Raw genomic sequence first — 42,335 nt, 5'->3', positions numbered from 1 at the left:
TCCACAAAAAAACTTGCAAAGACATCCGAATAGATGACTCTTCAAACTAATTGACGAGACGTCCTATAAGGAAGGACGTCCACACAAAAACCTCACTCCCCGTTAGGCCCTCCCGGGCACCCCAGGCGAAACCGCCAAGGGCGGGAAATGAACTGGCAATCATATGAAAATGACAACTTGCATAAAGAAGTAGTACAAACACGCTCTTGAGTTCTCAAACCACCACACCAGCCAAGCGAACCCCGGAACCAGCCGAACCGGAGGAACCGGACCGCTCAGCGGCAGCGAGTAAGTAACTTACACGACTCCCCCGGATCACGCAAACCAGACACCGGGCGACCACCCGAAAACCCTACGGAACACTCGCATCCATCGGCGTGTCGCACACACCCAGAAACAAGCCCCGAACACCGACCGGGGCCATGCGGACGCCCCGAAAACCGCTCCCGGCACCCCGACCATCGGCGTGTCGCGCGCCCGAACGACGACGGGCCCCACGTCACGCACCGTGCCAAACACCGCGTCCCATGTCAGACCCCGTGTCAGACACCACGCCAAACGACACCGCGCCACGGACGAGGTCCCGCGGCCGCCCATCTCCGCCCCGCAAACGTACGATCACCACAACGCTGCGACGAAAAGCCATCGGGAAACACGAAACCGACGCACACGGACGCCCACGACGGTCGATCATCGCAACGTTGCGACGGCGGACCATCGAGGGAGCGCAACTGGCACGCACAACGGTCGATCATCACAACGTTGCTATGGGAAGCCACCGGGGCAGGGACCGGACGACGCGCAGGATGGTCGATCATCGCAACGTTGCGATCGATGGTCGCGCCAGGCAGCGCGCCAATCAGGAAGCGTCCCGGTCAGGAATGCGTCTCGGAAGACTCCCGTCGAACGAAGCCTTTGGTACGAACGTCCAGGCGGGCAGCCCCCGGAAGACAGACCCCGGCAACCGAAGATCGACAAACGAAGAGCCAGGTTTTTGGAGAAACCGCGGAACCGCAACGCCTCGATGAGAAACCCGCCCCTTCGCTTGCCGCCAGATCCTGCAACGTTGCGATGAACGACCATCGGAAACAGCATCCGCGACACCTAACCTGGTCGATCGTCGCAACGTTGCGATTCCCGGTCGAGTGCCGGCCCGCGCCCCGCATCCTCCGAATCCCGGCAAACGAAGAGCCGGGTTTTGGGAGAAACCGCGGAACCGCAACGGCGCGACGAGAAACCCGCCCCTACGCTTGCCGCCAGATCCCGCAACGTTGCGACGAACGACCATCGGAGACGGCATCCGCGACACCCAACCTGGTCGATCACCGCAACGTTGCGACGAACGACCATCGGAGACGGCATCCGCGACACCTAACCTGGTCGATCATCGCAACGTTGCGATCTCGGGACGCGGGTTCTGGGGCATAGTCCGGAAAGACGCCGCCGCGGAAAAGACGCCGGCTTAGGCAACCGCGGCGCAGAAACGAAAAAGGCCGGTCGCGATGACCGGCCTCAGTGGGTGGAGCTAAGGGGATTCGAACCCCTGACCCTCTCCATGCCATGGAGATGCGCTACCAGCTGCGCCATAGCCCCAAGTTGTGCATGCATGAACAGTGGGCGATGTAGGAATCGAACCTACGACCCCTTCGGTGTGAACGAAGTGCGCTAGCCGCTGCGCCAATCGCCCGGCGCTGTGCAGCAGTCATGCATGCCCGTCGGATTGCTCCGGCAGAGTGGGCGATACAAGATTCGAACTTGTGACCCCTTCCGTGTCAGGGAAGTGCGCTACCTCTGCGCCAACCGCCCGGGTCTGCTGCGAGCGGACAACGGGACTCGGACCCGCGGTCTCAACCTTGGCAAGGTTGCGCTTTACCAACTAAGCTATGTCCGCATGCTGCCCTAACAGGCAACAGATGGAGATAATACACGACCATCGCGCGAAGCGCCAATCGAGCGCGTCTTCGGCGTGTCGCGATGGCGCGACGTACGGTACGACGCCATGCTGCGACGCCACGACGGAGCGTCATCGCGGCGGTAAGTCGGTGCGCCTCCAACGACGCAACGGGTATGATCGTACGGCTTCGCGATCACGACATCACGCCGCCCCGCCAAACATGCGTCGGCGCCGTCGGGCGGAAAGTAACCCGGCGGCGCCGATGCAAGTCAGACGCAGTCAGCCGCAGTCAGCCGCGCTTCTCCACGAGCGCCTCGGACGCCTCGTCGAGCGTGTCCATGATCGCGTTCTGCGCTTCCTTCACGTACGCGAAACCCTTGGCCGCGGAGAACCTGGACTTGGCGTCCGCGTTCTCGGACACGGCGCGCGTGGCGTGCGCGATAGCCACCAGCAGGTTGGGCAGCTGGGAGGAGGGGATGTCGTTGCCGAGCTCGCCGTAGAAGCGGATGGTCTCGACGTCGTTGGGGTTGGCACCGTTGCCGGGAGCGGCCTTGAGCGCTTCCACGATGCCACCGAGGTACTGACTCATAGGATATTTCGCTGCAATGCTCATGCCTCCTACGGTAGGCGGATCGCGGCGAAGCGGAAGGGTCGGGCGCAAGATTTTACCGTGGGGCAAATCGGCGTTCAGAACGTCAGCACCTCGCCGGTGACCACGCACACGTTGTCGTCCACGGCGCGCTGCGCGAAGATGCGATCCACCCATGCGCGATGCGCCGGATAGTCGGGGCTGTCGGGCAGCGGGCTGTGCGAGTGCGAGTCCATGAAGGCGCGCCAGGAGTCGAGCGTGTAGCGGATCGGGTTGGCGAATTCGCGCACGGCGGGGTGGCGGAAATATTCGGTGGTGGTGCGACGCACGTGGTCGACGCTGCCGGCGAGCGCGGGGCCGCCGTCCCAGTGGCGCATGCCGGAGTCGAACGACGTGCGGTTGTAGATGGAGACGAGCAGGATGCGACGATCGCCACGCCCGCCCCGATCGCCACACCTGCCCCGATCGCACCGTGCGATGCGCGCGCATTCGGCGAGGAACGCGTCGTGGCGGAACCAGTGCAGCGACTGCGCGCAGGTGACGACGTCGACGCTGCCGTCCGGGAGCCCGGTGCGTTCGGCGTTGCCGTCGACCACGGTCACGTTGGGCAGGTCGGCGACGGCTCCGCGCAGCGCGGCGCGCATGTCCGCGTCGGGTTCGACGGCGAACACCGGGTGGCCGAGCGCGGCCAGCGGCACGGTGAACTTGCCGGTACCGGCGCCGATGTCGGCCACGGTGACGGGCGAAGCATCGGGCGCGGCGGCGGGTACGGGCAGACCTTCAGTCGCGGACGCCGCATCAGGTACGGACGAGCCGCCGATCAGCGTGCCAATGTACGCCATCGCCTCCGCCGGATACCCCGGTCGCGCCTGCGCGTACGCCTCCGCCTTGCCGTGGAACTCCGTGCGATCCGTGCGATCCGTCTTGTTCGCCGTGTCCGTCATCGCGTCTCCCATCCGAACGATTCCGAGGATTCCGTCGATTCCCCGTCGCCTCTCAGCGTAGGCGCGCACAGCCCGAGAGCGTACACACCAAGAGCACACGGCCCGGGCGCGCGTCAGACGTTCTTGGTGCTCACCAGCAGCAGCACGCCGGCGATGCTGTTGAGGAAGATGAGGTTGCACACGCCGAATCCCACGGTGTTGGGGCGGTCGCCCTTGTACAGGGACCACGTGTGCACGGTCATGGGGATCATCCAGATCAGGGGGACGAACAGCCAGCACAGGGCCACGGTGGTGAGCAGGTTGAGCACGAACGCGATGAGACGCAGGGTGCGGTCGGTGTCCGTGAGCGTCACGCCGGCGCCGTATTGACCGTACTGGCCGTACTGCTGGCCGTACTGCTGCGGCGGATACGGCTGCTGGGGCACGGGCGACTGCGCGTACGGGAACGGCTGCGACTGCGGGGCGTAGCCGGGCTGCTGCGGGCCGGGGGTCTGCGGCTGCGCGTACGAGGTCTGGGCGTAGGCGGTCTGGGAGTACTGCGCGTAGTTGGGCTGCGCGTAGGGAGGCTGACCGTAGCCGTTCTGCGGGTAGCCGTTCTGCGCGTAATCGTTCTGCGGGTAGGGCGACCCGTAGCCCGACGTCTGCGCGTACGGCTGCTGCGGTTGCGATTGCGACTGCGGCGCCCGGTGCCGACCGTGGCCCTGCGCGGGGTCGTAGTCGTGGCCGTAGTCGGATGGCGCGGATGGGCGATCGGACTGCCAGTCGGCCTGATCGGTGTTGTTGTCGGCATCGTCGTCATCGTCATCGTCGCGAGACTTGGGCGCCGGCGCGTAGTACTCGGCCCACGCCTCGCCGTCCCACCAGCGCAGCCTGTCGGGGTCGCCCGAGGGGTCGGGGTACCAGCCGGGTTGTGCCTCAGCCTCTGCCATGACGTGTGCCTCCTTGTACGTTGCACGGTGACGCAGGTCGCGACCGCGCGATGCGATACGCCCAACGATACTCTGCGCCTGCGCCGGGGTTCGTTGCAGATTTGGCAGATCCGACCATCACGCTAGAGCGCCGATCCGCAGATTTGGCAGAAGCGACCCCGGAGAGCCCCCAAAACCGCGCTACGAGGTCAGATCTGCCAAATCTGTGGAAACGGGAGGTGCGCTGCGCAAAAACGATGGTCAGATCCGCCAAATCTGCGTACGGTGCGGGCCGAACGATGCAGATCAGCCACACCGAGCAACCGCACTGACCGACTGCACTGACCAACCGCACAGATTTGGCAGATCCGACCATCGCACTGGGACGCCGATCCGCAGATTTGGCAGAAGCGACCCCGGAGAGCCCCCAAAACCGCTCTACGAGGTCAGATCTGCCAAACCTGCGGAAGCGGGAGGTGCGCTGCGCAAAAACGATAGTCAGATCCGCCAAATCTGCGTACGGTGCAGGCCGGTGACGGCTGAAGCAGGCTGCACCGACCGGCTGGAGCGGCAACGAAAAACGGATCGGTCCCGCAACCAGAGCAGCTGGCTGGGGACCGATCCGTTGATCAGCACGTCACGCCGGGCGATCGACCGTCAGGCGTTGAGCGCGCGCTTGGTGGCGCGCGACTTCATGTAGACGGTGCCGGCCGCCGCCGCGATGAGCACCGCGATCACCGAGAAGATCGCCGTACCCGCCGCACCGGTCTTGGGCAATTGCGTGATGTTCTGAATGTTCTTGTACTCGAATGGCTTGCTCGTACTGCCATCCTTGCCGGTCGCGGTAAGCAACTCGTTATCACCGATCTCGGAGACCTTGAATTCCAGCGTATTGTTGACACTCGCACCGTCCTTCACCTGAGTGACAGTCAGCACAAGGCGCGCAGCGTAATCGTCAAGATACGGGCTCGGGACGTCGGTCTCGAAGATTAGGTACTTTCCGGGCGTCAGATTCGAAAAACTGAAGTTACCCTTACCGGTAGAGACCTGCTCCTGAGACTTAAAAGTCGCATCGAACTTATTAGCGGACTTCCATAGCGCATCAAACGCATTCTTATCGGCAACAGATTCATTTTCGTCAGCAAGCTTCTTAATGGTGAACTTCGCGCCATTAAGGTAAGCCGAATCGCCGTTAACGCCCTTCTTGACAAAGTTGATATCCGGGTAGCAATTGTCGTGTTTCGTGGTCTTCACCTCGGCAGCACCATTAGGCACATTCCCTTGTCCGCTTGAGTTCTTGGCATCAAGGTTCAGCGTACCGTCAGCATTAGAAATGCCACTGGGAGTGGTAATACGTGTACCAATGATGATGTCCTGCAGAGGACCATAGGTCGTAGTGCAATGAGTGCTGCTGTCAACATCGGTCGTATATTCTGTGGTCTGATCCACCAGAAGATACAAGCCAGGATCTCCAAGAGAATTAGTCCCAAAAGTCAAAGACTTAGGATCAGCAGAAGAATCCAAGATCGGAGATACCGCATTTGCCGAGAGAGCGAATCCGGTCTGCTCTTTCAGCTTTGCAACGAAGGCACGCCAAGTTTCTGATTTGACAGTCTGTCCCGCAAACCAAGCAAGCGGATCGCCTTTACCGGTAAAATCAGTGTTCTCGTAGCCATCAAGCGTCTTGATGGCGTTCTCCACCGGGGTCTTGAGGCTGTCAGGAGTCGCCAAGGTCAGATTCGGCCCCGTCGTCGAGTCCGGCGTCAGCTGGTATGCGGCGAGCTTCACGTACTTGAACCGTCGCGCAGTGGTTCCTTCGGCGTTCGAGGTCAGGTCATGCACGTCAGCGGCCTTCAGCACAATCGTCCCCTCCGCTTGGGCAGCACCTGCACCATCCGCCGCACTGGCGGGGGCGGTGCCGAGGGCGAGGCCGGCGAACAGTTTCCTCATCTTCATGAGAGAACCCTTCTTTCTTCTTTCTGTGTTTCTTCTGCAATGGTTCGGTTGTGGGGGTCGCGGAGGCTGGAGTCGGACGCCGACGTACCCGTACCGGCGCACGTCCGTCCGCATCGGCAGTCCGTTGGATTGCCGTGCGGCGGCCGCGTTCCGCGATCCGCAAATACTGTGTTCGGGTCAGATCGCATGGCGCCCCTTCGGTGTGCGCCCCATGGAGGTCCCGAGTCCTGATCCGTGCATCGGACGCGCATGGCTGCCGTTTGCGAAGCTCGGACCACCGCTAGGCCACGTAGGTGCCGATGTGAACACCATCGCCCCCGTGCCTGCGTCGCCTGCGATCGCCGCCATCCGACGCCGACGCGCGTCGAGCAGCGCCGCGACAATGCCCGCCGCAGCCACGAACGCACCGCCGACCGTCATCCAGTCGCGCGCCGTGCCCGGCCCGCCCGTCAGCGGCAGCGCCGCCACGGCCTTGTAGTTGAGGATGAGGTTGGCGGACGTATCGCTGTCGTCGCCGCACTCCGTGGTGTTCGCATTCGTACCGGATGCGAACAGCGACGCGAACGTGACGGACGACGACGTGGTGGCCGACGAATCCGCCGGGCAGATCTTGACGAATTTTAGAGTACCGGTCGGGGCCGTGGAGTCGATCACGAACTCGTACACCGTGTCGGTCTTGATGTAGCCCGTCGGCGCCTCGGTTTCCGTGAGGTGGTAGTAGTAATGCGTGTTCGCGTCACTTGGCAGCGCGAAACCGGCCACCTTGAACTTGCCGGCGGCAGGGTCAAGGTCGGCGTAGGTGGGTGTTGCGCCGTTGGCGCTGTCCAGACTGTTCTGATGCGAGCCGCAGGGGTCGTGCGCGTTGGGCTCACTGGTACAATCCGTTACCTTCGCCGTCACAGGCTTCACGCCGCTGATCGTTTTACCGGCGGAGTCATACGGACCGGAGATCTCCCACTCGGCGCCCGAGAGCGGATCACCGTCAGGGTTGTCCGCAGCCACCTTGCTCCACGCCACCTGCGTGCGCTTGTTCGGGATGTTGTTGCTTGGCAACGGGTTGGAGGAGCCGTCGGTCGGGTACACAGCCACCTTGGCGTCGGCTTTGTCAGTTGATGTGATGGTGAACTGATACGTTGTCGATGCCTCGGGATGCCAATAGCCATCAGGCACGACGATTTCCTTCAACTGATAGGTGCCGACTTCGTCGAGTTTGATGGAGAAAACGCCAACCGCACCGTTGGTATCGGCGTAGGTCTTGGTCGTACTGGTGCCATCGGCGCACGGCGTGGCCTTGGTATCATTCGACGGATCGACGCAGTCGGTTACGGTACGTGCGGTATGATCAATCGGTCGGCCTTGATCGTCAAGCTTCGTCACGGTCCACTCGGAACCGCCGACCAGCACACCACTGTTGTCTGCGTCGACCTTCGACCATGACACACCGGGAAGCGGCGTGTTGACGATGTCGATGTCGACGTTCTCTGTGGATCGTCCCTGAGCGTTGTTCCACTTCGCCTGCGCATTGTTCACCTTGAACGTGTGTTGCGTGCTATCGAGCTGATAGCCGGTCGGAGCCTTGCGCTCGGTCAACGTATACGTGCCGTTGGCCAGATTGTTGATGTCGAAGCCGCCGCCGACCGGGTTGTTGTCGAAGCCGGCGTACGCGTAGTCGTTGCCGGCATTGGAGTCGTTGGCGATGTTGTCCTTGACGATGGCCGTGCGGGTGACGGTTGTCGTGCCGTCCTTCGTCTCGACGGTCTCCTCCCAGCAGGCGCCATCCGCGTAGCCGGTGCCGACGAGATTGCCGTCCTTGTCCGTCGGGCAGATCGTCGGGTAGAAGTCGGTGTTGAACGGGCCGCCCAGTTCAGTATTCTTACGAGCTGCATCCTCCGAAACACCGGTCCCCGTGGTGCTCAGCGTCCACTCGGAACCCGCAAGCGGAGCCGGGTTAGTGGTGTTGTTGTCCACCTTCGACCACGAAGCCGTGTACGGGGTGGAGAACTTCACGTCGCCGTTGGTGGCGAACGCGCCGCCGGACAGACGCGCGGCATTGCCGGTGAGCACCACGGACGCGCTGTTGAGCGCACCATCCTTGGCGGCGGCCCACTCCTCGTCAGACATGCCGTCGGCCTTCTGGGCCTTGAGAGCGATGCCGGTGGTAAAAACGCCCTTATTATCGCTCGATGCCTTACGCGTCAGATTCAGAGTGCGGACATGATCCGTGTACTCATCATCCGGGATCTTCTCATTGCTGCTGCCTGTTTCGCTGAACCGGTCACCGGTCATCGTCACGGCAAGGTTGGTGCCACCGCCGTCGTTGCCCTCAGGATTGGTATAGTGACCGTGCCATCCGCCCTTGGACTGGATCTCGGGATCCTGGAAATAATCCTGGAAGCCGCTGGCCGACTTGAGTGGCGTGCCATCGTAATACCAATCCACAACCGTCTTGGTGCGATCGGTGAACCACGTGTTCATCAGCTGGAAATTGGTACTTCCGATCTCGCCCTTCCACATCGGGTTCATGATGGCAAAGTCGTCGCCGGCCTCCGTACCGGTTCCGTTTACCGTACCATACTGCTTATCGCTGCCACCGTTATCCCAACTTACCAGTGCATCACCAGTAAACGGCTTGTCATTCGGATACGGGGAACGATTTGCTTCATTGTTCAGGTCGATGGACTTGTCCACCTTATTGTCGAACAACGCGATGTTGCCGCCCTTGGACGCAGTGCCGGTACCGGACGGGCACAGCCACAGTCCGCCGCCGAAGTGGCCAGCGACATTGCCCGTCGCCACGGCCTTGGCAATGTAAGTCAAGGTGCCGGCCTCAGTGTAGACAGCGCCACCCAGATAGCCAGATGTGTTGTTCCTGAACTCGCCGCCCATGATGTACGCGCGGGACGAGTACTTTTGAGTCTCGTCTGTTTTCTTGTTGTCGACGCTGCCTTCCTGCAGGAAGATCGCGCCACCGGCGCTGCCGCGGAACGCGGTCTTCACCGTGCCATCCGCAGTATTGGTTTCACGCTGCTCGACGCCGGCGTAGTTGTTCTCGAACAGCGGCTTGTTGCCCTTGGCATCGTTCTGGAGCCAGAACACACCCTTGACGTAGATGGCGCCACCGCCGTCCATGTATCCCCAAGTGCGCGTGTAGTTGCCGTTGAACGTAACCTTGCCCTGCACGTTGAGCTGACCCGCGGTCACGTAGATCGCGCCACCGCCCGCCTTCCAGTTGTTGCCCCAACAGGCATCCGCCTCGCCGCTCGTGGTGTTGCATTGCGCTGGATTGCCATCGGCGTCACGCACATTGTGCGCATTGCCTTGGAACGTGACCGTCTGGCCATCGGCGGGAACGATGGTGGTGGAACCCCCATCCTGTGAGATGGCGCCGCCACCAATCCCGTAGGCGGTGTTGTTCTGGAACGTACCGGCACTGACCGTCAGCTTGCCGTTGTTGTGGATGGCTCCGCCTTTGGAATTACCCGCATTGCCGGATGCATTCCCGGAAAACAGCGGGATATTGCCGGATTGGGCGTCAATGATCATGGTGCCCTTCGCCGCGTTCTGCATGATGACGCCGCCGGCCATGTTCGACTTGTTGTTGAGGAACTGACCGCCGTGGATCTCGACCTTGGAGATGTCGCCGTCATATACGTACAGCACGGTTCCTCGCGTACCCTTATTGTTCTGGAACGTGCCGCCGTTGATAACGATAGTGCCGCCAGTCTCCTGATGGATGATGGCGCCGCCCTGCGAGCCATCGCCGTACGTGGTCACGATGTTCTGGAACATGCCCGCATTGACGGTGACGGTACCACCATAGCTGAGCGCAAGCGCACCCTTATCCACCCACCGTGATGTATTCGAACGTGCCGGCGTTGACGGTGAGAACACCGCCATTGTTCACCGTGGCAAAGCGCCGGACGGCAACGGCGGCGGCGGTGCCGGAGTAGGCGAACTTGTCGTTCGCATCGCTGCCGATGGCGAGACTGGCGCCCTGATTGATGATGAACAGGGAATCGCCGGTGACGTTGCCGGCAGGCCGGATGGCGGCCGGCACAGTACCGTCCGTATTCGCAGGAATGGCCGTGACAATAGTGATCTTATGGCTCGGCACGATGATGCTGACGTCGGACGGGACGTCGGTCACCGACGCAGTGATGGTCACGGTGGCGTCTGCAGTCGCACCTTCCACACATTCCTTCAGCTCGGTCCAGGTGGTGACGGCGGAGCAGTTGGCGGCGGCGACGGCTGCGGGGGCGGGCTGGGTTGCTGCGGTGTCGGCAGTGGGAGACGATGCGGCATTGGACGCGGACGCATCGGCGGAGGACAGCTCGGCGGGAGGGGTCGGGACCGTGGTGGTTTCCTGCGCGGGGGCCGACGAGGTGATGTTCGGTGAGATGCTTGATTGCGCATTGACCGTCACATCGGGGGTTAGTTCGGGGGTGCCTACAACGTCGTCGGCAAACGCACCGGCCGCCACCCCGAAGGTGACGAGCATCACGACGGCGGAAACTGCAGCGGTCAGCCTTCGCATCGCACAACGCGCCGGCCGTCGCGCCGCGCCCTTGCCGCTCTCTCTGCTGTTGGACATACGAGTCTCATCCCACATTTCGAAAACCTTCTAGACCCCTTACTATACCCCCTAAATCAGCAGGACCGCGGCCAGTGTGTATCGTTTTACACCTGTCTCCCCGCACCAGCGCGCAGGCTCCTCGAGCACAGCCCGACGACAGTATCCCACTGCTGGCAACGATTGACGGCATGCACGCACGGCGACACACGAACCGCAGCCATGAAAACCGTGGCAAAAAAATGTCGCAACACGCACACAATCGCACATGCCGAACGTTAGTATTCACGATCACACAGGCGCATGGCCTCACCTCCGCCCATCCGCACGCCCACACACCCCAAACCTCCCCCATTCCCCCGTACACTGGGACGCATGCATATTGTCATGATCATCGCGGCGCTGGGCGCGGCGCTGTCCGGCGCGGAGCACGCAAGCTTGTACGTGCTGCAGACGCGGCACTGGCTGGAGCCGCGCACGATGGACTTCTTCGGCATCACCTCCGCGGAGGACGCGCGCGCCACACTCAAGGCCGCACGGCAGCAGGGGCGCTACAACCTCATGCTCGCCGCGATGGCCGTGGCGGGCGCGCTGCTGCTCATCCCGAGCGCGCAGCCGTGGCCGATCGTGGCCGCCACGCTCATGACCGCGTCCACGCTGTGCATGACGTTCGCGGCGCTCATGTCCATCATCGCCGAACCGTACCGGCGCAAGTGGGCCACGCTGCAGCTCGTGCCGCCGCTCGTCACGCTGGCGCTCCTCGCGGTCGCGCTGCTCGGCTGACGGACGACGGCTGACGATCGGTGCGGCATCATCCCGCGGCATCGTCCCGCATTCCGCTCCCATCCCGCGGCGTGCGTAGGATGGGCGCAGAACGCAACAACACAACAACGCAATCGGACACCAACCCGGAGCAAGGAGCGGCATATGACCGGCGGGGACATCGGATTCATCGTGGCATGCGTGGTGCTGGCCCTGTGGGGGTCGGCGCTGCTGTTCGCCGCTGAATGGGTGTGGGATCTGGTGTGCCGCGTCACCAACACCTACACCGATCCGAGCCGCGGCGCGCTGCTGTTCGCGCGCATCTGCGGCTTCGTCCTCTTCGTGTTCGGCATCGGCGCCGTCGTGATGAAGGTGATGTAGCGCTCACGCTCCGACAGCTCACAGCCAGTCGAGCGGCGGCTTGACGCGCGGCGCGGGGAACCGGGCGTCCAGCTCGGCCAGATCGCGCGTGTCGAGCTCCAATCGCGACGCGGCCACGTTGAGGCGCATGTGCTCCACGGTGCCGGCCTTGGGGATCGCCACGGTGCGCCCGTCGCGCATCGCCCACGCCAGCAGCACCTGCGCCGGCGTCACGCCGTGCCTGCGCGCCACCCCGCGCACCGTCGGGTCGTCCAGCACGCCGTACGCCAGACGCCCGCCCTGCGCGATCGGACAATACGCCATCATCGCCACCCCGTGCGCGTCCATCCACGGGCGCAGCGCCACCTCCGTGCCGCGCGACTCGATGTGGTACAGCACCTGATTGACCGCGCAGGCATCGCCGCCGGGCACGCGCCACAGCGCCTCCATGTCCGCCACGTCGAAGTTGGAGACGCCCCAGCGGCGGATCAGCCCGTCCGAGCGCAGCGCCTCCATGCACGCCACCGTCTCCCGCAGCGGCACCGAACCGGGCCAGTGCAGCAGATACAGATCCAGATAGTCCGTGCCGAGCCGCTCCAGCGACGCCTCGCAGCTCTCGCGCATGTGCGTGCGCCCGGCGTGCGACGGCATCACCTTGCTCACGACGAACAGATCCTCGCGCCGGATTGAAGGCTCGGCGCCGCGCAGCGCCTCCCCCACCAGCGTCTCCGCGCCGCCGTCCGCGTACAGCTCGGCCGTGTCGATGAGCCGCGCGCCGAGCGCCAGCCCCTCGCGCAGCGCCGCGACCTCCGCGTCATGCCTGGACGGGTCCTCGGCCATGTGCCACGTGCCCATGCCGAACAGCGGCATCGCGCCGCCGTCGCGCAGCGTGACGGTCCGCCGCGTCGCCCGCGTCGCGTCCGACGCATGGTCCGCCGCACGGTCCGCACGGTCCGCGGTACGGGCAGGTCCCTCGTAGATGTCCATCCCGGCCTCCTATCGTCATCGATCGGGGCACTTACTCACACCGCTTCCACTGTAGACTGCGCGGTCTACGGACGACACCGCTTCCCAGCCCATTGCCAGCATCTTCCCAGCGCATGAGCAGCATCCGCGCCTCTCCCGAACGCGGGGTACGCCTAGGATGGGCCGCATGGATGTCAACTTCGCCCTGCAGTGGCTGCATGCCAACTCCGGCAAACTCGTGTTCTTCGTGCTCGTGATGGTGGCCGCGTTCGTCGCCAACCGCATCGTGAAGCGGTGGATGCGGCGGCTGCTCGACAAGACCGACGTGCCCACCGCCACGATCTTCATCAACATCGTGCGCGTGGTGATCTGGATCGTGGCCATCAGCATGGTGCTGCAGCCGGTGTTCGGCATCAACCCCAACACCATCGTCACGGCCCTCGGCGTCGGCGGCGTCGCGATCTCGCTGGGCCTCAAGGACACCATCGCCAACGTGATCGGCGGATTCGGGCTGATGCTCGGCAAGGTGATCCAGCCCGGCGACGAGGTGACCATCGCCAGCGCCACCGGCACCGTGAAGGACATCACGTGGCGACACACGGTGATCCGCGAGCGCAACGGCAACGAGCTCGTCATCCCGAACTCCGTGCTCAACACCAAGGAGCTCAAGAAGATGCCGGCCGCCAACGAGGCGCTGGTCAAGGTGCCGTTCACCGCACGCGCCGGCAGCGACCCGGACGCGGTGAGCGCGCGCATCACGGCCGTGGTGGGCGCTGCCACCGCGGACATGGCACTGGACGGCTCCAATCCGCTGGTCAAGTTCACCGGATTCTCGCCGTACGGCATCGAGGGCGAGGTGTGGGCGTTCGCGAAGCCGGGCGTGTTCGCCTCCACGATGCAGGACGCCGTGGTGCGCGCATTGGCGGACGCGGACTTCCTGGAGCAGCGCGCGGCGATCGGCGCGTAGGACTCAGCAGACCGCCGGCGGCTACCAGCGGCCGGCGATCGGCGTGCCGCAGTCGGGGCAGTGCGCCGTGCGGACGTCGTCGGCGGCCGCGTTGCCGGTGGCACCGCCGATGCCCGCGGCATCGTCGGTATCGTCGCGCACCAGCCGGTCGGACTCGATCCGGTACCAGTCGCGCTCGATCAGCGCCGCACCGCACTCCGGATTCGGGCAGTACGTGGTGTCCCCCTCCGGGAAGTGCACGTTGCCGGTGTACACGTAGCTGAGCCCCTCGGCGTACGCGATCTCGCGCGCGCGGATCAGCGTGGCCAGCGGCGTGGGCGGCACGTCGCGCATCTTGTAGTCGGGGTGGAACGCGCTGAAGTGCAGCGGCACGTCCGTACCGCAGTGCTCGCGGATCCACGCGCATTCGGCGTGCAGCTGCGCGTCGTCGTCGTTGCGCCCGGGGATGAGCAGCGTGGTGAGCTCCACCCACACGCGCTCGCCCGAAGGGGTGCGCGCCTCGTTCACCGCGTATTCGATGGTGTCGAGCACGTCCTGCAGATGCGTGCCGGTGACGCTGCGGTAGAACTCCTCGGTGAAGCCCTTGAGGTCGATGTTCGCGGCGTCCATCGCGTTGTAGAACTCGGGGCGCGCGCACGCGTTCATGTAGCCGGCGGTCACGGCGATGGGGTGCAGGCCGCGTTCGCGGCAGGCGTCGGCGGTGTCGATGGCGTATTCGGCGAAGACGATCGGATCGTTGTACGTGAACGCCACGGACCGCGCGCGATGCCGCACGGCGAGGTCGGCCACGTCGTCGGGCTCGGCCTCGGTGGCCACGCGGTCCCAGCTGCGCGCCTTGGACAGGTCCCAGTTCTGGCAGAACCGGCACGCCGAGTTGCAGCCGGCCGTGCCGAAGCTCAGCACGGAGGAACCCGGCAGGAAGTGGTTGAGCGGCTTCTTCTCCACCGGGTCGAGGCCGAATCCGGACGAGCGGCCGTACGTGTCCAGCTCGATGCGCCCCTCGTGGTTGGAGCGCACGAAGCAGAAGCCCCGCTGCCCCTCGCGCAGCTTGCATTCGCGCGGGCACAGGTCGCACTGGGCGCGGCCGTCGTCCAGCTGGTGCTGCCAGCGGCCGAACACCGGATGCATGATCCGCGCTCCCGTTTCCGTGCCCATGTCACCTCCCGTTGTCCGAGGTCCTCATCCGATAGGTCCCGTCCGACGCGCCGCGCCGAACCGTCGGCGCGTGCGTCGTTGTTGAACTTGTTGAACGTTACTTCCGCATGCTACTTCCGAACGTTACTCCCGATATGCGTGAACAGTGTATCGCCGCGCGATGATCCGCCCGTCGTCCCAGTCCAGATCGGCGGGCAGACCCGCCTTGGCCAGCAGATGTCCCACAAACGCGTGCGGGTTGGGCAGCTCGTCCCACACCTGCGGCAGGAACGTGGCCGCGTGCCCGTGCGCGTCCTCGATGATGAGCCCGTCCATGCCGGGGCGCAGCGCGGCTTCCAGCGCCGCGCGGGACGGCACGTGCTCCATGAGTTCGGGCACGCCCAGCACGGACACCTCCATGCGCAGCAGCGGATACTCCTGCGCGGAGACGGGACGGAAGCGCGGGTCGCGCATCGCGGCGTCCACGGCGTGCTCGGCCACGTCACGGCCGAGGGACTGATGCGCGATGATCGAGCCGATGCAGCCGCGCAGTCGCCCGCCTTCGGTGAGCGTGACGAAGCTCGCGCCGAGCCGGTCCAGCCACGGATGCGCGGCGATCAGCTCCGCGGCGGACGGTCCGTCCGCGGCGATGCCGAGCCGCTCGGCCAGGGACGCGCGGGCCACGCCCAGCAGCACGGTGGCGGCGTCGGCATCGGAGTCGGTGCCGGGGCGGGGGCTGGTGCCGAGGTCAGTGCCGGGATCAGTGTCGGCATCGTGCTCCCACAGCGCCCACGCCGCGTAGCCCACCACGCGCTCGTCCGGGTCGCGCATCGCGGGACGATCCTCGCCGGCGAGTGCCACCACGCCGTCGTCGCCGGAGGTAGAGCAGCCCAGGAACTCGAGATCGACGGTGGCCGAAGCGCCGTCCGCGGCATCGACGCCTGCGGCATCGCCACCTGCGGTGTCGCCGTCCACCGCGCCGATGCTGCGGGCGATCACGTCCAGCAGGCCGTTGATCGGATACGCGCCGCACGCCCGGTCCGGCGTGATCGGGAAGTCGAACGCGCCCACGCGGCGGATCGTCTCGTCGTCGATCGCGCGGGCCTCGCGCTCGGGGTGGTAGTGCGAAAGGTCGGAGCTGATGACGATCACCGTCTCGGGGCCTCCCCACAGGGCGCGCAGCACGTCGCCCACCTCCTTGGGCGTGGCGTCGCCGGCGTTGAGCGGCACGATGGAGACGTCGCCGCCGAGCGTGCGCTGGACGAACGGGAGCTGCACCTCCACCGCATGTTCGCGGGCATGGGTGGGATCGTTGACGATGAGGCGGGTGCTGCCGGCGTCCAGCACGCGGCGTTCGGCCTCCACGTCCACGGCGAGCGTGCCGAGCGGGGTGCGCCAGGCGTCGGCGGTGCTCATCGCCACGCCGCGCACGGCCACGCGGTGCGTGGGGCCGACGAGCACCACGCGGCGGACGGTGCCGCGGCCGGCCTCGAGCAGCGCGTAGGCGAGTGCCGCGGCGGTGCCGGAGTAGACCCAGCCGGCGTGCGGGACGATCACCGCCTTGGGCCACGGGCGGAGGTTCGCGCGGGCCGGTTCGCCCGCACCGCCGGACGCGCCCGTACCGCGGTCGCGGTCGCGCAGCAGCCGGCGCGCGTAGGCCAGTTGTTCGTCCAGCATCGCGGTCGCCTCGCGCGGATCCGCCGGGTAGAAGGCGCCCGCCACCGCCGGCGGGCGCACGCGCCGGAATCGGCCGTTCCCTGCCTGCTCGTTCCCCATGTGTTCGTTCCCCACTTGTGCATTCCCCATCGTTGCCTCTTCACTGACGCATCGAATCACTGACGCATCGAAAGCCGTTCGGATTCCGATTTTCATCGTAGTGCGCGGTTGCTGGATGAATGCTGGAGCAACAGAAGGCAGCAAGGCTTTGGGAACTATCTGATCTTGAGCGCTCATGACACACTCAGAAGAAGGGTCCCTTCTTCTGAGTGTGCCCGGCAGGTATCGAGCCCGAAAACCGCGCATCGGCCGCCGGAAAATAACCATTTTTTGAGGCAGACGACGCGGGTCTACCCGGAGGTGACACTCAGAAGAAGGGTCCCTTCTTCTGAGTGTCCGCCCGCATTCCCGCTTCCGCACGGATGCGCACAGCTCCGCGCACCAATCCGCACGGTCCCGCACAACCCCGCACAGCCCCGCGCCCCTTGCACCGCCGCGCACCGCTGCCGCAATAAAAACGCCCGGACACGCATCGCACGATGCATGTCCGGGCGTCCGGCAAATCACCGAAACCGATGAAGCCGGCAGAATGCAGGCCGCCGGCATCACGGCAGGAGGAACGCGCTCAGCGCAGCACGCCCTCGATGAGGCGCGTGATGAGCTCGGTGTAGCTCACGCCGGTCGCCTCCCACGCCTTGGGATACATGGAGATGGGTGTGAAGCCGGGCATGGTGTTGATCTCGTTGATCATCACCTCGCCGTCCGGCGTGACGAACGTATCGACGCGGCTCAGACCGGCCAGATCCAGCGCCTTGAACGCCTTGACGGCGGTCTCGCGCACGCGCTCGAGCGTCTCGGCGGGCAGGTTGGCCGGCACCTCCACGTGGGAGGCCTCGGAGTCGGTGTACTTGGAATCGAAGTCGTAGAACTGGTCGTCGCCGGCGTTGCGACGGTCGAGCACGATCTCGCCCGGCCAGCTGGCGGCCGGCTCGTCGGTGGGCTTCGGGGCCAGCACCGCGCACTCGATCTCGCGCGCGTTGATGCCCTGCTCCACCAGCACCTTCCAGTCGTGCTTGCCGGCCTCGTACACGGCGGCGATCAGCGCGGCCGCGTCGCCTTCGCGCTCCACCTTGGTCACGCCGAAGCTGGAGCCGGCGCGGGACGGCTTGACGAACAGCGGGTACTTGAGGCCCGCATCCTGCACCTGCGCGAGCACCGCGTCGGCGTTCGCCGCGAACTCGGATGCCGCGTCGAACAGGCGGGTGTCCAGCGTGATGCCGGGCGCGGTGGCGATGCCGGCCGCGTTGAGCACCACCTTGGTGAAGTGCTTGTCCATGCAGGCGGCGGACGCGAACACGCCGCAGCCCACGTACGGCACGTTCATCATCTCGAGCAGGCCCTGCACCGTGCCGTCCTCGCCGTACGGGCCGTGCAGCACCGGCAGCACCGCGTCGATGTGGCCCAGCGAGACCGCGGCGCCGTGGCGGCCGTGGCCGGCGGCGTCGGTCAGATCGGCATGCTCGCCGGCGAAGAAGCCGTCCTGGCCCAGCGCGATGTCCAGGATCACCGGACGGGACTCCGGCGTGACCTTCACGGTGGGCAGCTCGGCGCCGTTCAGGTCCCAGCCGCGCGGATCCTCGCCGTTCACGATCCACTGTCCGTCCTTGGTGATGCCGATCGGCACCGCTTCGAACTTGTCCGTGTCCAGCGCCTTGAGCACGCCGGCGGTGGAGATGCACGAGATGGGGTGCTCGTCCGCACGCCCGCCGTACAACACCGCAATACGCTTCCTGGCCATCTCCGTTAACTCCTCTTCCGTCCGGGGCTCTCCGCCCGCTGACTCTCCGGTGGTCTTCTGCCTGGTCTTCCCGCGACCGGCCGCCCGCGGCGCGCCGAATCGCCTGTGCCGCGCTACAGCCTACTCTGCGGTGATTTCGGTGCCGAACAGCTCGCCCAGCATCTGCTCACAACTAATACCTTCGTGCAGCACGTGGCTCATCGCGAAGGCCAGCGGCGTGGGCACGTGCAGCTGGTCGCCGAGCGCCACCACGGCGTCGGTGGTGGGCACGCCCTCGGCCACGCCGTTGGACACGCGCGTCGCCTCCTCCACCGTGAGGCCCTTGCCGAGGTTCGCGCCGAACGTGTAGTTGCGGCTCAGCGGGGAGCCGCACGTGGCGATGAGATCGCCCACGCCCGCCAGTCCGGCGAAGGTCTTCGGATCGGCGCCGGCGGCCTTGCCCAGCGCGGTCAGCTCGGCCAGGCCGCGCGTCTCGATCATCGCGGCCGTGTTCTCGCCGTAGCCCGCGCCGCGCGCCATGCCCACGGCCAGCGCGACCACGTTCTTGAGGCTGCCGCACATCTCCAGACCGATCACGTCGGTGGACGTGAACGGGTGGAAGTAGCTCGTGGAGCACGCGTTCGCCACCTTGGCGGCCGCGTACGGATTGGTGGAGGCGACCACGGTGGCGCTGGGCTCGCGCGCGGCGATCTCCTTGCTCAGGTTCGGGCCGGACACGGCCACGAAGCGGTTCTCCGGCAGGTCGAGCGCCTCGCGCACCACCTCGTCCATGCGCTTGTTGGTGCCGCGCTCGATGCCCTTCATGAGGCTCACCACGATGGCGCGCTCGGGGATGAGGTCGCGGAAGTCGGCGAGCGCCCTGCGCGCGGCCTGCGCGGCAATGGCCACGACGATGATCTCGGCGTCGCGCACGGCTTCGGCGCGGTCGCCGGTGGCGGTCATGTTGGCGGGCAGCTGTTCGACGGACGGCAGTCGGACGCCGTTGTGGTGGTGGTCGCGGATGCCTTCCACGATCTCCGGTTCGATGGCCCACATCGTCACGTCGTTGCCGGCGTCGGCCAGCACCTGACCGAAGGTGGTGCCCCACGCTCCGGCTCCCAGCACAGTCACATTCGTCATCGTTGAATCAGGCCCTCCTCGAACGACCGCATAACGGCACCAGCCTACACCGTCCGCGCCGGCCGCGGCAGTCCCGCGGATGCGCATCCGAGTGCACATCTGCCGATCCTTGGCACGGAACACGCAAGAATCGGCAAATATGCGTTCTGACAAGCTCGAAAAGACCGATTTGCACGCACATCTGCCGATCCTTGCAATAGTCATGCCAAGGATCGGCATAATTGCAGGCTGACGAAGATCTGCGGCTGCAGGACCAGCGGATACGGCCCGCAGACCTACAGACCGAGGCTGCCGGCGCCGGGCTCGCCGAGCGCCTTGTGGATGTCGATCGGCTTGCGGCTCATCGAACGGTAGTCCCAGTAGCCCTCGGCCGGGAACGATTCGCCGCGGATCTCCTCCAGCACCACGTTGAGCCTGCGGAACACGCGGTCGGTCAGCTCGTTGACGCGGTCCACCGGCGGCTCCTCGCCCCACGACTCCATGCCTTCGAGCAGGTCGGCGTAGTGCAGCTGCTCGTCGTAGCACATCACCACGTTCCTGCGCGGCCACGGCCACCAGTGGTTGATGCTCGCCGCGCCCCACGTGGCGGCGCAGAACAGCGGCACCTCGCGTCCCAGCCGGCGCGACGCCTCGAGCGCGATGTACCCCACGCCCTCCTTGATGCTCATGACCCACTTCTGCGGGTCGCGCGTCACCGTGCCCTCCGGCCACACGGTGAGCGGACGCCCGGACGTGAGGATGCCCACGCTGGTCTCCTCGATGGCCTTGGCCTTGCCGGCGTGACGCTGCACGGGCTGCATGCCCACGATCTGGAACCATTTGCCGATGATCGGCCACTTGGCCATCTCCGCCTTGGCCATGTAGCGCGGGCGACGGCCCATGTGGAACAGCGAGGCCATCGGCACGAACACGTCGAACATGGTCACGTGCGAGGCGGCGGTGATGAACGGCCCGGTCTCCGGCACGCGGTCGAGCCCCCACGCGCGCGTCTTGCAGCTGGCGCGGAACACCACGTCCACGCCCTTGAGCAGGCGACGGGTGCCCTTGGGGTTCTGCGCGTTGATCTCCGGCACGTTGGCCTTGCGGTCCGGCCCGGTGGGGAAGTCGTGCATGGGGTCGACGAGCGTGTGGCGCTGCGCGAGGCGCGCCACCTGTGCGTCGCTCAGCGGGCTCACGGCCGAGCGCGGCGACGGTTTTCCTTTGGATGCCATGCCTCTATTGTGCCGCATGCGCGACGCGGCGTTTCCTCTCGCGCGCGAATGCGGCCCGGCACGGCGCGGGTGCGGCTCAACGCAGCGCGGTGACGAGCAGGAAGCCGAGCGCCACGCAGACGATCGGCACCACCATCGTGGCGACCAGGTACGCGGCGGCCACGCCGAAGCGCTCCGACCGTGCCAGCGAGACGACCTCGTTCATGGCCGTGGAGAACGTGGAGAACCCGCCCAGGAACCCGGTGAGGAACAGCAGGTACGTGGAGTGCGGCACCACGCCGGCCACGGAGGCGCCGGCAGCGATGCCCGCGCAGAACGTGGCGATGACGTTGATGATGAACGTGTGCAGCGGGAACGGGCGCTTCCACCAGCGCTGCACGGACACGTTGAGCACGAACCGCGCCATGGCGCCGAGTCCGCCGCACAGGCAGACGCCGAGGAACGTGAGCATCAGACCGCCTCCCCGCGCTGATGGTTGACCACGTGCACGATGCGGTCGAAGCTGGGGGCGTCGCCGTCGGGGTCGTCCACGACCTGCGGGATGACGACCGGCGCAGGCTCGGCGGCGATGCCGGCGGACGGCTCGGCGGTTGCGGCGTCCTCCTCGTCCGCGACCGGTGATGCCGCACTGGGCGATTCCGCAGCAGGCGCGTCCGCGTTCGACTCGTTCTCCTCCGCCGTCGTCCTGCGTTCGACCGCGGGGATCTCGTCGGTATCTGGTTCGGCCTCGAACTCAGGCTCGGACCCGGCTTCGGGTTCGGCCGCGGCGCCGGCATCCGCCACGAGCGGCGTCGACGTCTCGGCGGCCGCGTCACGCTTCCCCTCCGCGGGGACGACGACCTCCGAGGGGATCTCCGGCGCCACCCACGGGCGCGTCCGGACGTGGATCGGCGCAGGATCGGCCGGATGCGCGGCCAGGAACGCCTCGGCGGCCGCATCGGCCTCCTCCACCGTAGTCTGCCGCTGCACGGTCTCGCGCACCTGCGCGGACTGCCGCTTCGCGGTCATCGCCAGCGCCAGCTTCACGCCGCCGAACACCACGGCCACGCCGCACACGAAGCTCACCAGCTCATACCCCAGCGCACCGAGCACGTTGCCGCCGCGCGCCGCCAGCAGCTCCTCCACCGCGAGCGCGCTGAGCGTGGAGAATCCGCCGCACATGCCCATGCCGATGCCGTGGCTCATCAGGCTGCGGGTGCGCTTGGAGATCCACACCGACTGCGCGAGCATCATCGTGAGCCACGAGTAGATGAAGCAGGCGCACATGTTCGCCACGAACGTAGCCGTGTGGAACGCGCCGAGGAACCCCTCGTCCGCCAGCGGGCGCGGCAGCGCGAGGCTCAGAGCGTAGCGCAGCGCGGTGCCCAGACAGCCGCCCACGAACACCACCACGTACAGCGGCCAGTCCTCCAGCGGCGAGCGCGCCCCGTTGCGGTCGTGCGCGTCGCGTCCGTCACGCGAGGCGCACGAAGGTATGGCGACCTGCGTCACCGTCTCGGGGGCGACGGGGTCGTGGGGCGTGTTCGCGATGGAGGTGGACGTCGACATAGGCGGCTCTTCGCTGGAACGGGATCCGTGCTGGGGTGAAACGGCCGAGGCCGGATCAGCCGAGCAGCGAATGCACTTCGATGATGTGGTCGCGCTGCGGACCGGTACCGATCACGGAGATGCGGCAGTTGCTGATCTCCTCCAGACGCTTCACGTACGCCTGGCAGGTGGCGGGCAGATCCTCGAACGCGTGCACCTTGGAGATGTCCTCGTCCCAGCCGGGCATGGTCTCGTACACCGGCTTGGCGGCGGCGAACGCGGCCTGGTCGGTGGGCATGTCGTCGTAGCGGGTCACGGTGCCGTCCGCCTCGGTGACCTCGTAGGCCACGCAGATCGGGATCTCCTTGAGGCCGGTGAGCACGTCGAGCTTGGTGAGCACCAGATCGGTCAGGCCGTTGACCTGGGAGGCGTAGCGCGTCACCACGGCGTCGAACCAGCCGCAGCGGCGCGGACGCCCCGTCGTCACGCCGTACTCGTGGCCCTGCGCGCGCAGCCAGTCGCCTTCCTCGCCGAACTGCTCGGTGGGGAACGGGCCTTCGCCCACGCGCGTCACGTACGCCTTGGCGACGCCGATCACGCGGTCGATCTTCGTGGGGCCCACGCCGGTGCCCGTGCAGGCGCCGCCGGCGGTGGGGTTGGAGGAGGTGACGAACGGGTAGGTGCCGTGGTCCACGTCGAGCATGGTGGCCTGGCCGCCCTCGAACAGCACGGTCCTGCCCTCGTCGAGCGCCTTGTTGAGGATCAGCGACGTGTTGGCGACGTACGGCTTGAGACGCTCACCCAGACGCAGCAGCTCCTCGGTGGTGGCGTCCACGTCGATGGGACGGCGGTTGTACAGCTTGACGAGCATCTGGTTCTTCTGGTGCAGGCTCGCCTCCACCTTGTCGTGCAGGTGGTCGGCGTTGAACAGGTCGTGCACGCGGATGCCCACGCGGTTGATCTTGTCGGCGTACGCCGGGCCGATGCCGCGGCCGGTGGTGCCGATCTTGTGCTTGCCGAGGAAGCGCTCGGTGACCTTGTCGATCACGCGATGGTACGGGGCGATGATGTGCGCCGCCTCGCTCACCAGCAGACGCGAGCAGTCCACGCCGCGGGACTCGAGGCCGTCGATCTCCTGGAACAGGACCTCCGGGTCCACCACCACGCCGTTGCCGATCACCGGCGTGACGTTCGGGGAGATGATGCCGGAGGGCAGCAGGTGCAGCGCGTACGTCTCGTCGCCCACCACCACGGTGTGGCCGGCGTTGTTGCCGCCGTTGAAGCGCGCCACGTAGTCCACATGGGTGCCGATGAGATCGGTGGCCTTGCCCTTGCCCTCGTCTCCCCACTGAGCACCGATCAACACGATTCCAGGCATGATCCTCGACCTCCGCAGCCGTCTCAACGTCACATTGCTCGCGGCCAGCGCCGCATAAGCCGGTTGACAGCATACCGTGAGCCCTAAACCGGCGGCGGCATGCGCCCGATGCGCGGAAGGACGCATCGAACGCCATCGAACACCGCGGCCGCCGAGGGCGCTCCCGCACGCCATCCCGCACGTCCTCCCACACGCCCCGGCCGCAACACATCGGCGGCGCTCAGCGGACCAAGGCAGTCCCTAGAATGAGGGCGCACCGATGATTGAAGAGTAGTAGAGGAAGGATCCATTCGTGGCGGATCAGAATGACGGCCGCATGGCAAGCGAGCTCGAGGGAGTCTCGGACGACGACGTGCAGGAGCTGGACTTCAACGGCAGCGCGTACGGCGCTGGACCGGGCAACGGCGGCAAGGGCGGCAAGGGCGGACGCAGGCGCGGCGCGGGCAGGATCGTGGCGATCGTGCTGGCGGTGGTGCTGGTGCTGTCCGGCGCGGGATTCGGCGGAGGCTGGTACTGGTACCACAACCTGCGCCCGTACCCGGTGATCGTGGACGGCAACGTGGTGACCATCCGCAGCGGCGAATCGCTCGCGAAGATCCTCAAGGACAACGCGTACTTCGGCAAGACGCCCGGCAAGCTCATCTCCCTGACCGGCAAGGTCATCAACACCACCGACGGCGACCCGGTCGCCGTGACACTCAACGGCGCCGCGGTGTCCGAGGACGCCCTCGCCTCCACGCACCTCAAGGAGCAGGACGAGATCACGCTCACCAACGGCGGCGACAAGACCGAGGACCACGACGTGAAGACCGAGGCCATCCCGCACGGCAAGAAGGCCACCAACATCGTGACCGGCGGCACCATCCAGCTGCACGTGCCCGGCACCGACGGCACCAAGGAGACGTGGGTCGGCAAGGTCTCCGGCGAGACCGTGGACAAGGGCGTCACCAAGGAGCCCGTGGACGAGCAGACCACCGCGTACCGCCCGCACGTGCCGGACGGCCGCAAGGTCATCGCGCTCACGTTCGACGACGGCCCGAGCCAGTACACCACGCCCATGCTGGACCTGTTCAAGGAGAAGGGCGTGCACGTGACGTTCTTCAACATCGGCACGCAGGCCGAGGAGATGAAGGACGTGGTGCAGCGCATGGTGGACGAGGGCCATCAGGTGGCCAGCCACTCCAACACGCACCCGAACATGCCCAAGATGACCACCGAGGCGCTGCGCGCCGAGCTCACCGCCGGATTCGACGACCTCGCCGCGGCCGGCGTCACGACGCGCATGTTCCGCTCCCCCTACGGCGCGTTCACCAACGCCGACTGGGACCGCGCCGGCGACCTGATCTCCACGAACGTGCTGTGGGACATCGACACGCTCGACTGGAAGCTGCCCGGCGCGCAGGCCATCCACGACACGGTCATGGCGCAGGCGCACAACGGCGCGATCGTGCTCATGCACACCGGCGGAGGCAACCGCCAGCAGGACGTGGACGCGCTGCCCAGCATCATCGACGACCTCAAGGGCCAGGGCTACGAGTTCGTGACCGTGGGCGAGCTCATGGCCATGGACAAGGAGCAGCGCTTCCCCGACTGGGCCATCAAGGGCGAGATGCCGCCGACTTCGGGCGATGCGGCGCAGTCCGGCGACGCCGCGGCCACCGCGACCCCTTCGGCCTCCCCGAGCGAGTCCGCCAAGCAGTGACGACGGCTGCGACGGACTGCTGACATCAGCGAACACAACGGCCTCCGAAGCCAGAAGCTTCGGAGGCCGTTGCCATGTGGAGCGGATGACGGGAGTCGAACCCGCCTTTAAAGCTTGGGAAGCTTTCGTTCTACCGATGAACTACATCCGCGATGCGCCGCAGGCGACTGCCGTGCGCACAAGAGGACAGTGTACCACATCGGTCCGCACCGGCCGGGCACCCCGGTTCCCCCGTTCCGATCCCGGGAGCGGCGCGGCGCCTCAGCGCGCGTACTGCGAATACTGCGAATACTGCGGTTCCTGCGCGTACGGCATCTGCGCGGCTCCCATCGGACCGGCGCCCATCTGCATGCCCATCTGCGCCGCCTGCATCTCGCGGCTCATCTGCATGAGGCGCGCGATGCGCTCGGAAGTGGGCGGATGCGTGGAGAACAGCCGGCTGATGCCGCCCTCGCGGAACGGGTTGGCGATCATCATCGCGGCGGCGGACTGCGTGCCGGCGGTCTGGCGCATCGGCTCCATGCCGATGCCGGATTCGATCTTGCTCAGCGCCGAGGCGAGCGCCGCCGGGTCGCCGGTGAGCACGCTGCCGTCCTCGTCGGCATCGAACTCGCGGGTGCGGCTGATGGCCAGCTGGATCAGCGACGCGCCGATCGGCGCCAGGATCGAACTCACCAGCACACCGAGCAGTCCCAGCCCGGAACCGCCCTCGCGGTCGTCGCGCGAACCGCCGCCGAAGTACATGAGCGAATAGCCCAGATACGTGATCACCGTGGCCATGGCGGAGGCCACCGCGGACGTGAGGATGTCGCGGTTGTACACGTGCATGAGCTCGTGGCCCAGCACGCCACGCAGCTCGCGCTCGTTGAGCAGGCGCAGGATGCCCTGCGTGCAGCACACGGCCGCGTGATGCTCGTTGCGGCCGGTGGCGAAGGCGTTGGGGCTCATGGTGGGGGCCACGTAGATGCGCGGCATGGGCTTGCCGGCGGTGGCGGACAGTTCGCGCACGATGCGGTAGATCGCGGGCGCCTCCGCCTCGGACACCTCGCGCGCGCCCATCGACGCGATGGCGATGCGGTCCGAGAACCAGTACGACACGAACGTGGTGCCGAGACCGATGACGATGTAGATGCCCAGCGTGCCGCGGCTGCCGCCGGTGAGCCACCAGATCAGCATGATGATGGCCCACATCAGCCCGAACAGCAGCGTGGTCTTGAGGCCATTGCAATGGCCGTGCACGCGCAGTCGTCCCGTTTGCCCATTCATGCCTACAGGCTACGGATCGAGGCTGGGGTTTTTCTGAACGTTCCCTCCAGTTGCCGTGGGTGATCCACATCCCCGGAACGGCGATGCCGCCGGGCGCGCACTGCGATTCGCAGCGGCGACCGGCGGCATCGGGAAACCGCTCGTCCGGGAGCGGGATCAGGCGTGCGCGAGCTCGCGCATCTGCTCCGGCTCGATGACCTTCTTGTGCTCGCGGCCCTCCTTGGCGCCCTCGGCACGCTCGAACGCATCGACCTTCTTCCAGCCGGCGAAGTCGATCGGCCTGATGCCGCGGCTTTCCAGCAGACGATCGATCGACTCGGGATCGCGATCCTCCGCCACGCGACCGCCCTCGGCGGCCTTGGCCAGATCCTCCAGCATGTTGGTCACGATCGCCAGCGCGTCGGACTTGGTGGAGCCGATCAGGCCCACCGGACCGCGCTTCGCCCAGCCGGTCGCGTACAGGCGCTCGCGCACCTCGCCGCCGTCCGGCTCGGTGGTGATGCGACCGTCGCCGTTCGCGTTGGCCAGATGCGCGCCCTTCGCGTCGTAGGCGATGCCGGGCGCCTCGGCCGGCTGGTAGCCGATCGCGTGGTACACGGCCTCCACCGGGTAGTCGGTGAACTCGCCGGTGCGGTGCATCTTGCCGTCGGCGCCGGTCTCGGTGCGCTCCACGCGGATCGCCTTGACCTTGCCGTCCTCGCCCAGGATCTCGGTGGGCGCGGAGTTGAAGTGCACGTAGTACCTGCGGTCGGCGGGATTGCCCTCGTAATCCACGTCGCCGTCGTCCTCCATGTCCTCGGCCATTTCGCGGATCGTGTACAGCTCCTCGACCATCTGTCGCGTGAGCTTGTCCTTCTGCGCCACCTCGATAGTGTCGTCGTCCAGCTCGAAGTCGTCCTCGTTGATGATGAGCTGCACGCCCGGCAGCTTCTCCATCTCGCGCAGCTCCTGCACGCTGAACTTGGCCTGCGCCACGCCGCGGCGGATGAACAGGTGCAGCTCCTTGGCCTTGTTCTCCTGAATGCCGGCGTACACGTTGTCCGGGATGTCGGTCTTGGTCTTGAGGTCGTCGGCGTTGCGCATGAGCTCGCGGGCCACGTCCATGGCCACGTTGCCGCCGCCGATCACCGCCACCTTCTCCGCGGTCAGCGGCCAGGTGCGGGCGCCCGTGGGGTAGCCGTCGTACCATTCGACGAACTTGGCGGCGCCGTACACGCCGTCCAGGTCGGCGCCGGGGATGCGCAGCGGCTTGTCCTTCACGGCGCCGGTGGCGAACAACACCGCGTCGTAGCGGGCCAGCAGGTCCTCGAGCGTCACGTCCTTGCCGAACTCCACGTCGCAGTAGAGGTGGATGTCCGGGTTGTCGAGCGTCTTCTCCAGCGCATCGGCGATGAACTTGATGGACGGGTGGTCCGGGGCCACGCCGTAGCGCACCAGGCCGAACGGCACGGGCAGCTTCTCGAACAGGTCGATGCGGGCCTTGGTCCCCAGGCCCAGCTCCTCGCCGAGCTTCCTGAGCTGGCGCAGGAAGATGTCGGAGGAGTAGACGCCGGCCGGACCGGCGCCGATAACGGCAATGCGAAGTTCAGTGTTCACGGATTCAGTCACGCGTTACAGCCTAGCGCACCGCCCCGCGCCGCGGAAGAGCCGAATCGCGCCGTCCGGCCGCCGACGGCCGGCGCCCACCGGCCATGCGGATCGAATGTCCCCCGGATATCCGCGAGCATTCGCGGGTATCTGCAGAGTGAGGGGCAGATTTCGCCGCGTGCGGGCAGATATCTGCAGAGTCAGGGTGCCTCGGAGCCTTCAAACCCGTCTATGGCCGCGTCCCAGGGCCCGAAAACGGCGGAATGGCGGTGCCGGCCGGTCGGCTTATCGGAGCCAGGGCACCCTGACTCTGCAGATACCTGCCGGCGGATCCCGGAAAATACCCCTCACTCTGCAGATACCCCTCGCATCGGCCCGCGGCCGGTCTCATTCCCGGTCGAGCAGCGCGGTGAGCGCCCACAGGATGCTCACCACGTCGATCGCCTCCTGCAGGAAGGCGCCGACCACCACCGGAATGAGATCGAACGCGGCGGCCAGCATGCCGACCACCGCGAGCGCCAGACCGGCCAGCACCGCCTGCAGCATGACGCGCCGGGTGCGGCGGGCGATGGCGATGGCCTGCGGCACGGCGGCGACGTCGTCGTTCATGATGACGATCTGCGCGGATTCCGAGGCCGCGGTGGAGGTGCCGTCGGTGATGGCCACGCCCAGATCGGCGGCGGCCAGCACCGGCGCGTCGTTCACGCCGTCGCCCACCATCATGGTGACGGTCGGGCGCGCCGAGGTTCCCCGGCCCGCCGGCGTGCGGGATTCGTCCCGCACCGCCGCGACCTTGTCCTCCGGGAACAGCTCGGCCCGCACGTCCCGGATGCCGACCTCCTCGGCGATGATGCCGGCCGACGCCCGCCGATCGCCGGTCAGCATGGTGACGCGCCGCACGCCCAGCCTGCTGAGCCGTTCCACCGTCGCCTTCGCATCGGCGCGCGGCACATCCCGCAGCACGATGCGCGCCGCGAGCACGCCGTTCACCGAGACGTACGAGCCCATTTCACCCGGCCCGAGCGCGCCGAACCGAGACCGCTCGGATTCGGCGCCGGTGGGCCGGAAGCCGCCCGCCGCCGTGGCGAACGCCCGCCGGCCCACACGCACCGCGCGCCCGTCGACCTCGCCGGCGATGCCCTGCCCGGACTCCTCGCGCACGTCCCGTACCACCGGGTAGGCGCGCGGTTCCGCGCCACGCTCCCGCCGCAGCCGCTCGCCCGCCTCGCGTCCGGCCTTCGCGATGCCCTGCGCGAGGATGTGCACCGAGTAGCCTTCCACCACGCCGGCCATCATGAGCACGTGGTCCGCGTCGAGCCGCTGCCCTGCGGCAAGTTCGACGCGCACCACCTGCGGCTGCTTGACGGTGAGCGTGCCGGTCTTGTCGAAGAACACGTGCGTGACGCGACCGAGCTGTTCGAGCACGCTCTGCGTCTTGATGAGGATGCCGGCCTTGGCGAGCCGTCCGGTGCCGGCCACGTAGGCCACGGGCGCGGCGATGAGCAGCGGGCAGGGCGTGGCGAGCACGAGCACCTGCGCGAACCGTACGGGCACGCCGGCGACCGCCCATGCAGCGCCGGCGATGACGAGCGCGAGGACGGTGAACGGCACGGCGAGCCGGTCGGCGGTGCGCACGACGGCCGGGCGCGATTCCTGCGCGGAGGCGACGAGCGACATGATGCGCTGGTACTGCGAGTCCGCGGCGGGGCGGGTGGCGCGCATGGTGAGCGCGGTGGCGCCGTTGACCGCGCCGGACATGACGCGCGCGTTGGCGAAGACCTCGCGCGGCAGGGGTTCGCCGTTGATGGCGGACAGGTCGAGCGTGGCGGAGCCGCTGAGCAGGGTGCCGTCGACGGGCACGGTCTCGCCGGGCAGCACGATAATCGTGTCGCCGACATGCACGTCGTCGACGGGCACGGTACGGAAGGCGGCGTGCGCGGATGCCGGCTCCTGCTGGCTGCCATGCTGACTGCCATGCCGCGGAACGACGCGGCGGAATCCGTTCGGCGAATCCTCCGCAGCGCCGTCGGAGCCATCAGCGCCGTCGCCCCCGCGCGCCATGCCCGGCGCGTCGAACACGTGCGCGGTGCGCGGCGCGGCCTGCAGCAGCGCGGTGAGGCTGCGTTCGGCCTTGGACTGCGCGTATTCCTCGATCGCCTCGCCGGACGCGACCATGAGCATCACGGCCCAGCTGGCCCAGTATTCGCCCACGCCCAGTGTGGAGAGCATGGCGAGCACGGCGAGCAGGTCGATGCCCACCTGCCCGTTGCGCACGTCGTCGATCATGCCGAGCAGCGTGCTGACGACGGTGTAGACGACGAGCGCGATAACGATCCACTGTCCGACGCTCGGATTGGGCGACATGCCCCACAGCACCAGTTCGCCCCACGGCGCGACCGGCCCCCACGGGCGCCAGTCCCAGAGCAGCGCGAGCGGGACCGCGGCGGCGAGGACGATGGGCAGCAGCGGCACGAGCCTGCAGACGTCGACGACGCGTGCAGCGATGCGCCGCGGAATGCCGCGCGGAGCGACCGCTGCGGACGGAACCGCGGCCGATGCGGTCGATGCGGCGGATGCGGCGAATGAAGCTGTGGATGAGGCAGTGGATGAAGAATCGGACGTCGAACGAGACGACGATGGATTGCCTGATGTGCCGGCTGTGCCCGTCATAGGGGGACTCCTTACGTTGGTATCGGGGCCGGTCGCGCAGGAGCGCAGTCGAAGAGACCACCGTGCGAGCGCGACCGGCGAGTTGCCTGTCACGCCTTGTTAACCCATCGGCAGCGCGGCACAGCCTCGCGCCGATACACGGCGTAAAGATTCGCCCTCAATATAGCAAACGGCCCCCGCCGCACACCATGCTGGTGTGTCGTCGGGGGCCGCAGGCGGAACCGGACGTCCGCGAACCTGCGGGACGCCGGCCGACGTCAGTTCTGGCCGAAGAGCTGGCTGAACGGATCGGTCAGGCCGCCGTTGCCGGAGCCGTTGCCCGAACCATTGCCGGAGTTGCCGTATCCGTTGGACCCGTTGCCGTTGCTCGAACCGTTGCCGTTGGAATTGCCGTTGGACGAACCGTTGGAGCTGCTGGAGCCGTTCACCGCGGTCTCCTCCTGATCCAGCGTCACGGTGAGGTCCACGGCCTTGCCGTTGCGTACCACGGTGAGCTTGGCGGTGTCGCCCATGGCGGAGGCACGCACGTAGCCGAGCAGCGAGTAGACGTCGGAGACGGACTTGCCGTTGTAGCCCACGATCACGTCGCCCGCCTGCAGACCGGCCTTGGCGCCGGGGCCGTTCGCGGTGACGGACGCCACCTGCGCGCCGGCACGGGTCACGCCGTCGGCGGTCGCCTCGCCGGTCTGGACGCGGATGCCGAGCGCCACGTGCTGCACCTTGCCGTTGGAGACGATCTCGTCGGCCACGCGCTTGACCAGGTTCGCCGGGATGGCGAAGCCGATGCCGATGGAGCCGGCGGACGAGCTGGACGTGGCGGTGGACGCGATGGACGAGTTGATGCCGATCACCTGGCCGGCGGCGTTGAACGTCGGGCCGCCCGAGTTGCCGGGGTTGATGGCCGCGTCGATCTGCACGGCGTTGGTGACGATGTCGCTGCCGTCATCGTCCTGCACGGTCACCGGACGGTTGAGCGCGGAGACGATGCCGGTGGTCACGGTGTTCTCGTAGCCCAGCGGGTTGCCCACGGCCATCACGCCCTCGCCCACGGCGAGCGTGTCGGAGTCGGCGAAGGTGACGGGGGTGAGGTCGGACGGGGCGTTGTCCAGCTTGATGACCGCGAGGTCGGTGGTGGTGTCCGTGCCGACGAGCTGCGCGGTGTACAGGTTGCCGTTGGACAGGGTCACGACGATCTTCTGCGCGCCGGAGACCACGTGGTTGTTGGTGACGATGTGGCCCTGGGTGTCCAGCACGGCGCCGGAGCCCTTGCCGGTGCCGTTCGACAGCGTGGTGGTGATGGACACCACGGAGGCGGAGACGTTGCTGGCGACGGTCTGCCAGTCGGTGCCTTCGGCGGTGGTGGCCGAGCCGGAGCCGCCGGAGTTGGAGGAGCCGATGGAGCTCAGGCTGGACGAGGTGGGCACCTTGATCCATCCGTTGGACAGCGCGCCCCAGCCGAGGCCGAGCATCAGGGCCGCGGAGACGAGCGCCGCGATCACCGCGGTGACGACGGTGGCCGCACCGCCCCTGCCGCCCTTGGCCGCAGGCTGGACGAACTGGCCGCCCTGACCGAACGGGGCGCCCTGCGGCTGCTGGCCGAACGGGTACGGGGTTCCCTGCGGGGCCTGCGGCGGCACCTGGCCGTTGCCGGCGACGTTCTGCGCGTTGCCCTGCGCGGCGTTCTGGGCGCCCTGCGAATTCTGCGCGTTCGCGTTCTGGGCGTTCTGGGCGTGCTGATCGTTCTGCGCGCCGAACGGGTTGAAGCCGAAGAGGCCGCCCTGCGCGCCCTGTCCCTGCTGCTGGGACTGCTGCGGCTGCTGGTCGGACGGTTCGGGGGCGCCGAACGGGTACGGGTTGAACGGGCCGGAGGGCAGGCGCTGACCGTACTGCGGCTCGCCGGAGGTTCCGGCGGCGGACGTCGCGGACGCGGAGGTCGGGGCCGACGCGGAGCCGGCGGTGTAGGCGCCGTACTCGGGGGCCTCGCGGTAGGGTGCCGGCGCGGCGGCCGGGGCCGCCGGAGTCGCGGAGACGGGTGCCGTGGTCGGCACCGCGGGCAGCGGCGTGGTGGGCTGGTCACCCGTCACGGCATCGGCCGGAGCGGGAATCGTCTGGGTGGGCTGCTCCCCCGCAGCCCCGCCCGCGGCGGTCGTTGCCGCGGGTTCCTCGGAAGTGGAGGTCTGGGAAGAATCGGCATTGGCCGGGGTCGAATCGCCCTGCGGCACCTGCCAAGGATTCTGCTGATCGTCAGCCATGTCTGCTCCTTTTGCTTGATCCATGCGTGCATCGCCGCGACGTTCCGCCGGTCCTGCGCCCCACGCGCCGTCGGCGTCCGTCGCTTGCTAACTTCAGAGTAAAGACATCGGCTCTGCAAGTTTCCTGAATGTTCATTGAAAGCGCCGATGGAATCCGCCGCCAGTTTTCGCAAGGGCCGGCCCCTCCCCGCGAAGCCCCGCGTTCGCTACAGTGGAGCCATGACGTCTTTCCTGGATCATCCGCGAGGCGCGCAGCCCGGCAAGCCCGGCGACCGCGGCGCCTTCCGCTTCGAAACCCTCACCCGACTGCCCGACTCCCCGCACGGCCTCGGCCGCAACGGCGCGCGCTACGGCCGCACCGGCATCATCCACACCCCGCACGGCGACATCCGCACGCCCGCGTTCGTCCCCGTGGGCACGCAGGGCGCCATGAAGGCCGTGCTGCCCGAGCAGATGAAGGAGCTCGGCGCGCAGTGCCTGCTCGCCAACGCGTTCCACCTGTTCGAGCGCCCCGGCGAGGACGTGCTCGACGCCGCCGGCGGCCTCGCGCGCTTCATGAACTGGGACGGCCCCACGTTCACCGATTCCGGCGGCTTCCAGGTGCTCTCGCTCGGCGCCGGCTTCAAGAAGACGCTCGCCATGGACGTCACCGGCCTCAAGTCCGACGACGTGATCGCCGAAGGCAAGGAGCGCCTCGCGTTCGTGGACGAGGACGGCGTCACGTTCAAGTCGCCCCTCAACGGCGACGAGCACCGCTTCTCCGCCGAGATCTCCATGGGCATCCAGCACAAGATCGGCGCGGACATCATGTTCGCGTTCGACGAGCTGACCACGCTGATGAATACGCGCTCCTACCAGGAAAGCAGCGTGGAGCGCACGTTCCGCTGGGCCAAGCGCTGCGTCGCCGAGCATCAGCGCCTCACCGAAGCACGCCTCGGCAAGCCGTACCAGGCGCTGTTCGGCGTGGTGCAGGGCGCGAACTACGAGGATCTGCGGCGCCACGCGGCCGAGCAGATCGCGTCGCTCGACTTCGACGGCGTGGGCATCGGCGGCGCGATCGAGAAGCGCCTGCTCGGCAACACCTGCGCCTGGATCTGCGACGCGATGCCCGAGGAGCGTCCGCGCCACGTGCTGGGCATCGCGGCCGTGGACGACATCTTCGCAGCCGTGGAGAACGGCGGCGACACGTTCGACTGCGTGGCGCCCGCCCGCTGCGCCCGCAACGGCGCGATCTTCACGCGCGACGGACGCTGGAACATCAAGCGCGCGCAGCACAAGACCGACTTCTCCCCCATCGAGGCCGACTGCGACTGCTACACGTGCCGGCACTACTCGCGCGCCTACGTGGACCACTTGCTGCGCGCCCACGAATACAACGGATTCACGCTCGCCACGATCCACAACGAGCGGTTCTTCGTGCGCCTGCTCGACGAGATCCGCGCGTCGATCGACGGCGGCTACTTCGACGAGTACCGCGACGAGACGCTGGCGCGGTTCTACGCGAACGGCTCGCGCGGCTGAGCGACAGGCACCGGCGCGGAGGAGCGGCGCTCGAGCAGATCCTGCTGCCGCCCCTCCGCGATCATGCGATCGCACACCGGGCAGATGCGCCCGTAGCGTCCGGCATCGGCCAGCCACGCGAAGCGATGGCAGATGCGGCATTCGCGCCGCGCGCTCAGGCCGGCGACCGCCGCGGCGCCTGCCGCGACCGCCGCCGGCACGTACTGCGCGCATGGCAGCAGCACGCCCGCCACGACCAGCAGCACGACCATCAGCGTCAGGCAATGCGACCTTGACTGCAAGCGATTCACGCGATCCCCATCCCAATATCCAAGCAACAGCATCCCAGCATATAGACATTGCCTGCCGGGGAATGGCGGAATTCCGCCAATCGATACCACGCGGCGAACCGCGCATCCGACGACGCGAACGACCGCCGTTCCGCGCACGCGCCACACGCGCACCGCCGCACGGCATGCGCACAGCACGTGCGCGACACAGCGCGACACGCCGAGCTTTGCACGATCGCCGACCCGGGTGTAAGTTATTTCATTGTCTGCGAGTGTGGCGGAATGGTAGACGCGCTGTCTTCAGGTGGCAGTGAGTGTATGCTCGTGGGGGTTCAACTCCCCCCACTCGCACGCAGTAGGGAAACCCCGGAACCTTGAAATACCAAGGTTCCGGGGTTTTCTCGTATCCGGCGCAGCGCCGAAAATATGGCGGCGATATGACGATCTCGGGTTATAGGCCCAGAATGTGCGTCCGTCCATCGCAACGTTGCGACGAACGACCACCGGAGAAACCCGAACCATCACCCACGACGGCCAATCATCACAACGTTGCGACGGGTGACCGGCAAACGAAGGGGCGGGTTTCCCATCACGCCGTTGCCATTCCGTGGATTCCCCGAAAACCCGGCCCTTCCCTTGCCGGGATTCGGAGGACACGGGCCGACGCGCGACCGGAAATCGCAACGTTGCGACGGACGACCACCGGAGACGCCCGAACCATCACCCACGACGGCCAATCATCGCAACGTTGCGGAATCGGGCGGCGGAAGGGCGGTCTGCGAAAAGCCGGCCTGCACACGATCTGCGGATCGTTACGGACACACCATGAACGCTGCATGAACAGTCGACCGCCCATGGCACGGCCGAACGGCGCGGCCCATACCATGGGAAGCGCCACGCCGGCGTCGGCACGGCACAACGGACGCGGCACGACGGCAGTCGCGGCGCAACGGACGCGGCACGACGAGCAACGCGGCACGGCGGGCGCGGCGCATCGAGCACGACAAGGAGGCAGCCATGGCCGGCAAGAAGGACAAGTCGCTGATCTACTGGAGCATGAACTACAGGGGCAAGCGTCGGCGCACGCTGGTGATGCTGCCGCTGTGCGTGATCATCGGCGTGATCGCGCCGTTCTACTGCATCAACGAGTACGGCAGCGTATGGCCGGCGGTCGCGTTCGACGTGATCCTCGCGGTGACGTGGGTGGCGCAGTACCTCTACACCACGAAGAAGGCGCAGGAGGAAGCGGCGCAGATGCAGCAGGCGCAGCGGAATCCGAACCAGCCGCAGCAGCGCTTCTGAGACGCGACGCCCCGCGCAACGCAGCGCCTCACAACACCCACGACGCCCACGACGCACGAAAAACGCTTCGGCCCCCGCATGGCAGTACGGGGGCCGAAGCGTTAGGCAACGGAAAAATCAGGAGACAGGAGAGTTCGGAAGGCGAACGGGATCAGGCGAAGATGTGGCCCTTGAGCTCCGGGTGCTCGGCGTAGATCTTGTCCAGATCCTCCTGCGTGGGCAGGATGGTCTTGCCGTGCTCGGTGCGGATGATGCAGATGAAGCCGAACGTCACGCCGTCGGTGGCGGCCAGCTGGTGCCACTCGTCCGGTCCGATGTACACCAGATCGCCTTCCTTGACGTGGCGCAGCTCGGAGCCCACCAGCACGGTGCCGCTGCCGCGGTAGATGATCACCTCGTGCGTGTGCCAGTGGTGGCCGAAGGTGGACCAGCCGCCGGGCTGCACCTCGAAGTAGCGCACGTGGTTGTCCTGCTGGGCGCGCTCGTCGAACAGCAGCTTGCGCGAGACGCCCTTGAACGTGTTGCCGCCCTCCTGGTAGGTGAGGGTCTCCACGTCCTCCCAGTCGTAGGGGGCCTGGAGGTTGCGGAAGGCCTCGAGCGGCTTGGTCTCGTCCTCGGCGGGCGCGGTTGCTGCGGGTGCGGTGGCGGTTGCGGTCATGATGGTTGCTCCTTGTGTGTGGTCTGTGCGGTCTGTGTTTGGTTTGTTCGATGCTGACGTGTGATGCCGACGCGTTGGGTGCGGTCGGTGCCGATCGTGCGCGATGCGCCGATCACCAGTTGGCGGGCTTGCCGAAGTCCTTGAACTTGGAGTTGGCGATGCCGTCCTTGAACTCCTGGCTCGTCAGGATGTTCGCGATGGTCTTGGCCCAGTCGCTGTCCTTGTCCTCGGTGCGCACCACGAAGACGTTGATGGTGTCCTCCTTCTGCTGCTCGCGCGCCACGGCGTTGGCGAAGTCGAGGCCGGCGTCCCACGCGTAGTTGCCGGGGACCAGCGCGATGTCCGCGGAGTCGGCGGAGCGCGGCAGCTGGGCGGCGTCGATGGTCTTGAACTGCAGGTTCTTGGGGTTCTCCGCCACGTCGTCCACGGTGGCCTTGGTGTCGTCCACGCCGTCCTTGACCTTGATCAGGCCGTTCTGCTCGAGCACGTTGAGCGCGCGGGCGGTGTTGGACGCGTCGTTGGGCAGGGTGGCGGTGGCGCCGTTCGGGATCTCGTCGACGGTCTTGACCTTCTTGGAGTAGATGATCATCGGCGGGGTGGGCACGGCGCCGATGGCGGTCAGGTCGAGCTTGTTGTCGGCGGCGAACTTCTTGAGGTAGCGGGTGTGCTGGAAGAGGTTGGCCTCGATCTGCCCGCCGGCGAGCGCCTTGTTGGGCTGCACGTAGTCGTTGAACTGCTTGAGCTTCAGGGTGACGCCCTGCTTGGCGGCGATGGGGGCGATGACCTCCTCGATCTCGTCGCCGTAGGGTCCGGGGACCACGCCCACGTTGATGACCTTGTTGCCGTTGGCGTCGGTGGTGCTGGCCTGGGCGGAGCCGCAGGCGGTCAGGCCCACGAGCGCGGCCACGGCCAGGACTCCGGCGAGTGCTTTCTTGAGCTGCATGACGTTCCCTTCTCTGTTCTCGAACGGTCGTATCGGCGTATTCCCCGATGTCGGTCGGCGCGTTCATCACGATTGGTTGGTGATGGTTAAGACGATATCCCACGCGCATATTCGAATGCAATGCGAAACACGATATTCGCTATTACGGTTTTCTATATGACCTTATTGAAAGGCCCGCCATTATGGTAATAATGGCGGGCCATATATCGAGGTTATACCGATGCTGCGTCGGAGACCTCGTCACGACGCATCGCGCGGCGTCACGACGCCTTCCGGGACGAGATCACCCCCGTGTTGAAGCCGAACAGATGCAGCCCCTGGTGGAAGCGCGCGTGCTCGATCTTGAGGCAGCGGTCCATCACCACCTCGAGCCCCAGCGACTCGGCGTATTCGGCCACGTCGTCGCTCCAGATGCCCAGCTGGATCCACAGCACCCTGGCGCCCACGGCGGCCGCCTGGTCGGCGATGGGCGGGATGCTCTCCGCGCGGCGGAACACGTCCACGATGTCCGGCACCTCGGGCAGCGAGGCGAGGTCCGGATACGCCGGCTGTCCCAGGATCTCCTTCTCGCGCGGGTTGACGAAGTACACGCGGTACGGCGAGGACTGCAGCAGGTAGGTGCCCACGAAGTAGCTGGCGCGAGCGGGGTTCGAGGACGCGCCCACGATGGCCACGGACCGCGCCCGTTCGAGGATGCGCCGGCGCATGTCCGCGCTCGGCTCCTTCCAGCGCCGGTTCGCCTTGCCGGCATCCGACGCCGCGGGCACGCCGCACGCGCCGCCCTGCACGCCGCATGCCGCCGAGGACGCGGACGCGGGCGCCGAAAGTCCGATGCCCTGCGCCGCCGTGGGCACGTTCAGGCCGCCGATCGCCGCGCTCTTGCCGTTCTCGCTCATGTCACGCCTCCCCGTCCGTCTTGTCCGCTTCGTCTGTCTGGCTCGCTTCGCCCGCATCGAGGGCCTGCGCGATGTCCGCGATGATGTCGTCCGCCGTCTCGATGCCGATGCTCAGGCGGATGGTGCCCTCGCCGATGCCGGCCTCGCGCAGCTGCTCGGCGGTGAGCTGCGCGTGCGTGGTGGAGGCGGGGTGGATGGCCAGCGTCTTCACGTCGCCGATGTTCGCCACGTGGCTCACCAGGTTCAGCGCGTCGATGAAGCGCCGCCCGGCCTCGCGCCCGCCGCGGATGTCGAACGAGAACACCGAGCCGGAATCCGCGTTCGGGAAGTACTTCTCCGCCAGCGCATGGTGCGGGTGCGACGCCAGACCGGCCCAGTGCACGGCCTCCACGCGCGGATCGGACGCCAGCCATTCGGCGATGCGGCGCGTGTTGGCTACCTGCCGCTCCACGCGCAGCGGCAGCGTCTCGATGCCCTGCGCGATGAGGAACGCGGAGTGCGCGGAGATGGCGGGGCCCACGTCGCGCAGCTGCTCGGCGCGCACCTTGGTGAGGAAGGCGTACTGGCCGAAGTTGCCGGCCCACGTCACGTTGTTGTACGACGGCACCGGCTCGTAGAAGTTCGGGAAGCGGTCGCGCCCCCAGTGGAACGTGCCGGAGTCCACGATCACGCCGCCCAGCACGGTGCCGGCGCCGGAGAGGAACTTGGTGGCCGAGTGGATCACGATGTCCGCGCCGTGCTCGATGGGTCGCAGCAGCACGGGCGTGGCCACCGTGGAGTCCACCACGAGCGGCACGCCGTGGCGGTGCGCCGCCTCGGCCAGCGCCTCGATGTCCGCGATCTCGCCGGACGGGTTGGCGATCGCCTCCACGTACACGAGCTTCGTGCGCTCGGTGATGGCGGCCTCGAAGTCCGCGGCGTCGGTGCCGTCCACGAACCGCGTCACGATGCCGAGCCTGCGCAGCGTGACGTCGAGCTGGGTGATCGTGCCGCCGTAGAGCTGGCTGGAGGCCACGATCTCGTCGCCCTGCGAGGCCAGCGCGATGAACGTGATGAACTCGGCGGACAGGCCGCTCGCGGTGGCCACGGCGCCCAGGCCGCCCTCCAGGCTGGCCACGCGCTCCTCCAGCGCCGCCACCGTGGGGTTGACGATGCGCGAGTAGATCTCGCCGTACTTGCGCAGCGCGAAGCGCGCGGCGGCGTCGTCGCTGTTCTGGAACACGAACGCCGCGGACTCGTAGATCGGCAGCGCACGGGCGCCGGTCGCCTTGTCCGGGATGTTGCCGGCGTGCACCGCGCGCGTCTCGAATCCGAAGGATGATCGCTCGACCATCGTCCCTCCTTATATAACGAACGTCACTGCATCATATCGTGAATATCGCGTCCGGCCACGCGCCGGATATAGCGTCTGACCGACGGAACATCACGTGCTGATAACGATGTATAAGCAACGGTTTGAACGGACGGATATCGGTTTTTCTGATACCGATGCATCAGCATCACCGATCGACGGAGGAACGGCGCGCACCGCCCCGAACCATGCCGTTTGATACGTCGTCATAATGAACGCCGATAACGAATCCGTATTGCATTCGCGCCGCCGCAGGTACGCTACGAAGCATCACCAGACACAGGAAGAGGGAGTGCCATGTCCGCAACCGCAACCACGATCCGAAGGAGGCCGCGATGAGCGTCATCGAACTCAGGGACGTCTCCGTGACCTTCCATGAGCGCAGGCAGACCATCGAGGCCGTCAAGCACGTGAGCCTGACGGTCGAGAAGGGCGAGATCTTCGGCATCGTCGGCTTCTCCGGTGCGGGCAAGAGCACGCTCGTGCGCGTCATCAACCTGCTGCAGCGGCCCACGTCCGGGCGCCTGCTGCTCGACGGCGCGGACATCACCGACGCCAAGGGCTCGCAGCTGCGCGACATCCGCAAGCGCATCGGCTTCATCTTCCAGGGATTCAACCTGATCTCCAACGTCACCGTGGGCAGGAACGTGCAGTTCGCGCTCAAGGCCGGCGGCTGGGAGAAGTCCGACTGGGACCGCCGCACGCGCGAGCTGCTGCGCCTCGTGGGCCTGGAGAACAAGATCGACACGTACCCCTCGAGCCTGTCCGGCGGCCAGAAGCAGCGCGTGGCCATCGCGCGCGCCCTCGCCAACAAGCCCGAGATCCTGCTGTGCGACGAGGCCACCAGCGCGCTCGACCTGGAGACCACCGAGGAGATCCTCGACCTGCTGCAGCGCATCAACCGCGAGCTGGGCATCACGATCGTGTTCATCACCCACCAGCTCGACGTGGCCAAGCAGGTCTTCGACCGCGTGGCCGTGATGGAGAACGGCTCGGTCGTGGAGCTCGGCGACACGTTCGACGTGTTCAGCGCGCCCAAGCACGCCACCACGCGCTCCCTCGTGGAGCGCTACCTCGGCATCGCGGTGCCGCCGCAGCTGGTGCCGTCGCTGCCGGCGGGGCAGATCGTCGAACTGCGCTACAAGGGCGACGCGGCGCTCGAGCCGCTCATCAGCGAGGTGGCCAAGCGCCACGGCGTCTCCATCAACGTGCTGCACGCCAACGTCTCGTACTTCGGCCCGCACGCGATCGGCATCCTCATCGTGCTGGTGTCCGGCGGAGACGCGGCGGTGAACGCGGCGCTGGACGAGCTGAAGTCGCACGTGTTCGGCTTCCGGAAGCTCGACAGGACGGCGCTGGCGCAGATCCATGACGCTGACGGCGCGGACAACGAGGACGGCACGGACGCGGACGACGCGGGCAACGAGAACCGCGGCGAGAAGGAGACGAACGCATGAACAGCACCCAGGAGATCCTCGTCGAGAACCTGCCCAAGGCCCTTGCGGACACCGCCTACATGGTGCTGGTGTCCACGCTCATCGGCGTCGTGCTCGGCACGCTCATCGCGCTGCTGCTGTACCTCACGGAGAACCAGCTGTTCCGCCCGAGCCCGGTGGTCAACGCGATCATCGGATTCGTGGTCAACGCCATCCGATCGCTGCCGTTCCTGATCCTCATGGTGGTGCTCATCCCGGTGGTGCAGATCATCATCGGTGACCCGTACACGCCCACCGGCGGCGCGATATCGCTGTCCATCGCGGCCGTGCCGTACTTCGCGCGCATCGCCGAGAGCGCGTTCGCCGAGATCGACCCCGGTCTGCTGGAGGCCGCGATCTCCACCGGAGCACCCACCCGCCAGATCATCACCGACGCGATCTTCCCGCAGGCGCTGCCGTCGTTCATCCGTGGCATCGTGCTCACGATCATCTCGCTCATCGGCTACTCGGCCATGGTGGGGACCATCGGCGCCGGCGGCATCGGCGACATGGCCATCCAGTACGGCTACAACCGCTACGAGACCGGCGTGCTCGTGGTGATCGTGGTCATCCTCATCATCATCGTGCAGATCATCCAGTGGGTGGGCGACTGGATCGCGCGCAAGGTGACGCACTGAGCCGAC

Annotated in this window: 32 protein-coding genes and 6 tRNA genes; 9 read left to right on the top strand and 29 right to left on the bottom strand. The window is 66.9% G+C overall.

The annotated features are described in order from the left end of the window. Positions 1 to 1,520: 1,520 nt before the first annotated feature. The 10 genes from G1C96_RS06410 to G1C96_RS06365 all read right to left on the bottom strand — a co-directional run bounded on the left by G1C96_RS06410 (position 1,521) and on the right by G1C96_RS06365 (position 10,882). Positions 1,521 to 1,593 (bottom strand) — tRNA-Ala (locus G1C96_RS06410). Between the two features lie 21 nt (positions 1,594 to 1,614). After that, positions 1,615 to 1,687, bottom strand: a tRNA-Val gene (locus tag G1C96_RS06405). Between the two features lie 47 nt (positions 1,688 to 1,734). Next, a tRNA-Val gene (locus tag G1C96_RS06400) sits at positions 1,735 to 1,806 on the bottom strand. 12 nt (positions 1,807 to 1,818) lie between these two features. Beyond that, a tRNA-Gly gene (locus G1C96_RS06395) sits at positions 1,819 to 1,891 on the bottom strand. Between the two features lie 292 nt (positions 1,892 to 2,183). Then, positions 2,184 to 2,483 carry a hypothetical protein gene (locus tag G1C96_RS06390; RefSeq protein WP_169275817.1) on the bottom strand — a complete coding sequence of 100 codons (300 nt, stop codon included), beginning with the start codon at positions 2,481 to 2,483 and terminating at the stop codon, positions 2,184 to 2,186. 98 nt (positions 2,484 to 2,581) lie between these two features. Further along, entirely contained in the window at positions 2,582 to 3,427 is an 846-nt protein-coding gene (locus G1C96_RS06385) for a class I SAM-dependent methyltransferase (RefSeq protein WP_169275816.1), read from the bottom strand. 113 nt (positions 3,428 to 3,540) lie between these two features. Further along, positions 3,541 to 4,356 carry a DUF2510 domain-containing protein gene (locus tag G1C96_RS10365; protein WP_169275815.1) on the bottom strand — a complete coding sequence of 272 codons (816 nt, stop codon included), beginning with the start codon at positions 4,354 to 4,356 and terminating at the stop codon, positions 3,541 to 3,543. A 636-nt stretch (positions 4,357 to 4,992) separates the two neighbouring features. Then, entirely contained in the window at positions 4,993 to 6,291 is a 1,299-nt protein-coding gene (locus tag G1C96_RS06375; protein ID WP_169275814.1) for a SpaA isopeptide-forming pilin-related protein, read from the bottom strand. 177 nt (positions 6,292 to 6,468) lie between these two features. Then, the gene (locus tag G1C96_RS06370; protein ID WP_169275813.1) at positions 6,469 to 10,080 is read right to left on the bottom strand and encodes a prealbumin-like fold domain-containing protein; all 3,612 of its coding nucleotides are present in this window, start codon (positions 10,078 to 10,080) and stop codon (positions 6,469 to 6,471) included. Between the two features lie 49 nt (positions 10,081 to 10,129). Continuing rightward, on the bottom strand, positions 10,130 to 10,882 hold the full coding sequence (locus tag G1C96_RS06365) for a hypothetical protein (protein ID WP_169275812.1): 753 nt from the start codon (positions 10,880 to 10,882) through the stop codon (positions 10,130 to 10,132). Positions 10,883 to 11,236: 354 nt separating this feature from the next. Here G1C96_RS06365 and G1C96_RS06360 point away from each other — a divergent pair, with 354 nt between their 5' ends. Both G1C96_RS06360 and G1C96_RS06355 read left to right on the top strand, forming a co-directional pair. Continuing rightward, entirely contained in the window at positions 11,237 to 11,644 is a 408-nt protein-coding gene (locus G1C96_RS06360; RefSeq protein ID WP_169275811.1) for a DUF1304 family protein, read from the top strand. Between the two features lie 144 nt (positions 11,645 to 11,788). Beyond that, on the top strand, positions 11,789 to 12,004 hold the full coding sequence (locus tag G1C96_RS06355; protein ID WP_169275810.1) for a hypothetical protein: 216 nt from the start codon (positions 11,789 to 11,791) through the stop codon (positions 12,002 to 12,004). A gap of 18 nt (positions 12,005 to 12,022) precedes the next feature. On the opposite strand, the gene G1C96_RS06350 is transcribed toward G1C96_RS06355, so the two are convergent. After that, positions 12,023 to 12,970 (bottom strand): aldo/keto reductase, encoded by a 948-nt coding sequence (locus tag G1C96_RS06350; protein WP_169275809.1) that lies wholly within the window; start codon positions 12,968 to 12,970, stop codon positions 12,023 to 12,025. Positions 12,971 to 13,136: 166 nt separating this feature from the next. Here G1C96_RS06350 and G1C96_RS06345 point away from each other — a divergent pair, with 166 nt between their 5' ends. Further along, the gene (locus G1C96_RS06345) at positions 13,137 to 13,916 is read left to right on the top strand and encodes a mechanosensitive ion channel family protein (protein WP_169275808.1); all 780 of its coding nucleotides are present in this window, start codon (positions 13,137 to 13,139) and stop codon (positions 13,914 to 13,916) included. Positions 13,917 to 13,937: 21 nt separating this feature from the next. Here the strand turns inward: G1C96_RS06345 and amrS are convergent, their stop codons facing one another. From amrS to G1C96_RS06305, 8 genes are all read right to left on the bottom strand, one after another. Further along, positions 13,938 to 15,071, bottom strand: coding sequence for an AmmeMemoRadiSam system radical SAM enzyme (gene amrS / locus G1C96_RS06340; protein WP_169275807.1), 1,134 nt, complete (start codon positions 15,069 to 15,071; stop codon positions 13,938 to 13,940). 123 nt (positions 15,072 to 15,194) lie between these two features. Continuing rightward, the gene (gene amrB, locus G1C96_RS10360; RefSeq protein ID WP_205832073.1) at positions 15,195 to 16,826 is read right to left on the bottom strand and encodes an AmmeMemoRadiSam system protein B; all 1,632 of its coding nucleotides are present in this window, start codon (positions 16,824 to 16,826) and stop codon (positions 15,195 to 15,197) included. 565 nt (positions 16,827 to 17,391) lie between these two features. Then, complete coding sequence (locus G1C96_RS06330) at positions 17,392 to 18,564, bottom strand: D-alanine--D-alanine ligase family protein (protein WP_169275805.1); 1,173 nt, start codon at positions 18,562 to 18,564, stop codon at positions 17,392 to 17,394. Positions 18,565 to 18,684: 120 nt separating this feature from the next. Next, positions 18,685 to 19,683, bottom strand: coding sequence for an NAD(P)H-dependent glycerol-3-phosphate dehydrogenase (locus G1C96_RS06325; protein ID WP_169275804.1), 999 nt, complete (start codon positions 19,681 to 19,683; stop codon positions 18,685 to 18,687). A gap of 275 nt (positions 19,684 to 19,958) precedes the next feature. Then, positions 19,959 to 20,894, bottom strand: a complete 936-nt coding sequence (locus G1C96_RS06320) for a lysophospholipid acyltransferase family protein (RefSeq protein ID WP_169275803.1) — start codon at positions 20,892 to 20,894, stop codon at positions 19,959 to 19,961. Positions 20,895 to 20,970: 76 nt separating this feature from the next. After that, a complete protein-coding gene (locus tag G1C96_RS06315) occupies positions 20,971 to 21,345 on the bottom strand; it encodes a fluoride efflux transporter FluC (RefSeq protein ID WP_169275802.1) in 375 nt (124 codons plus the stop codon). Further along, positions 21,345 to 22,442 (bottom strand): fluoride efflux transporter FluC, encoded by a 1,098-nt coding sequence (locus G1C96_RS06310; protein ID WP_169275801.1) that lies wholly within the window; start codon positions 22,440 to 22,442, stop codon positions 21,345 to 21,347. The genes G1C96_RS06315 and G1C96_RS06310 overlap by 1 nt, the downstream gene beginning before the upstream one ends. 55 nt (positions 22,443 to 22,497) lie before the next feature. Beyond that, a complete protein-coding gene (locus G1C96_RS06305) occupies positions 22,498 to 23,799 on the bottom strand; it encodes an adenylosuccinate synthase (RefSeq protein ID WP_169275800.1) in 1,302 nt (433 codons plus the stop codon). A 292-nt stretch (positions 23,800 to 24,091) separates the two neighbouring features. Here G1C96_RS06305 and G1C96_RS06300 point away from each other — a divergent pair, with 292 nt between their 5' ends. Next, entirely contained in the window at positions 24,092 to 25,501 is a 1,410-nt protein-coding gene (locus G1C96_RS06300) for a polysaccharide deacetylase family protein (protein ID WP_335341934.1), read from the top strand. A 77-nt stretch (positions 25,502 to 25,578) separates the two neighbouring features. Here G1C96_RS06300 and G1C96_RS06295 read toward each other — a convergent pair. From G1C96_RS06295 to G1C96_RS06275, 5 genes are all read right to left on the bottom strand, one after another. Next, positions 25,579 to 25,652, bottom strand: a tRNA-Gly gene (locus G1C96_RS06295). A gap of 110 nt (positions 25,653 to 25,762) precedes the next feature. After that, on the bottom strand, positions 25,763 to 26,767 hold the full coding sequence (gene htpX, locus G1C96_RS06290; RefSeq protein WP_169275799.1) for a zinc metalloprotease HtpX: 1,005 nt from the start codon (positions 26,765 to 26,767) through the stop codon (positions 25,763 to 25,765). Positions 26,768 to 26,923: 156 nt separating this feature from the next. Then, positions 26,924 to 28,375 (bottom strand): FAD-dependent oxidoreductase, encoded by a 1,452-nt coding sequence (locus G1C96_RS06285; RefSeq protein WP_169275798.1) that lies wholly within the window; start codon positions 28,373 to 28,375, stop codon positions 26,924 to 26,926. 366 nt (positions 28,376 to 28,741) lie between these two features. Further along, positions 28,742 to 30,871, bottom strand: coding sequence for a heavy metal translocating P-type ATPase (locus tag G1C96_RS06280; RefSeq protein ID WP_335341935.1), 2,130 nt, complete (start codon positions 30,869 to 30,871; stop codon positions 28,742 to 28,744). Between the two features lie 410 nt (positions 30,872 to 31,281). Beyond that, positions 31,282 to 33,276 carry a S1C family serine protease gene (locus G1C96_RS06275; protein ID WP_240945137.1) on the bottom strand — a complete coding sequence of 665 codons (1,995 nt, stop codon included), beginning with the start codon at positions 33,274 to 33,276 and terminating at the stop codon, positions 31,282 to 31,284. A gap of 219 nt (positions 33,277 to 33,495) precedes the next feature. On the opposite strand from G1C96_RS06275, the gene tgt reads away from it, so the two are divergent. Continuing rightward, positions 33,496 to 34,797, top strand: coding sequence for a tRNA guanosine(34) transglycosylase Tgt (gene tgt, locus G1C96_RS06270; RefSeq protein ID WP_169275795.1), 1,302 nt, complete (start codon positions 33,496 to 33,498; stop codon positions 34,795 to 34,797). Here the strand turns inward: tgt and G1C96_RS06265 are convergent. Next, positions 34,773 to 35,087: a hypothetical protein gene (locus G1C96_RS06265; RefSeq protein ID WP_169275794.1), complete on the bottom strand. Its 315-nt coding sequence runs from the start codon at positions 35,085 to 35,087 to the stop codon at positions 34,773 to 34,775. The two genes, tgt and G1C96_RS06265, sit on opposite strands and share 25 nt — an antisense overlap. Positions 35,088 to 35,334: 247 nt before the next feature. Here G1C96_RS06265 and G1C96_RS06260 point away from each other — a divergent pair. Both G1C96_RS06260 and G1C96_RS06255 read left to right on the top strand, forming a co-directional pair. Further along, a tRNA-Leu gene (locus G1C96_RS06260) sits at positions 35,335 to 35,417 on the top strand. Between the two features lie 666 nt (positions 35,418 to 36,083). Beyond that, positions 36,084 to 36,368: a hypothetical protein gene (locus G1C96_RS06255; protein WP_169275793.1), complete on the top strand. Its 285-nt coding sequence runs from the start codon at positions 36,084 to 36,086 to the stop codon at positions 36,366 to 36,368. A 151-nt stretch (positions 36,369 to 36,519) separates the two neighbouring features. Here the strand turns inward: G1C96_RS06255 and G1C96_RS06250 are convergent, their stop codons facing one another. From G1C96_RS06250 to G1C96_RS06235, 4 genes are all read right to left on the bottom strand, one after another. Further along, complete coding sequence (locus G1C96_RS06250) at positions 36,520 to 37,026, bottom strand: cupin domain-containing protein (protein ID WP_169275792.1); 507 nt, start codon at positions 37,024 to 37,026, stop codon at positions 36,520 to 36,522. Positions 37,027 to 37,138: 112 nt separating this feature from the next. After that, positions 37,139 to 37,969, bottom strand: coding sequence for a MetQ/NlpA family ABC transporter substrate-binding protein (locus G1C96_RS06245; protein WP_169275791.1), 831 nt, complete (start codon positions 37,967 to 37,969; stop codon positions 37,139 to 37,141). A gap of 260 nt (positions 37,970 to 38,229) precedes the next feature. Further along, complete coding sequence (locus G1C96_RS06240) at positions 38,230 to 38,865, bottom strand: CoA-binding protein (protein WP_169275790.1); 636 nt, start codon at positions 38,863 to 38,865, stop codon at positions 38,230 to 38,232. Position 38,866: 1 nt separating this feature from the next. Next, a complete protein-coding gene (locus tag G1C96_RS06235; protein ID WP_169275789.1) occupies positions 38,867 to 40,198 on the bottom strand; it encodes an O-acetylhomoserine aminocarboxypropyltransferase/cysteine synthase family protein in 1,332 nt (443 codons plus the stop codon). A gap of 353 nt (positions 40,199 to 40,551) precedes the next feature. Here G1C96_RS06235 and G1C96_RS06230 point away from each other — a divergent pair, with 353 nt between their 5' ends. Then, positions 40,552 to 41,673 (top strand): methionine ABC transporter ATP-binding protein, encoded by a 1,122-nt coding sequence (locus G1C96_RS06230; RefSeq protein WP_169275788.1) that lies wholly within the window; start codon positions 40,552 to 40,554, stop codon positions 41,671 to 41,673. Then, a complete protein-coding gene (locus tag G1C96_RS06225; protein ID WP_169275787.1) occupies positions 41,670 to 42,329 on the top strand; it encodes a methionine ABC transporter permease in 660 nt (219 codons plus the stop codon). The genes G1C96_RS06230 and G1C96_RS06225 overlap by 4 nt, the downstream gene beginning before the upstream one ends. Positions 42,330 to 42,335: the final 6 nt, after the last annotated feature.

Source organism: Bifidobacterium moraviense (assembly GCF_012932365.1).
Taxonomy (GTDB): domain Bacteria; phylum Actinomycetota; class Actinomycetes; order Actinomycetales; family Bifidobacteriaceae; genus Bifidobacterium; species Bifidobacterium moraviense.
Note: the sequence above shows the minus strand (reverse complement) of the source record. Positions and strands in the feature narration are given on the sequence as shown.

Coding starts and splice junctions, on each gene's coding strand:
- G1C96_RS06390 (WP_169275817.1), bottom strand. CDS start 2,483: ATGAGTCAGTACCTCGGTGGCATCGTGGAAGCGCTCAAGGCCGCTCCC.
- G1C96_RS06385 (WP_169275816.1), bottom strand. CDS start 3,427: ATGACGGACACGGCGAACAAGACGGATCGCACGGATCGCACGGAGTTC.
- G1C96_RS10365 (WP_169275815.1), bottom strand. CDS start 4,356: ATGGCAGAGGCTGAGGCACAACCCGGCTGGTACCCCGACCCCTCGGGC.
- G1C96_RS06375 (WP_169275814.1), bottom strand. CDS start 6,291: ATGAAGATGAGGAAACTGTTCGCCGGCCTCGCCCTCGGCACCGCCCCC.
- G1C96_RS06370 (WP_169275813.1), bottom strand. CDS start 10,080: ATGTTCCAGAACATCGTGACCACGTACGGCGATGGCTCGCAGGGCGGC.
- G1C96_RS06365 (WP_169275812.1), bottom strand. CDS start 10,882: ATGTCCAACAGCAGAGAGAGCGGCAAGGGCGCGGCGCGACGGCCGGCG.
- G1C96_RS06360 (WP_169275811.1), top strand. CDS start 11,237: ATGCATATTGTCATGATCATCGCGGCGCTGGGCGCGGCGCTGTCCGGC.
- G1C96_RS06355 (WP_169275810.1), top strand. CDS start 11,789: ATGACCGGCGGGGACATCGGATTCATCGTGGCATGCGTGGTGCTGGCC.
- G1C96_RS06350 (WP_169275809.1), bottom strand. CDS start 12,970: ATGGACATCTACGAGGGACCTGCCCGTACCGCGGACCGTGCGGACCGT.
- G1C96_RS06345 (WP_169275808.1), top strand. CDS start 13,137: ATGGATGTCAACTTCGCCCTGCAGTGGCTGCATGCCAACTCCGGCAAA.
- amrS (WP_169275807.1), bottom strand. CDS start 15,071: ATGGGCACGGAAACGGGAGCGCGGATCATGCATCCGGTGTTCGGCCGC.
- amrB (WP_205832073.1), bottom strand. CDS start 16,826: ATGGGGAACGAGCAGGCAGGGAACGGCCGATTCCGGCGCGTGCGCCCG.
- G1C96_RS06330 (WP_169275805.1), bottom strand. CDS start 18,564: ATGGCCAGGAAGCGTATTGCGGTGTTGTACGGCGGGCGTGCGGACGAG.
- G1C96_RS06325 (WP_169275804.1), bottom strand. CDS start 19,683: ATGACGAATGTGACTGTGCTGGGAGCCGGAGCGTGGGGCACCACCTTC.
- G1C96_RS06320 (WP_169275803.1), bottom strand. CDS start 20,894: ATGGCATCCAAAGGAAAACCGTCGCCGCGCTCGGCCGTGAGCCCGCTG.
- G1C96_RS06315 (WP_169275802.1), bottom strand. CDS start 21,345: ATGCTCACGTTCCTCGGCGTCTGCCTGTGCGGCGGACTCGGCGCCATG.
- G1C96_RS06310 (WP_169275801.1), bottom strand. CDS start 22,442: ATGTCGACGTCCACCTCCATCGCGAACACGCCCCACGACCCCGTCGCC.
- G1C96_RS06305 (WP_169275800.1), bottom strand. CDS start 23,799: ATGCCTGGAATCGTGTTGATCGGTGCTCAGTGGGGAGACGAGGGCAAG.
- htpX (WP_169275799.1), bottom strand. CDS start 26,767: ATGAATGGGCAAACGGGACGACTGCGCGTGCACGGCCATTGCAATGGC.
- G1C96_RS06275 (WP_240945137.1), bottom strand. CDS start 33,276: ATGGCTGACGATCAGCAGAATCCTTGGCAGGTGCCGCAGGGCGATTCG.
- tgt (WP_169275795.1), top strand. CDS start 33,496: ATGACGTCTTTCCTGGATCATCCGCGAGGCGCGCAGCCCGGCAAGCCC.
- G1C96_RS06255 (WP_169275793.1), top strand. CDS start 36,084: ATGGCCGGCAAGAAGGACAAGTCGCTGATCTACTGGAGCATGAACTAC.
- G1C96_RS06250 (WP_169275792.1), bottom strand. CDS start 37,026: ATGACCGCAACCGCCACCGCACCCGCAGCAACCGCGCCCGCCGAGGAC.
- G1C96_RS06245 (WP_169275791.1), bottom strand. CDS start 37,969: ATGCAGCTCAAGAAAGCACTCGCCGGAGTCCTGGCCGTGGCCGCGCTC.
- G1C96_RS06240 (WP_169275790.1), bottom strand. CDS start 38,865: ATGAGCGAGAACGGCAAGAGCGCGGCGATCGGCGGCCTGAACGTGCCC.
- G1C96_RS06235 (WP_169275789.1), bottom strand. CDS start 40,198: ATGGTCGAGCGATCATCCTTCGGATTCGAGACGCGCGCGGTGCACGCC.
- G1C96_RS06230 (WP_169275788.1), top strand. CDS start 40,552: ATGAGCGTCATCGAACTCAGGGACGTCTCCGTGACCTTCCATGAGCGC.
- G1C96_RS06225 (WP_169275787.1), top strand. CDS start 41,670: ATGAACAGCACCCAGGAGATCCTCGTCGAGAACCTGCCCAAGGCCCTT.